The following is a 53914-nucleotide window of genomic DNA, read 5'->3' on the forward strand; positions in this document are numbered from 1 at the left end:
AAGAAGCCCTCGACTGCGCCTGCCGCCTCTACCTGGACAACCCCTACTGATCCGGGGTCGACACGACCCCCGAAGAACTTCCGAAACCGACCACTAAGGTCCGCGGTGCAGCACCTCGCCGACCGCCCGGCGCGGGCTGGGCGGGTCCTCCTCCGCGGCGTAGCCGATGCGGAGGAGGGCCTGGGGGAAGCCGGTCAGCCCGAGGTCTTCGCACAGCGCCGCGCCGCAGGAAGCGGTGCGGTCCCGGCTGTGCGGATCGCGGCGCGGGAGGGCAGGTTCCGCGCGCACCAGCAGCTCGCCCGGGGCGGCTTCCAGGAACCAGGGCTGCGTGTTGCGCACCGACGGCGCCCGCGTCATCGCCCGGACCAGCACCTCGGTCTCGGCGGGCGTCCGGCCCGGTGTCTCCACAGTGGACACGAGATCACCCCGTCCGGGGCAGGTGCGGGAAAATCCGCCGGTACCAGCGCAGGCGGCCCAGCAGTTCGCCGCGGCCACCGCGCAGATCCGGCGGCACGGGTGGCGCGGACGTCCCACCGGCGGACCGGATCGCCGCGACGAAGCCGCGGACCCGGGCCGGGCTCGGCACGAGCTCGCCGCCGAGGTAGGCCAGCACCAGCAGGTCCTCGCCGGAATGGGTTTCCATCGCGAACGCCCAGCCGTGCCGTTCGTCCCACAGCAGCGCCATGTCCCGGCCGGGGTGGCGGGCCAGGCGCACGTCGAGGGCGATGTACGCCGAGGCGGGGGCGTCGAGGTCCACGGTGCAGGACTCCTCCCCCACGCCGGCCGCGGCGCTCACCGCGGCCAGGTAGCCGGTCAGCCCGCTGCGCAGGCCGTGATCACGGTCGATTCCGGTGAGCAGGGAAATCACTCTCCAACGCCGGGGGTCGTGCACCGGCCACGTCGGACCGGCTCTGTCCGGGACCCGACAGTACGTCCGTGCGGCCGCCGGCGGATGGCGCCGTTGGGCCCCCTCGGCAGGGACTTTCGTCACTTGAATTCCGCGGCCCGGCCGGACGCCCGTGCCCGGTGTCCCCCGCCGAACTGCTGCAGCTCGGCTCGCGCAGGCGTGGCGCCCGAGCACCGAAAGTCCCCGGGGCGAAGGCACTCCGGCCCTCCCGGCGGCGCCGCGGTGCGAAGGTCGAGCCGGAAGCCACCGCCATCGCGACCGCTGTCTTGACGGTGAAGCCGTCCGGGAATGCTCGGTCGGTCATCGGCTTTCCTCGTTGTCAGTGGTTCTGCCGGGGGTGCTGATCCTGGCCGCGCTGGTCGCCCTCGCCGTCGTCCTCGCCCGGCGGGGACCGCAGCCGCCACCACCGGCCGACACGGCCCGCCGGATCCTCGACGAGCGGTTCGCCCGCGGCGAGATCGACCAGGAGGAGTACGAACGCCGCCGGGACGCCCTGACAAGAACTGGATGACCCCACTCGGCGAGCGACCCCGGTGCTGCCGGCGGCGCCCCGCCGGAACCGCGGGTTGATGGATTGATAGAGTCATCAATCCAGGAGGTGCCCATGCCCGCCCGCTCCCGCACGACCGAGCCGCTCTACCGGATCAAGGCCGACCTGTTCAAGTGCCTGGCCCACCCGATCCGGATCCAGGTGCTGGAGGTGCTGGCCGCGGCCGGCGAAGAGGGCACACCGGTCACCCGGCTGCTCGAGGTGACCGGCTGCGAAGCGTCCCACCTGTCCCAGCACCTCGCGGTGCTCCGCCGCAGCGGCGTCGTCACCTCCACCCGCAGCGGCAACGCCGTCGAATACCGGCTCGCCCAGCCGCTCGTCGCGGAACTCCTGGTCGTGGCCCGCGCCTTCCTGCTGTCGAGCCTGACCCCGGATTCCGACCGGCTCCGGACCGCACACGAACTGCCGCCCCTGCCCGGCGCCAGCCCGCAGGCCATCCTCGACGCGATCGCGGCCAAAGCGTGAGCCGCCTCGCGGCCGCCCGGGAGCTGCTGCCCGGCCGGGCCGACTACGACCTGCGCCCGGCCGTCCTGCGCGCGGATCTCCTCGCCGGTGTCACCGTCGGCGTCGTGGCCCTGCCGCTGGCGCTGGCCTTCGGCATCAGCTCGGGTGCCGGCGCGGCGGCCGGGCTCATCACCGCCGTGGTGGCCGGGATCGTGGCCGCGGTCTTCGGCGGCTCACCGGTCCAGGTCTCCGGCCCGACCGGGGCCATGGCCGTCGTCCTGGCGCCGATCGTGGCCGTCCACGGGACGGCGTCCGTGGCACTCGTGTCGATCCTCGGCGGCGTCGTCGTGCTCGCCGCGGGCGCGGCGCGGCTCGGCAGGCTGGTGGGCTACCTGCCCTGGCCGGTCGTCGAAGGCTTCACCCTCGGCATCGCCTGCATCATCTTCCTCCAGCAGATCCCCGCGGCCGTCGGGACGACCGCACCACCGGGCCGGAACCCGTTGCTGGGCGCGGTATCCGCCGTCGCGAACGCCGGTGGCGTGGCGGTCTGGACGGTGGCGACGGTCGCCGTCGTGGCGGTGATCATGCTCGCGCTGCCGAAGCTGCACCGCGGGATCCCGGCGTCCCTGGTGGCGGTGACCGTGGCGACCGTCGCCGCCGAAGTCACGCACGCCCCGGTGCCGCGCATCGGGAGCCTGCCGAGCAGCCTTGTGCCCGCGCTGCCGCACTTCGACGTCGGCGTGGTGCACGACCTCGCCGGGGCCGTCGTCGCCGTGGCCGCACTCGCGGCCATCGAATCCCTGCTGTCGACCCGGGTGGCCGCGACGATGACGCGTGGCGGGCCGCCGATGGGACCCACCCGCCCGGACCGCGAGCTCGTCGGCCAAGGCCTCGCCTCGATCGCCAGCGGGCTGTTCGGCGGGATGCCCGCGACCGGCGCGATCGCCCGCACCGCGGTCAACGTCCGCTCCGGGGCGCGCACGCGGCTCGCGTCCATCAGCCACGCGCTGGTGATCCTGGCGGTGATCTACGCCGCCACCGGGCTCGTCTCCCGGATTCCCCTGGCCGCCCTCGCCGGTGTCCTGCTGATCACCAGCCTGCGCATGGTGCCGCTCGCCACGATCCGCGAAGTCGTCCGGGCGAGCCGGTCCAGCGCGGTCACCTTCGCCGTGACCGCGCTCGTCACCGTCGCGGCCGACCTCATCCTCGCGGTGGAGATCGGCCTGCTGGTCGCCGCGTTCTTCGCGCTGCGCCACCTCGCCCACGCCGCCCGGGCCCGCCGCGACACCTTGCCCGGCCCGGCCGCCGACGGCGACGAGCACATCGCGGTCTTCCGGTTCGAAGGCGCCGTGTTCTGGGGCGCTTCGGAACGGGTGATGACCGAGATCGCGGCCGCGGCCGACGACGTCCTCGTCGTCATCCTGCGATTCTCGCGCCTGCACCTGCTCGACGCGACCGGCGCGAAGGCGCTGGGCGAGACCATCGAGGAGCTGGAGGCGCGGGGCGTCACGGTGCTGCTGAAGGGGATCCAGGCCCACCACCGGCACCTGCTGGCCACCACCGGCGCCCTCCGCACCGGCAGCCACCTGTTCGCCAGCCTCGACGACGCGGTCGCCCACGCCCGTGCCCGGGTGCGCGCTGCGTCGGCTCAGGCTCGCTGAGCCACCCCGGCGAATTCTTCGGCCGGCGCGTCCACCACATCCTGCGCTGCACCGAGGACACCATCGTCTCCCGCGACATCGTCGGCGCCCCGGACGGTCGAGCCGGTGAAGCCGATCGGGCGATCGCCGGCCGAGTGCCCGCCGGTGATGCGGCCCGGCGGGCATCCGTCCCCGTCAGGCCGGGGAGACGATGTCCGGCGACAACGGCGCGACGGCGCCGATGATGTCGTGCGTGGTCTCCTCCGGCACCCCGGCCGCGAGCAGGGAATCGGTCAGGTACTTCGCCACGAGGTCGAAGTGGTGCTGGGCGATGCCCCGCCCCCGGTGCACGTCCTTCATGGACCGCCCGCGGTACTCGTCCGGGCCGCCGAGCGCGGCGGCGAAGAACTCGACCTGCATCCCCTTCAGCCGGGGCAGGTTCGTTCCCTTGAAGAACACCGCCAGTTCCGCGTCCGCGAGGACGCGCTCATAGAAGTCTCCGACAACGGTCGTCAGAGCTTCGTGGCCGCCGATCCGCTCGTAGATGCTCGTCAAGTCGCCCTCCCGGTCATCCTGGTCACCGTGTGGCCAGGGAACCGCGGGAAGGTTGCCGGCGCGTAAGAGCACCGTCACCCGGCGGTTAGATGGTTCTCACCGCGAGGGCTTTCGCCGCGAGCATCCAGCCGGTGCTCCGGCCGCGCCGTCGACCACCGGTTCCGGGCCGCTCATCCGATTCCCCTTTCGCCTCCACGGAAGCCAACCGGCACCCGCGCGAGGCTTCCGGCCCGTTCCGGAAGGACTTCGGTCCGTCCACCGGTAACGGGCACCCAAGGGCCTCCCGGGCGGGGACTTTCGACTCCGGAAACCGCGGTGGAACCGGAAGAAACTGACCGCAGCACCGAAGGAACGGAGGTTTGCCATGTCCATCCAGCCGGACGCGAAGAAGACGGCTCCCACCCCGGCCCCGGCTCACCGGGTCACCGAACCGGCGCCGGTCCCCGATTTCGCCGCCGGTCCCACCGTCGCCGGGAAGGCCCTGGCCGTCCTGCGCGTCGCCACCGGGTTCGTCTTCCTGTGGGCGTTCCTCGACAAGCTGTTCGGCTGGGGTTACGCGACCCCGTCGAAGGGTGCCTGGATCAACGGCGGCTCGCCGACCAAGGGCTTCCTGAGCGGCGTCGACGCCGGGCCGTTCGAGTCGATGTTCCACTCCTGGGCCGGCACGTGGTGGGCCGACTGGCTGTTCATGCTCGGCCTGGCCGGCATCGGCATCGCCGTCATCGCCGGTGTCGGGCTGCGGCTGAGCGCGGCCGCCGGCGCGCTGATGATGCTCATGATGTGGGCCGCCGAATGGCCGCTCGCGCAGGCCACGAGCACCGGCGAGGCCACGCACTCGACCAACCCGATCGTCGACTACCACGTCGTCTACGCGCTCGTCCTGATCGCGCTGGCCGCCGCGGCGGCCGGGAACACGTGGGGTTTCGGCCGCCGCTGGGCCGGCCTCGTCGGCGACCGCAAGTGGCTGCGCTGACCACCATCGCCCCGGGGCGCCCGCCGTCGGCGGGCGCCCTTTCCCCTGCCCGGAAGGCACTCGTGTACGACAGACCGGGCCGGCGTAGCTGAACCCGGCCGAAAACGGCCACCGTCCGATTCGGACGGTGGCCGTTTCTTCGCGGCTCAGCCGCAATCGACGCGGTCTTCGACGCCTCTTCCAGCGCCACCGCCGGCGAATGTTCGACCGGCTCGGCCCGGACGACGACGCCCGGGTGCTCGGCCCGCACCTCGCCGACGACCTCGTCCAGCTGCCGCCGCTCGCGGTCGGCGACGGTCCGCGGTGTCCCGGCGACCGCCGCGCCGAGGTCGTGGACCGGCTCGAACGTCCACGCGCGCAGCGCGGCCGCGCTGACCGCCGAATGGTCCACGCCGACGACGATGTCGCCCTGGTTTGCCGTGGTCATGGGGGTTCAGTTCTCTTCGTCCTCAAGAACGGGTTTTGCGGTCCTGGCCGGCGAGCCACTCCTGCTGCCAGCGGGCGTAGCGCAGCCGGTTGAGCGAGAACACCGAAAGCCGGTAGGCGACAGCCAGGAGAATCAGCGTCGCCAACCGGAGTCGGAGCCGATGCTCGCCGCGAGCGGCACGGCGACGACGGCGAGCAGCAGCACGAGGGCGAGCAGGCCATTTTGGAGGCGGTCGGTGTGCTGCTCGGCGGCGGCCCGCGCACGGCGGGCTCGGTCATGCGCACACACGGTTTGGCGGTGCCGGCGGACACCGACGTGGGCGAGCTGGCGCGGCGGATGACCGGCGCCGGGGTGCGCTCGGCGCCGGTGGTCGAAGGCGGGCACGTCGTCGGGATGATCACCTTCCAGGACGTCCTGCGCGCCACGGCCCACCGCTGAGCTTCACCCGGCCGTGGTCCGGTGGGTCAGCACCTCGTGCACCGGACGACGACCGGTCAGCCGGGTCGGATAGCCGTAGCCGATGCGCAGCAGCGTGTGCGGCTGCCCGGCCCCGGCGAAGAGGCGGTCGAGCGACTCCCGCGTGCGCGGCGTCTCGAACGGCTGCGAGAGGAACGACGTCGCCAGGCCTCCGGCGGTCGCGGTGAGCAGGACCCGCTGCATGGCCATCCCGGCGCGCACCTCCGCGTGCGGGCCCCGGTCGCGGGTGAGCAGGGCACCGAGCAGGGGTTCCTGTTCGTACTCGCGCGCCGGCAGGTCCTGGTTTTCGTGCGACGCGCGCATCGACACGATCCCCTGGCGGTGCGGCGGCGGCCCGGAAGCGATCTTCGGCACGCCGTCGGGGCTTTCGGGGTCGCGGTGGGTCCAGAACGCGGCTTCGGCGCGGAACTCGTCGTCGTCGGCCTGCAGCGCTTCGGCCTGCCGCACCAAGGAGGCCACCGGGGTGTACCGGCCCGACGCGTCGAGGTACTCGATCTGGCCGCCCTCCTGCAGAGCCGCCGACTTCAGCGCGGCCCGCACGACCGGCGGCACCTCCTTGTCCAGCAACGGCCGCCGGTTCGTGTGCCGGCGGAACACGGCCTCGGCGAGCCTGCGTTCGGCCGCGGTGGACTTCTCGTTGCCGTCGAGCCGGATCACCGCGACCAGGTCGGGCTCGGCCGGGTCGGGCAGCAGCCGCACGACCGTGGCGAACCCGTTGGCCCGCAGGCTGATCTGCAGGTTGAAGGCGGCCGCCCCGCAGGCGAGCCGCGCCTCCCGCCCGTGCGGATCCGCGACGGCGAGGACGCGCTCGCGGTCCAGCCGGACTTCGACGGCCTCGTGCTCGACGACGAACCGCCAGGGCTGGGTGTTGTGCGGCGACGGCGCGCGCACGGCCGAGGCGAGGGCCTGGTCGAACACGCTGGGCAGTGGTCGGCTCATCGTCGGGCTCCGGTGTCTGGGGAACGGGCGCCTTCAGCATCGCCGGAGGCCACCGGGCGCCGCGACGGCCGCGCGTCACGACCGGGAAGGACCAAAGACCTTCCCTCCTCGACCACACCCGCGGATTTCGACGGCCGGAGTCATCGGGTGGCCTCCAGCGGGATGCACCACTCGCCGCCCGTGCCGGGCCGATGACGTCCGGGGTCGGCGTGAGCCGGATCTCGGCGAGGTCGCGAACGCAGGTCATCGGTTTCCTCCGGGAGGGGGGAACAGCTCGCCGAGCGGGAGCCGGGGTGAGGGCGCGGCGGGGACGGCCGGGTAGCCGTAGCGGAAGATCGCCTGCGGAACGCCGGGCAGGGCCAGCTCGGAGACGAGCCGCGCCCGGACGCCGGTGAGGTGCAGGGGTTGGGTGATGACCGAGCCGGCCAGCGCCTTCGACGCCGCGGTCAGCCAGGTGCGCTCCAGCGCCGCGCCGGCGGCCAGCTGGTCGGGCCGGGCGTCGCCGTCGGTGCAGAAGATCAGCAGGTTCTCCGCGGCGAGCCGGTCGGCGAGCACGGCGTCGTCCGGAACCGGCGTGGCGGCGCGGACGAGCCCCGCGACCGGAAGGGCTTCGGAGTTGAGCGCGCCCTCGGCGATGCCGTCGCCGTGCGCGTCCCACCCGTGGGTGTGGGCCGTCCACACCTCGAGCTCGCGCTGGTAGCCGCGGTCGTCCCGGAGGACGCGCGTGGCGAAGCCGAAGAGCTCGGCCAGCTTGTCCAGCCGCCCGGGCACGACGACGTGGACGCCCGTCGTCTCGCCGGCGGCGGCCAGCGCGCGACGGACGTCTGACGGCACCCGGTTGTGGAAGAACCGGTGCCGATGGCTGCGACGGCGGCCGATCGCCTGGTACAGCGCGTAGGCACGGGCGGAGGTCGCCCGCGGGCGGCCGATCGTCACCGTGGCCACGACGTCGCCGCCGGCGCGCAGGTCGACGTGGCAGTCCCGGCCGAGGGCCCGGACGGCGAGTTCGAGGTTGGTCAGGGCGGCACCGCAGGAGAGCACGCGGTCCCGGTCGAACGGATCGTGCCGGCGCAGGTGGACGTCCCGGCGCTCGATCAGGTCGACCTCGGTGCCGCGGACGAGCAGCTGCCACGGCTGGCTGTTGTGCACCGAAGGCGCCCGGCTCACGGCGCGCGCGAGAACGCCGATCTGCTCACTGGTCAGGGCCGCCGGTGCGATCATCGCGGTCACTCCTCATCGCGGGCAGGGTGCTCCACCGCAGTCATGGTCGCGGTGGCGGCGGCTCCGACACCGGAGCACAAAGTCACTCACCCCGGCGGAATTCGTCCCTACCGGCTGCGGTCCTCCGGACGCAGGATCGCGGCAACCCCTGAGGGAAGAAGGAAAGTCATGAGCACTGGTCGCGCCCTCATCGTCGGCATGGACGGTTCGCCCCGCGGCGACGCGGCACTGCGGTGGGCCCTCGAGATCGGCGCCCACGCGGGCGACACGGTCCGCGCGATCCTCGTCCGGCCGCGCGACACGCTGCTACCCGGCACGTCGTTCGCCATCCAGCCGCACGGCCGGGGCCCAGAGGCGGCGAGCCGGCTCGCGCCGGCTTGACCTCCCTGCGCCTCCAGGGTCAAGGGTGGCGGGGTGGCCCACCGGAACAGCTCGTCCCCGCCCCAGACGAGCACCGGCATCGGGAGCAGCATCGCGACCACCCAAGCCGGCAACGCAGCGGTCCCGAACAGCGCCTGCAGCGGTGGCAGGTAGATCACCGCGGCCGCGAACACCAGCTCGAACGCGATTCCGCCCAGCAGCAGCCGGTTCGTCGTCAGGCCCATGATGCCCCACGCCCGGCACGAGGGTGGGCGGGTCACCTGGTGAGGGCGGTCATCCGTTCCTCCTTGCGGGCGACTTCGGGGGTCGCAGGACAAGGAGACCTCGGTTCGATGCCCGGGCGACGCGGGCGGAGCTCCTGCCCGCTCAGCCGACCGGGGCCGACCACTCGATCCTGACCCCGCCGTCGGGGCCGCTGTCCAGCGAGAACGTGCCGTCCGACGCCTTCGCCCGGTCACGCAGGTTGCCCAGCCCGCTCGGCGAGATGCCCTCGGGCAGGCCCTTGCCGTCGTCGACCACGACCACGCGGATCGTCTCGTCCTTCACCGCCACCGACACCGTCACCGCCGAGGCGTCCGCGTGCCGCACCGCGTTGCTCACCGCCTCGCGCACCACCGCCTCGACGTGCTCGGCCAGCTGCGCCGGCACCGTGTCGATCGGACCCGACATGCTGACCGTCGGCTGCAACGGCGCGTCGTCGGTCAGCTCAGCGATCGCGTCATGCAGCCGATGCCGCAGCCGCACGCCCGTCTCGCCCGCCGCGCCACCATGCAGGTCGAAGATCGCCGTGCGGATCTCCTGCACGATCTCATGCATCTGCTCGATACTGTCCCCGAGCCGCTTCTGCAGCTCCGGAGACTTCGTCCGCCGCTGGGTGCTCTGCATCGACAACCCCACCGCGAACAGCCGCTGGATAACGTGGTCGTGCAAGTCACGCGCGATCCGGTCACGGTCACCCAGCACATCCAGCTCCCGCGCCGCCCGCTGCTGCGCCGCCAACTGCAACGCCAGCGCCGCCTGATCGGCGAACGACGCCACCACCGACAGCTGGGCCGCCTCGAACGACCCGGCCCCGGATTCCCGGATCGCGATGAGCACCCCGGTCGTCCGGTCCCCCGCCCGCAGCGGCACCACCATCGCCGGGCCGAACCGGTGGTCGCGCAGGCTCAGGTCGGGCACGCTGCGCGGGGTCCGGTCCCGGTACACCGAGCCCGGCACGCTTTCCTCGATGGCGATGCGCGTCCCCGACAGCTCGGCCGCCCGCGTGCCCGCGCACACGGTGACCGTCAGGTCGTCGACGTCGTCGCCCCAGTCCTCGTCGACGTCGAAGCGCCCGGAGTTCGGCAGCGCGAGCATCGTGACGTCGGAGCCGGTCAGCTCCAGCGCGCGGCTGGCGATCAGGTTGAGCGCCTCCGCCGGGTCGGTGCCACCCAGCAGCTCGGTGGTCACCTCGCTGGTCGCGGCGAGCCACTGCTGGCGCACCCGGGCCTGCTCGTAGAGGTGCGCGTTCTCGATCGCGATCCCGGCCGCCGCGGCGAGAGCCTGCACGACGACCTCGTCGTCGTCGGTGAACGGCTCCCCGTTCTTCTTCTCCGTCAGGTACAGCCGGCCGAACACTTCGTCGCGCACCCGCACCGGGACACCGAGGAACGTGTGCATCGGCGGGTGGTGCGGCGGGAAGCCCACCGAGGCCGGGTGGGCGGAGATCTCCGCCAGCCGCAGCGGTTTGGCCTCGTCGATGACCACGCCGAGCACGCCGTGCCCCTCGGGCAGGTCGCCGATGAGGCGGCGGGCTTCGTCGTCGATGCCGAGGTAGATGAACTCGGACAGGCTGCCGTCTTCGGCGAGCACGCCGAGCGCGCCGTACTTCGCTTCGCCCAGCTCGATGGCGGCCTGCACGATCTGCGTCAGCGTCGTGTCCAGTTCGAGCCCGGAGGCGACCGCCAGCACGGCGTCGAGCAGACCGTCCATCTTGTCGCGGGTGCCGATCAACAGCTCGATCCGGTCCTGCAGGTCACGCAGCAGCTCGCGCAGCCGAATGCCGGACAGCGTGCCCGCCATCCGCCGTGGCTCCTGCCCGGCTCCGCTCACCACGGCCTCCGCATCATCGGTGACTTTGTCCCCTTTCCCCGGCAGGGCGGGGCGGGGCGAGTGACCGTCGACGGAAGCCTCCGGATCGACAGCGTGCCGGTCCCCGGCACCGAGGGGGAAGCCATGACACTACCCATCACCTCGATCGGCCTGCTCGACCCCGATCAGGTGAAGTCTGTGATCGGCGCGGCGGCGCTCGCTCCGTCGACGCACAACACGCAGCCCTGGCGGTTCCGCTGCACAGCCGCGGGTCTCGAGCTGCACGCCGATCCGGACCGCGCCCTCCCGGTGGCCGACGCCGACCGGCGCGAGCTGCTGCTTTCGTGCGGGGCAGCGTTGTTCAACCTGCGCACGGCCATCCAGTCGCTCGGCGCCCACCCGGCCACGACGCTGTTCCCCCGGCGCGACGACCCGACGCTGCTGGCCGTGGTCCGGCCCTTCGCGGCCCGCCGTCCAGACGCCCGCCTGGTCGAGCTGGCGGACGCGATCCCGCGCCGTCACACGAACCGGACGCCGTTCGAGGCGGGCGCGATCCCGGCGTCCGGCGGCTTGTGGCCGCAGATCGGCACCCGGTCGCCGGCGGCGAGCTCCACGACGTCCCCCGGCACCAGCCGCGCCGCGGGGATGCGCTGCGCGACCCCGTCCCGGACGACCGCCGCGTCACCGGGACCATTTCGGACAGTGGCTCCAGCGCCGCCACAGGTGCTTCGTGCCCTGCCGGCCGCGCGTTCCCCGGCGGGAACCGCGGTGCGCCAGGAAGCCGCATGGCCACCGAACGCCGGGCGTGGGCGGGGCGGTCGATCGACAAGGTCACGCCCTGGCAGACCGTTCCGACGCCGTCGCGGTCAGGGTCCGCAGTTCGCGCAGCACCTCCGCGGCGATGTCCGCGAGAGAACGCTGCTCGTCTTCGCGGATCCACTGGGTGAACGCGATCGCGAACACGGTGGCGCCCGACTCCGCCGCCAGGGTGGCGGCCACGTCGCCGATGCCTCGGCGGCGCAGGGCGTCGGCGACCGTCGCGGCGATGCTGGCGAGCTTGTGCCGCTCACGTTCCTGCAGCGCCGGGTTCCGGTCGATGACCGACTGCCGGGTCCGGGAGTGGGCCCGGCGCTCGTCCGGGAAGAAGGACGCCGAAGACTGCAGCGCACCGGCGACGAGCTCGATCGGGGACGCGTCCGGCGGTGCCGCGTCGATGCCGGCGAGGAACGCGTCCACGAGCCGCTGCTGGCCGTGGAAGAGGACCTCGCGCTTGTCGCTGAAGTGCCGGAAGAAGGTGCGCTCGGTCAGGCCGACGGACTCGGCGATCTCCATGGTGGTCGTCTGCTCGAACCCGCGCGTGGCGAACAGCTCGAGAGCGGCCTTCTGAAGCCGCTCGGCAGCTCCGGGTTCCCAGCGGACCATGGGGTCGAGTGTAGGTGATGACAGCGGCTGCCGTGGGGCGTACGGTGATGTCGGTGACTGACGTCAGTCACCGACATCAACTGCCAGGGAGATCACGAAATGCACGTTTTCGTCACGGGAGCCTCCGGCTGGATCGGCTCGGCCGTCGTCGACGACCTGCTCGCCGCGGGCCACGAGGTCACCGGGCTGGCCCGGTCCGAAGCGTCCGCCGCCGCGTTGACGGCGAAGGGCACCCGCGTCCGCCGCGGTGACCTGGACGACCTGGCCGGCCTCCGCGCCGGCGCCGAGGACGCCGACGCCGTCATCCACCTCGCGAACAAGCACGACTTCGTCCACCCGGCCGTCTCGAACGCGGCCGAACGGGCCGCCGTCCGGACCATCGGCGACACGCTCGCGGGCACCGGCCGTCCGTTCCTGCTCGCCTCCGGCATCGCCGCCCTCGCCCAGGGCCGGCCGGCCACCGAGGACGACGCCTCGCCGTTCCACGGCCCCGACTCGCCCCGGGGCGGAAGCGAGAACCTCGCGCTCGGGTTCGTCGATCAGGGGGTGCACGCCGTCAGCCTGCGGTTCGCGCCGACCGTGCACGGCACCGGCGACCACGGGTTCATCGCCGTCCTCGCGGCGATCGCCCGCGAGAAAGGCGTTTCCGGCTACCCGGGCGACGGCACCAACCGCTGGGCCGCCGTGCACCGCACCGACGCCGCCCGGATGGTCACCCTCGGGCTCGAAAAGGCACCTGCGGGCACTCGCCTGCACGCCGTCGCCGAAGTGGGCGTGCCGACCCGCGAAATCGCGCAGGCGATCGGCCGCGCGTTCGACCTGCCCGTCGCGTCGATCCCCGCGGACGACGTCCCGGCCCACTTCGGCTGGATCGGCGGGTTCTTCGGGATGGACCTCTCGGCGACCAGCACCGCGACGCGGGAGCTGCTCGGCTGGACGCCCGGCGGCCCCTCCCTCCTCGACGACCTCGCGGCAGGGGCGTATTCGGCATAGCCGCGGCGCGCCGACCGACGGCAGGGAACGGCCACTGAACTAGGGTGTGCGCATGATTCTGCGGCGTACCCTGCTCGCGGCGATGGCTCTGGGCGCGGCGATCGTCACCGGCTGTTCCTCGGGCTCCGGCGGTGGCGCGTCGCTGCCCGACGCCGGCGCCCTGCTCAAGGACAGCGCGTCGGCGGCGGGCGGCGTCACCAGCACGCACTTCACGTTGAAGGTCAACGGCACCGTGCCGGGCCTGAGCGTGCACAGCGTCGACGGTGACCTGACCAAGGCCGGCGGAGGCGGCGCGAAGGGCACCGGCACGCTGGAGCTGATGGGCCAGGTCGTCGACGCCGAGTTCGTCCTCGTGAACGGCTCGCTGTACATCAAGGGGCCCACCGGCGGGTTCCAGCGGATCCCGGCGGCGCTGAGCTCGTCGATCTACGACCCGTCCGCGATCCTCGACCCGCAGCGCGGCATCCCGAAGGTGCTGTCCTCGGTCCAGGGCGCGAAGACGGAAGGGACGGAAGACGTCGGCGGCACGCCGGCGTACCGCGTCACCGGGACGGTGCCGAAGGACGCGCTGGCCGCCCTGGTGCCGGGGGTGTCCTCGGACGCGAACGCCACCTTCTGGCTCCGCCAGGACGGCGGCCACCTGCCGCTCAAGGCTTCGCTCGGGTTCCCGGGCAACGCGAGCGTGGACGTCACGCTGTCCGACGTGGACAAGCCGGTCACCGTGACCGCGCCGGCGTGACCGGGCCGGCCGGCCCGCCCGGCGGCCGCGCGCTCGCCGTCGGCGCCGGCGGTCTCGCCGTGCTGCTCGGCGCGCTGGACACCTACGTCGTCGTCGGCCTGCTGCGGCAGATCATCGACGACCTGGGCGTTCCGGTGAACCGGCTGGAGGTCGTCACGCCGGTCATCACCGGTTACCTGCTCGGCTACGTGGCCGCGATGCCGCTGCTCGGCCAGTACTCCGACCGGTTCGGCCGCAAGCTGCTGCTGCAGGCCTGCCTCGGCGGTTTCCTCGCCGGGTCGGTGGTCACCGCGCTGGCCGGCACGGTGCCGCTCCTGGTCGTGGGCCGGGTCGTCCAGGGGACCGCCGGCGGCGCGCTGCTCCCGGTCACCCTCGCACTGGCCGCGGACCTGTGGCCGGGCAACCGCCGTTCCGCCGTGCTGGGGGCCGTCGGCGCCGCGCAGGAGCTCGGCAGCGTGCTCGGACCGCTCTACGGCATCGCGCTGGCCGCCGCGACCGGCTGGCGCGGCGTGTTCTGGGTGAACGTCCCGCTGACCGTGCTGGCCGCCGTCGCGGTGCAGGTTTCCGTGCGGGGCGGGAAACCCGCCGGGCGGCCGCGCGTGGACCTCGCCGGTGCCCTGCTGCTGGCCCTCACGCTCGCGTTGCTCGTCATCGGCCTGGACAACCCGAACCCGCGCGAGCAGGTGTTGCCGCCATGGGGAGTGCCGTTCCTGATCGGCGCCGGGATCGCCCTGGCCGCGTTCCTCTGGTGGGAGTCACGCGCCGAAGTCCGGCTCGTCGACACGGCGAACGTGGCACTGCGGCCGTTCCTCGCCGCACTCGGGACGAGCGTCGCCGCGGGGGCGGCGTTGATGATCACGCTGGTCGACGTCGACCTGTTCGCGCAGACACTGCTCGGCCGCGACGACGGCGGCAGTGTCGAGCTCCTCCTGCGGTTCCTGGTCGCGCTGCCGGTCGGCGCGCTGCTCGGCGGCCTGCTCGCCACGCGGATCGGCGAACGCTGGATCGCCGGCGCCGGGATGCTCATCGCCGCCGGCGGCTACCTGCTGATGTCCCGCTGGCCCGCCGACGTCCTCTCGGCCAGGTCCGTCCTGGGGCTGCCGCGCCTCGACGTCGACCTGGCCCTCGCCGGACTGGGGCTCGGCCTGGTCATCGCCCCGCTGTCGGCGGTCGCGCTGCGGGCCGTGCCGCGCGCCCAGCACGGCGTCGCGTCGGCCGCGGTCGTGGTCGCGCGGATGACCGGCATGCTGGTCGGCGTCGCCGCCGTGTCCGCCTTCGGCCTGCACTACTTCCACACTCTGACCGCGTCGCTGAACCCGCCGATCCGGATCCTGTTCCCGTCCCAACCGGCGTACGACCAGGCACTCGCCGGCTACCTCGGCGCAGTGCGCGAAGCGCTGCTGACGGAATACCGCGCGATCTTCCTGATCACCTCCGTCGTCTGCCTGGCCGGCGCGGCCGTCGCCGTGTCCACCGGCGGCCGGATGTCCACGGCTGTCGTGAGTGGTGAGCCGGGCAAGTCACCCGCGACACCTTGATCAGCGTCCGCTTGGCGGAGCGGCTGCGGGTGCCCGCCGTGCAGCGCACCGAACCCGGAGACCTCCTGTCGCCCAGCCGGCCACGGCCATCGCGTTCCGGGGGTTCCTCCCCGGTTACCGGCGGGCGATCTGGAAGGTGAAATCGAGCCGGCGCCATTCGCCGTCGACGGTGCGGCCGTCGGGTGTCGGGCCGGTTCGGGGTTCGAAGTTCACGATGAGATCGTCCTTGACGCCGAACACCGCGTCGGAGTCGAGGTACTTGCCGCCCGCGACGAAGAGCTGGGTGATCAGGCGACGGCAGCCCTCGGCCGCGATCATGAAGTGCAGGTGCGGGGCGCGGTAGGGGTGCCGCTCGGTCGCGGCCAGCATCGCGCCGACCGGGCCGTCGGACGGGATGGGGTACTCCGAAGGCAGGATGGACCAGAACCGCAGGCGGCCGTCACGGTCGGTGCGGAGCCGTCCGCGCAGGACCGGTCCGTCGAGGTCGGGCAGCTGCACGTCGTAGAATCCGTCCTCATTGGACTGCCAGACGTCCACGACCGCTTCCGCCACGGGCCTGTCGTCCGTGTCGGTGATCCGCACGTCCACCCACAGCGGGGTGCCGGGCATCCCCGCGGCGATGTCGGCGCCCTGCGCCACTTCGGGTGGGCCGTCGACGTAGAAGGGGCCGAGCACCGCGGACGGGGTGGTGTCGGGGGTACGGGAATTGGTCAGGACATCGACGACGCTGGACAGGCCGAGCGTGTCCGACAGCAGCACGAACTCCTGCCGGGTGGCGTCGCAGATCTGCCCGGTGCGGGTCAGGAAATCGATGCCGTGTTGCCATTCTTCCTGGGTCAGGTCGTTGTCGACGGCGAAGGCGTGCAACCGCGGAACCAGGTCCTGCAGCAGCGCACGCAGCCGCGCATCCGGTGTGCCGTCAAACGTCGACACGACCTGAGCGGTGAGCCGGTCCAGCACCGACACGCTGGTGGGCGCGGGACGCTCCCCGGCCCAGGCCCGGCGCAGCAGCCGCGCGATGCCGTCCCGGGTCGGCTCGGCGGGATTCGGGTACGGGGCAGCGGTCGCGAGTCCGGCCGCGCGGTCGAGGTCGGACTCGGCCAGGCCGAGTTCCCGCAGCGAGGTCGGCCCACCTGCCGCGGCGATCAGGTCGTACACGGCCGACGGCGCGTCGGTGACGCCGAGCGCGTCGGCGATGCGGCGCATCGCGTCGGGTGCCGCGGCGGCGTTGTAGGCCATGGCGTGCGGGAGCACGACGGCGTGCGTCGGCGCGTGGGGAAGGCCGAAGCTGCCGCCTAGGGTGTGGCAGAGCTTGTGGTGCAGGCCCATGCCGACCGCGCCGAGGCAGGTCCCGGCGAGCCAGGCGCCCTGCAGCAGTTCGGTCCGCGCTTCGAGGGTGTCTTCGGCGAGCCCGCGGAGTCCGCCTGCCAGCCGCCCGATGGCGTCGAGCGCCATCCCGTCGATGACGGGGTTGGCGTCGGGCGAGTAGAGCGCCTCCACGGCGTGCGCGAGCGCGTTCACGCCGCTGGTCACCGCGATCGGGACGGGCAGTTCCCGGGAAAGTTCGACGTCGTAGATCACGGTCTCGGGGAGGATGTCCGGCGACGAGCGCGTCGTCTTGACCCCGTCCACCGTCTCGCCCAGGACCGGGGTGACCTCCGATCCGGCGTACGTGGTCGGCAGGATCACCTGGTCGACGCCGGTGCGGACGGCGAGTGCCTTGGCCAGCCCGGTCGTCGAGCCGCCGCCGACCGCCACCACGCAGTCCGCTCCGGCCTCCCGGAGCAGCGCGAGGGCCTGCTCGGTGACCTCGACCGGGGTGTGCATGGCGGCGCCGTCGAACCGGCCCACGGCGAGCGGGCCGAGGGTCTTTTCGACCCGGTCACCCGGTTCCGCCAGGTCCGGGCTGGCCAGAACGAGCGCCCGGGACCGCCCGAGCCGTTCGACCTCGTCGCGGACCCGCTCGAGGGTGCCGGGCCCGAAGACGATGCGGGCGGGCCGAGCCGTGTAGGTGAACATTCTCCGGTCTCCTCAGGCGCGGTCGAGCAGGCGGGCGAGTGCCTCGGTGAGCTCTTTTTCCGGATCGGCGGGCACTTCGTGGGCCCGCCAGCCGACGTGGGCGTCCGGCCGGACGAGCACGCAGCCGGACTCGGTGACCTCGCGCAGCCGCGCCCAGTCGTCGTAGACGTCGGTGTACTCGCGGCCGGGGCCGATCACGTGCGCGTCGACGTCGACGCCGAGCGACCGGGCGGCGCCGGTGGCCGCCTCGGCCCACGCCTGCCCGGAGATGCCGGTGAGCACGGCGAACCGTCCCTTGCCGGTGATGTCGTGGGTGCTGACCCGGTGCCCGCCGTGGCCGAGCCAGCAGTGCGGCAAGCGCGCCCCCGGCCAGGTGGTCGGGTGGTAGTACAGCTCGGGATCGCGGGTGGGCTCCGGCTCGGGCGTGCCGTCGCCGACCACCGCGCGGGAGGCGTACCGCTGACCGAGTTCGACACCGTGGGCGTTGAACTCGTAATCCTTCAGTTCCAACGCCTCCCGCAGCGCGGCACGCTGCGCGGCCGCCTCCGGGGTGTCCTCGGCCCGGGCCCGCATGTTCGCGATCTGCTCGGCCGGGTCGCCGGTCGCGGTGAACCCGAGTGCGTCGAAAATCGGGCCGAACTCCTCGATGGATTTGTTGGCCCGCAACACGATCTGCTTGCCGACCGGGGCGCGCTCCGCGTCGTAGCTGTCGAGCAGCCCCTCCCCCGCCTTGCCGGACAGCACCGCGGCGAGCTTCCAGGCGAGGTTGTAGGAGTCCTGGACGGAGGTGTTGGAGCCCAGGCCGTTCGACGGCGGGTGCCGGTGCACGGCGTCGCCCGCGCAGAACACGCGCCCGGTCCGGTACTTGGTGGCGTACATCTTGTTGTTGCCCCACAACGAGGTGGAGCGGATGGTGACCGGGATGGTGTCGTCGCCGACCAGATCGTGCACGATCTTGGTGGCCATGGCGTCGTCGACCTGCGGGGGCGGCTGGTTGATGTCGTAGCCCCAGACGACCAGCCACTCGTCCCAGGGCCGGACCATGCGCACCAGGCCCATCCCGATGCCGCCGATGTCCGAGCCCGGCTGCAGCACCCAGTACAGGACGCTCGGCCGGTGTTCGACGTACTTCGTCAGGTCGGCGTGGAAGACGATGTTCATGCTTCCGGCGAGATCCATCTGTCCTTCGAAGGGCAGCCCGATGTCGCGGGCCACCTGGCTGCGCCCGCCGTCCGCGCCGATGACGTACTTCGCGCGGATCGGGTAGGTCTGGCCGGACAGCCTGTCCCGCACGGTGACGGTGACACCGTCGTCGTCCTGCTCCAGCGACAGGTACTCCGTGTCGAACCGGATCTTGCTGCCGCGCTCGGCGGCGTGCCCGATCAGGATCGGCTCGAGCAGGGTCTGCGGGAGGTCGCAGTTCTCGGACGGGCTGGCCAGCGTGTAGTCGGCCTTGCGGGCCGGGTGCGTCCCCCAGGTCCGGACCCGGCCGATCTCGTCGCCGGCGAGGCTGGTGCAGAAAACCGTGTCGCCCATCAGCGCGGCGGGCGTGCCCTGCGCCTTGATGTCGGCTTCGATGCCCATGTCGCGCAGGATTTCGACCGTGCGCTGGTTGGTGATGTGCGCGCGCGGGGTGTTGGCCGTCCATCGGTACTTGGTGATCACCAGGTGGTCCACGCCGTAGGTGGCGAGGAACAGCGCGGCCGAGGCGCCCGCCGGGCCGCTGCCGATGACCAGGACGTCCGTGGTGACCTGGCCGGGGTTGCTGGGGTTGTCGCTCACGCTGCCTCACCTCTGGGTCCGCTTCGACCGGTGGAACGAGTATGCGAACTCACCGGCTATACGTCCAATACGAAGTCACCGTCGCTGATATAGCCTCTGAATATGGATCTGCGGGCGCTGGAGTGCTTCCTGGCCGTCGCCGAGGAGGGTTCGATCAGTCGCGCCGCCGCAGCACTGCACATGACGCAGCCTCCGCTGAGCGTGCGGCTCCAGACGCTGGAACGCGAACTCGGCGTCCCCCTGCTGATCCGCCACGGCCGCGGCGTCGAGCTGACGGCCGCGGGCCGGGCGCTGGCCGAACGCGCGCGCCGCCTGTTTTCCGAGCTCCACACCACGACCGAGCTGGTGCGGACGATCGGCCTCGGCACCCGGGGCCGGCTGACCGTCGCCGTCGGCCACACCGTCTCGCCCCGGCTGCTGCCCCACCTGATCGGCGGCACCATGCTCGAACCCGGCGTCGACCTCGTCCTCACCGAAGACTCCGATTCCGACGTGGTCGAGCGGGTCCACCGCCGCGACGCGCACGCCGGCCTGCTCCACCTCGAACCCGGCGGCCCCGGCCGGGCCCGGCACGCGGCGAGCCGGGCCCGGGCGCTGGAAGTCGCGGTGGTGGCCCGCGAGCCACTCGTCGCGGTGCTGGCCCGGACGCATCCCGCCGCCGGCGAGGAACGCATCGACCTGGCCGAGGTGGGCGGCGAACGGGTGGTGGTCACGGCCGAGGCCGGAGCGGGGCTCGCCGCCCACCTCCGCGCCGCCTGGGCCGACGCCGGGCGTTCGTCCGACACTCGCCGCGATGCGACCTCGGTCATGCACGCCCTCGCCCTCGTGGAGGCCGGCGCCGGGGTGACCCTGCTTCCCGCACAGTACAGCTCGATGCTCTGGCCGGGCCTGATCGCACGCCCGTTGCGCCGGCACACCGCCGTCGTCGAAACCGCCGTCTGCTGGCGGCCCGACGAGGACTCGCCGGTCCTGCGCCGCTTCCTCCGGACGGCCCTGTCCACCCCCGAACCCGACATGCTGGGACCGGAGCACGCCAGGGACGGGCTGGGCGCCGCCCACTGGTGATCCGCGCGCCCGGCGCTCACCGGGCTCCCGGCGGCACCGCAGGCGAACGGCCACGAGAACTGCCCGTTTTTCCTCTGCCGCCCGGCCGTGGGGAGGTCTCCAATGGAAGAGTGGCGGAGAACGCGCTGATGCACCGCGTGCGGCAGTCGATCATCGGCAACGACCTGGCGATGACCGGTCCCTTCGGCCTTCGCCGCGTGATCTACGCCGACTACACCGCTTCGGGGCGCGCGGTCTCCTTCGTCGAGGACTTCATCCGCGACCACGTCCTCCCCTGGTACGCCAATACCCACAGCGAGTCCTCGGCCACCGCGGCGCAGACCACCTCGCTGCGCGAGGAAGCCCGCTCGGTGATCCGGGACGCCGTCGGCGGCGACGAGGACACGGTCGTCATCTTCACCGGCTCGGGCTCCACGGGAGCCATCGACAAGCTGATCACCATCCTCGGCCTGCGGCTGCCGGACCGCTACCGGCTTGCCGGCGCGATCGCTCCGGAGGACCGGCCGGTCGTCTTCCTCGGCCCCTTCGAGCACCACTCCAACGAACTGCTCTGGCGGGAATCGATCTGCGACGTGGTCACGATCCCGGAGGACGCCGACGGCGGCGTGTCCCGGAACGCCCTCCGCGCCGAACTGGTTCGCCACGCCACCCGGCCGCTGAAGATCGGGTCCTTTTCCGCGGCCTCGAACGTGACCGGCATCGTTTCCGACACCCCGGCGATCTCGGATCTGCTGCACGAGCACGGCGCGCTCGCGTTCTGGGACTGCGCGGCCGCCGCGCCGCACGGAGGTGTGCGCATGTACCACCGGGGCGGTTCCCACAAGGACGCGATGTTCCTCTCGCCGCACAAGTTCGTCGGCGGTCCCGGCACGCCGGGAGTGCTGGTGGTGCGCCGGGAACTGCTGCGGAACCGGGTTCCGAGCGTGCCCGGCGGCGGCACCGTGGACTACGTCAGTCCGACGGACCACCACTACCTCGGCGACGCCGCGCACCGCGAAGAAGGCGGCACTCCCGCGATCGTCGAATCCGTCCGGGCCGGGCTGGTGTTCGGTCTGCAGCAGGCGGTCGGCGTCCCGGCCGTCCGCGAACGGGAGCAGGCGGTCCTGCGGCGCGCGCTCGAATCGTGGTCGGCCGACCCGAACCTCGAGGTGCTCGGCAACGCCGACGCCGACCGGGTGGCCATCGTGTCTCTGCTGGTGCGCGGGCCGAGCGGGAAGCGGCTGCACCACGACTACGTGGTGACGTTGCTCAGCGACCTGTTCGGCATCCAGGCCCGCGGCGGCTGTTCCTGTGCCGGCCCCTACGGGCACCGCCTGCTCGGAATCAGCCCGGCTCGTTCGCGGCGGTTGTGGAACGAGGTCCTCGCCGGCCGGGAGGGCGGCAAACCGGGCTGGGCGCGGATCAGCTTCGACTACACGATGTCCGACGCGGTGGTCGACTACGTGATCCAGGCGGTGCACCGGGTCGCGGCGAGGGGATGGACACTGCTGACGGACTACCGCTTCGATCCGGCGACCGGGCACTGGCGCCACCGCCGCGCTCCCGGACCCCGGCTGAGCTTGTCCGACCTGCGATACACCCCGGAAGGCGTGCGCCGACCACCCGCGCCGGACACGCTGAGGGAGGACGCCTTGCCGGCGCAACTCGAAGACGCGGACCGGATCTTCGCCGCGGCGAACGGGTCGAGGGACGCGGATTCCGGGCGAACGACCCGGGGCTTCGAGGATCCGGACTGGTTCGAGCTGCCGTCGGAGTGCTTGACGTGACTTCGGTGCGAGCACCGTCCGACGGCGCGGAGAACCGGGTGTTCGCACATGTGGGTCCGGAGACGCCGGTTCTGAGAGCAAGGAACCGGCTCGCCGTGCCGCGGCCGGTGGATCGGCGTCACTGGTGCGTGAGGGCCGCAACCGCCGCCACGACAGCCGCGGGGTCCGACCAGCTTCCGTTCGTGTGGACGATCAGCGAATGCAGCCACGACCCGGCGAGGGTGTCCACGGCCCGGAGGAGATCTCGCACGGGCACGTCGACCAGGACTCCGTGGTCGAGGGCGAGTCCGGCCACGCGTGTGCTGCGGCAGCGAACCGCGGCGAGCTCGCTGTCGGCGTGACAGCGGAGCTCCGTCGTCCACGCGTTCGCCAGCAATACCGCGGCGTGATTTCGCTTCGGAGGAAACGGTACGGCGAGCACGGCGCGGTCGACGCCCCGGACGCACCAGACGATCAGCACCGGCGCGGTGAAGCGCGCCGCGGCAGCGGGATCGCTCGCCTGGAGCTGCAGCATGGCCAGGTACTCGCCGGCCGGCGACTCGGCCGGTGGCGCCGTCCTGGTCATCGGCAGCAGCATCACCACGCAGCCGGCCGGTCGGCCGAGTTCGTCCGCCGTGATCCGGCGGCAGCGCAGCCCTCGCTCTTCCAGTGCCGCCGTCACCCGCTCGGCTGCCTGCCCGCCGGCGCCGTCCGCGACCAGCACCTCGTCGGGAGCGGCAACGCGCCCGGCCGGCGATCCGAACGGTACCGTCGGCGGCTCGGAACGTGCACCGGGCCGGGGCACCGGTCCCGGGAGCGGCGGCTCGACGCGGCTGCGGAGCACGGTGCGGAACCGGTCCAGCACGCTCATGCCGGCCCCGTCAGCAGGAACAGCTCCACGGTCACGTCACCCGGCGTCCCGTCGCTGCCGAAGTAGCACCGGATGTCGATCGTGGACTTCAGCTGGGGAATCCCGGCGGGCAACACGATGTCACGGACCCGCTTCGACAGCTGCGTACCCTGGATGACCGGTTGGCCGGATCGGCTGCCGTTGCCGAACAGCATGATCAGCCCGACGTTGGCGTTCGCGCCGACGGTCCGGTCGAGGGTCTCGCGAAACCGGGTCAGCACCGCACCGTTGTCCCCCGCCGTCGACAGGGCGAACTTCTGCGTCTCCAGCTTGAGCCCCTGCGGGTTGGGCGGCTCGGCCGGGGACGGGGCCGGCGGCGGTGCGGCGGCGTCCGGGACGGCGGCGGGTTCCTGCGAGCCGACGGCGACCAGGAACAGAATCATGGCCAGTTCCGCGAACAGCCAGCCCGCCGCGCCGTGCATCCCCGAACCGGCACGACGGCGACGACGCCGCATCACGACACCGCCTTCCCCTCGGTGACCTCACCGTTGTGTCCGGGGTCCGCCGTGCGGAGCCCGTCGTGGACCACGGCCAGCCAGTTGACGTCCGCGATCGTCGTGCGCAGGTCGCGCGCCGTCTCGTGCACGGCGTTCATCGTGCGGTCGAGTTTGGCGGCCGCCGCGGCCACATCGGCGGCCGCCTGCCCGAACGGCGCCTGTGCGGCCACGATGCCCACGCGGCTCGTCTCCGTCTGCCCGGCCAGCTGTGCTGCCTCGGTGAGCCGCCGGGTGGCCTCGGCGAGCGTGGCCTGGACGCTGCCGGCCGCCTCGTGCACCCGGTCGCCGGCTGCCGTCACCGCGCCGGTGAAGGCCGTTATCGGCTCGGTCCGCTCGGTGATCTCATCGGCGGTGCGAGCGAGCCGCGTGTCGGCTTCGGCGAGCCGCGTGGCCTGGGCCTCCAGGGTCGGCAGGGCCGCGGTGAGCCGTTCGACGACCCCCGCGGCCCGTTCCACGACCGCCATCGCATCGCCGAGCCGGGCAGTGGCACGACCGAACTTGTCGGCGGCGAGGGCGAGTTCGTGCGCCGCCACGCGGGACGCGTCGCCGGTGCGCGCCGGTCCCAGCAGGCCGTACAGCGAGTTCAGCGGCGGCAGAAGCTCGGCTTCGAGCCGGTGCACCACCCGATCGGCCTCGTCGGCGGCCTTCTCGTCGCGGCCGGCCCACCAGGCGTTGCCCATGAGCCACAGCACCGTGACCACGATCAGGCCGGAGAGCGCCACCGGACCGCGCAGGTCGTTGTGCTGCAGCCAGTCCGCGAAGAACGGCGGCCGCTCGGCGACCGGCTTCGACAGGTACTGCTTGGTGTAGAACACTTCGGCGATCCCGAGCAACGCCCAGGCCAGCACCACCGGCAGGAGCACGGCCGCCTGGCTGGCCCGCTTGACCGGGCGGTCGATCATGGCACGCAGGTAACCGGGTTCCCGCAACCGCCAGAGCATCAGCTCCCGGCCGGCCCGGGTCGGATCCGCTTCGACCTGCTGGGCTTCGGTCACCGCGGTGGCCAGCACGATGCCGAGCTGAGCCAGGTGCGAAGGCAGCGACGCGGCCGCCGCCCCGGAGATCCGGGCGCCGGTCAGCTCGGTCTCCGCCTTGACCACGGCCGTCGAGATCGCCTGGGCGTGCGGGGAAAGGGACGACACTGGAGTTTCCTCTTCACTCGGTACTCAGTTCACCAACGTGAACACCAGGGCGGCAGCGGTGAGCACAGTCACCAGCAGCAGGAGCCACACGACGATGGCCGGCAGGTGTTCCCCCAAGGCCCCGACCCCGGCTCGCCGGCCACCGGTTCGGCCTGTCGCCTCGATCTCGGCCACCGGCGTCGCCCGGGGCGCTTCCCCCCGCACGGTCTCGTCACCACGGTCGCGCTTGCGCGGCTTCGGCCTCGACGGTGTGCGCCGGCGGCGCAGTTGGCGCTTCGGCTGCGGCTTTTGCTCGTCCGGAAAGGAATAGCGGCCGACGGCTTGCTCCCCGACCGGGTTTTCGGGCCCGGCGCCGACCGGTACGGGCCGGCGCGCGAGATCGGCCTGCCCACCGGCACCCAGACGCGATCCGGCTTCGCCCACCAGCGCGCTCAGGCCGGCCGGCTGGCCGGCCGCGACAAACCGCAGCACCTCACGCAGGAACCCGCTGTCGACCTGACGCGCGTCGTTCAGGAGGCGCGCGCCCACGTCGACGACGAGGCCGGAATCGCTCGTCGGCCAGGATCGGACCACGTCGGTCAGCCACCGGCTGATCGCGTCGTCGTGGTCGCCCCCGCGGCGCATCGCCTCGAGCATCTCGGACAGCAGCGTCCGCCTGCGTGGCTCGTCCGGCACGGCCTGGAGCATCGACACCGCGGCCTTGGGCGACGGCCGCGGCAGGTGGTCGAGGACGGCGCGCAGCACCCCGACCGGATCGGCGGCGTGCAGCAGCCGGCGTTTGTGGGGTTCGGAAAGACGGCCCCGCTGTTCCAGTTCGGCGGCGATGTCCTCGACCGGCATGGGGAACAAGTCCTCCAGCCCCGGGTCCTCGGCGGTGAGCCCCAGCCGCCGCAACCAGCCCGTGGCCTGCACGCGCGCCTCCGGGCTCTCCAGCGGGCCGCCGGGGACGCACAGGTACTCCCGGACGAACTGCGCCACAGCCGATTTCGCGGGGTACTTCCACCGCAACAGATCCGCCAGCAGGTCGTGCCAGCCGGCCAACGAACCCTCCGGCGTGGGCGGGAACAGTCCCGGACACGTCGTGACGGACGCTTCCAAGACCCCGTCGAACAGCATTCCCCGCAGCTTGGTGTCGGGCAGCCCGTGCAGCAGTTCCCCGATCGCCTCCACCGGCCGGTACCGCGCCCACGTCCGCGCGACCTCCGGGCCCGCGCCCCGCAGCAGCCGCACGGGATCCTGCCGCAGCAGGTGCGGCACGTCCTCGACATCGACGTCCAGTTCGTCCCGCACCACGGCGTCCACGAACTCGCGCATGCTCGGCGCGTCCCGGTACCGCTCCACGGCCGTGTTCTCCAAGGCCCGGTCGGCCATCCACTCGACCGCCTCCCGCTCCTTTTCCGGCAGCGGCGACGGCTCGTCCTCGTTGTCCAGCCACGCCAGCAGGCGATCAGCGTCGCGCTCGCGCGCCAGATCGGCCGGCCAGCGCCCGGTGGCCACGGCGCCGGCGGCGACAGGGGGTTTGACCGGGTAGGTGATCCAGAACCGTTCGGCGGCCACGGCGACCGGCAGCACCGTGAGCAGGGCGGCGATGACGGCGGCGACCTCGTGCGGCTCTCCGTCGAGGGCCAGCTTCCGGCGTCCGGCCGCCAGGCCCGTCAGCGCGGCCACGACGGCCGGGCGCGCCGGGGTGAGGTCGAACGGCGGGCGATCACCGCCGCGCGTCAACCTGCCGTCGGCGCCGACCTTGGCCAGGCCGGTCCGCCAGGCCCGTGCCGGATGCCAGTCGCCCGGCAGGAAGAGGAACTCGCAGACCCCGGCCCGGCCGAAGCCACCACCGCGGCCCTGCACGGTGAAGCACCACATCGTCCGGTCCCGCAGCAACCCCCAGATGGGCCACCGGCGGAAGTCCACGGTCTCGGTGTGCGGCTGACCGACCAGCGTGTGGACGAGCTCCGCCGCCCGTTCGACCAGCTCCGGGGGTTCGGGGTGGTCCGGATCGGGGTTCGGCGCGAACCCGGCCAAGCCGCCGCCCCATCGCACGATCACCGGCTCGGTCATGCGCGCTCTCCTCGCAACATGTTCAGCAACAGCTGGGTCAGCGCCGCGGACCGCTCCGTGACGTCGGCGAAACCACGGTGGTCCCGCGTGATGATGCGCCGGTCGGTGCCCGCTTCCAGCAGCGGCGTGTTCCCCAGCGGCGAACACAGCAGGAACCGGATGTCGCGGCGCGGGTTGGCCAGCAGGGCGCCGATCTGATCACCGAGCCCCATCCCGGACACGACGCCGGCGCCCAGTGCGGACATCACGAGATCGCGGATCTGCAGCAACCCGGCATTGCCCGGGGTGAGCGAAGCCGTCATGTACTCGTCGATCGACGGCACCGGAACCCGGTAGGTGAACGTCGCTTCCGGACGCCCCGGCGTGATCTTGACCGTGTCGTGCTCGCCACCGTGCACCAGGTTCCAGAACGCCGCCGGATCGCTGTAGTGCGTGAGCAGAGACCCGGCGAGCTGGTCGATCAACGCCTCCCGGACCGGCCCGTTGCCCCAGGAATCGCCGAGCCGGGCCACGATGTAGTTGCGGGCGTCCTCGGACACGGCCGGGTTCTCCAACGCGCGCTTCACCGTCGTCTTCAGGTAACGGCGCATGCCCTTCAGCACCTCGTTGGGACTGCCCAGCCTGTCCAGGCCCCGACCACTGGCCAGGGCCTGATAGAGCAGATCCACTTTGGACACACAGATGAGCAGCTGCTGAACCTGGTCCGGCCGGTCGGCGAAGGTGCCCTCGTGGGTCAGGACGGTGGCGAGCTCCTGCTGGACCGTGTCCCGGTCGTCCCGGGTCTCCTGCTCCTTGGGGTTGATCACCTCGTCCGGGCGCATGCTGCCCAGCAGCCCCGCCCGCACCTCGTCGGGCAGGAAGTCCGCCACGCGCTTGGACACGGCGGGATCCACCAGCCACACCAGGGTGTCGTACCGCCGCAGGACGTCGCGCCGGTCTTCGTCCTCGGGCCGGTCCCGCTTGAACAGCTCGCCCGGCAGGTCGGCGACCACCGCGAGCACCTGGCGCCGGTCGAACAGGAACCGGCGGGCCACCGGCTGGCGGATGAGCCGCCACCAGTCCGCGGGCAGCGTCTCGGTGCTCATCAGGTCCTTGCACAGGGCTTGGGCGTCCTCGATGAGCTCGTCCGAGACCTCGTACCCGAGGAACTCCACCGGCATCATGTGATCCCGGCCGGTGACGGCCAGCGGAAGCCCTTTGACCCGCATCTCGTGGTAGCCCATTTTCAGCCGGTCGAACGCGGCCGCCTCCAGATTGGCGTCGGTGGCGTTGACGCTCACGAAGTGCTCGTGGCCTTCGCTGTCCTCGTACAGCAGCTGCTGGCTGAGCGCCCGCAGCATCAGGTAGCTCTTGCCCGCCGCCGTCTGGCCGATCGCGGCGACCGAGACGGCACCGTGCGCCGGCTGGACCGGGATCTCCCGGCCGAGGTAGTCCTGGCGGTAGCGCAGCAGCAGGTGCCCGCTTCCGCACAGCTGGTAGCAGAGCTTGACCGAGGCGGGGTCGAAGTTCCGGCTACTGCGGGACGGAGCTTCGTGGCCGAAGGGAGTGAGCCGGTGCTGGAACCTCTTCGCGTCGTCGCGGTACAGCTCCAACATCAAGCTGGGACGCTCGTGCTGACTGCGGCGCGGGCCCATGGTGTCCCCGCACACCGCGCACTTGTCGGGCGTAGGCAACATAGTTCCTGTTTCTGCTTTCCGGGAAGGCGCCACCTGCTAGGCGGGGATCAGTGAAAGGAGCGCGACCACGACCACGAGCACGCCGAAGATGACAGCGCACCAGCGGATCCCGTGCCGGACGCCGATCTTCCCGGCGGCTTCGAACTGCGCGTGCACGTAGGCCGACGCCGCGGCATGACCGCGCTGCCGCCGGACGTGTTCGTACGACGTCCAGTCCGCGATGTGCAGGCCCAGCGCCTGATCCGGCCGCACGGGCGGTTCGTCCCCCAGCTTGCGGTCGAGGCCGCCGAGCAGGGTCCGACGGGGAGTTCCGTGGGTCATGGTTCAACTCCTCTCGACGAGTACGACCAGGGCCGCGAGCACGACCAGCACCAGACCGACCGGCACCACCGTCTGGGCGAAGGCGCGGACCGCGACGGCCCGCCGGTGCCGCGCGAGGGCTTCGACGACCGTGGCCGCCGGCTCGGCCGGGGTGAACCGGCCGTGCTGGGTGACCTCGTCCCAGACCGCGTCGACCCGGTGGCCGTACTTGCCCCCCGCCCGGGGCCGGACATCGGGAGGCCCGGTGCCGCCGCCGTGGTCCGACTCCGCTCGCAGCAACCGGTCGATCCACTCCGTGGCCCAGTGGTCTCCAGAGCCGAACGCACCGGTGCGGAAGGGCTCGGCGAGTTCCTCGGCGAAGGCCCGCCAGCGCGGTTCCGGCCAGTAGCCGAGGATTTCCGCGGCGGTCGCTTCGCCGTCGTCGATGAGCCCGGTCGCGGACTCCATCGACGGCAGCAGCCGGTGCAGCCGGTCGATCCCCGCGATGGCGCACAGCACGACGAGCGCGAAGCCGAACCGGTCGTGCGCCACCAGGTCGGGGAGTTCCGGGCCCGGGTACCGCTGCTCGTGGCCGCCCGGCGTCAGCGGCCGGGTGGCCCCGGAGTCCGCCACCGGGCCGGTGCGGCTCACCTGCTCCCACATCCACAGCTTCACGTCGGGGTGGGCGTACGAGTAGGTCGCTCGCGGCCCGGAATCCAGCGACAGCTCGTCCAAGGAGCGGACGGAATCGCCGTCCAGCAGGACGTACGCCGGGGTCCCGTCCACGGTCTGCAGCCAGCCGACGTTCTGCGGCTTGATATCCACGTGCACGATCCGGGCCGCGTGGCAGCGGTCCAGGCCTTCGGCGAGCCTGCGCAGCGGAGGCAGTTCCTCGATGCCCGGCACCCGGCGGGACGGATCGGTGGACTTGGCCCACGGCTTGGTCTGCAGCAGCGGCGAGACCACCAAGACGTAGCAGTCCGTCCGTGGCGAGTTCGGCACCCCGAACCACGCGGAGAGCCGGTTGACCGGGTTGTCCACCACCGAGGTTCTGCCGGCGTGGTAGCTGGTGGGGCTCGTTTCGGCCGCCAACGACTCCCAGTCCTCGGGGACGACGGCGACCGGGACGATCGGCCAGGCCGCCGCGCGGGCGCTGCCCCCGCCGACCGCGGCGTTGACCCGGTCGATCAGCGTCACCTGGGCCTGGAGTTCCCGGCGCAGCAACCGCGCCTGCTGCGGCGTGGCACACCGGTAGATCTTGACGTGCCACCGGGCTTCCGGCTCCTGGGGAGAGGTCGCGGTCGTGTACTCGACTTCCACCGTGACTTTGCGCAGCGCGCCGCGCACGGGGAATTCACGCTGTTCGGGAGCTGCCTCCGGCGGCGCCACCTGGAAGTGCCGCCACGCACCGAAGTAGCGCAGCCACACCTCGAACGGTTCCTCGCCGGTCAGCTGCGGGACGCCGCCGGGTTCGAGCACACCGTCCTGCCATTCGGTCAGGCGGTAGGCCAACGCGGTCGTCCCCCGGCCGTTCGGCTCGGCGTAGGTGATCTCGCCGTCCGGGGCGATCGCCCGGCCACCGGCGTCGCCCGGCGACAGCACGGCGCCGCCGACCTCGACCGCGATCTCCGGCCGGACCCAGGTGCGCCGCACCCGGAGCCCGGCGCTTTCACACCGGAGTTCGAGCAAGCTGTCGCGCGGAACCGTGTTCAACGAGTCGGGCAGCTCGATGCCGAACTCGCCGCCGGCGAGCCGGGAGCGGCCGAGCGGCACCCAGCCCGCGCCTTCGACCAACAGGTCGTGGAACTGCAGGTCCTGCCAGGAGAGCGTGAACAGCCGGTAGCGCAGCCCCTCTTCGAGGTCGCGCTCCCGCTCCGCCTGCCGGGCCTGTGCGGCCGGGACGACGTCGATCCGGAACGGCTCCGTCAGGTCGTTCCGCTCCTCGAACCGGACCTCGAACCGGCAGCCGGGCCGGTCGGCGCACACCTCGATCAGCGACTCCCTGATGTCGGACTGCCGCACCAGCCGGTCCCGGGTCAGGATCGTCACCCGCATCGTCACCGCGGTGCGGGCCGCGGTGAGCGCTTCGCTGAGCTTTCGGCTCGCATCGATGCGGACGTCTTCGGCGATCCCTTCGAGGTCGGTCATCCGCGGCCCTCCACAACGCTCTCGATGATCTGCTGGGCGACGAGGCGGGCGCGGGTGCTGCCCGCCTTCTCGTCGCGGGTCTCGACGGCGACGGCGAAGGACACCGGACCGGACGCGGTTTCGACGAACCCGACGAGCCACGCGGTCTGCCGCACGAAGCTGCCCGGGGGTGGGGCGGTCGTCTCGTACGGGTCATCCGTCCCGGTCTTGACCCACAGCTGCCTGCCGTCCGGGGCGTGCAGCGCGGACGCGGTGCCGCCGGCCGCGGTCGTGCCGGCGAGGGCGGCCCGCAGCTGGTCGGCCTGCGGACCGGTGAGCACCTGCTTGTCCCGCGCCGGTTCGCCCGTGGTGCCGGGCGCGAGGACGACCCGCGGCTGCCGGACGAGCCCGTGGTTGGCGATCCCGGCCAGGACGGTGGCCATCTGCAGCGGGGTGCCCCGGGTTTCGCCGCCGCCGAGCACGTTGTTGCCGAGACCGGCGCTGTCCGGGGCGTCGACCGAACCGGAGACCGAAGACGACAGGCCGACGTCGATGTCCGCCAGCCAGGCCCGTCCCTCCTGGCCCGCGTCGTTGAAGCCGAAGTCCAGGGCGGTCCGCCGGATGGCCGGCCAGCCGAGCCGCTCGGCGAGCCGGACGAACGCCGTGTTGCACGACACAGCGAGCGCAGCGGTCAGGCTGATCTGTCCCTGCACGGTCCCGGGGCATTCGCCGCGGTTGTGGTTTCGGATGACGCGACCGCCGTCGGGGACCGTTTCCGGCGCGGGCAGCAGATCGTCGGCCGTGGTGCCGGGTTGCCGGAGGTAGGCGGCGGCCACGACGACCTTGAAGGTGGAACCGAACCCGTACCGGTGCCCGGCCGCACGGTCCTCGTTGACGCTGGGCAGCGTGACGGTGGGATCGTTCGCCACGTACCGCCGCTGGTCGGCTTCCTGCCGCGGATCCGGTGCCGCGACCGGCACCTTCCGGAGGCGCCAGGCCCAGCAGTTCACGGCCGCGTCCACCGTGGCCTTGCCGTCCTCCGCGACCTTGCACCCCGGCGTGGGCGCGATGGTCCCGTCCGCGTGTCGCGGCCCGAACTTCTGCCGGTTCTCGAAGTCCTGCGCCGCGGCGGCACTGGCCCCGGAGTCCGGCGGCGCATCGATGTGCAGGGCCGTCGGGGCGCTCGACATCGCCAGCACCCGGCCCGAACGCGCGTCGAGCACCGCCGCCCCGCCGGCGAGTGGCGCCGAACCGTCGAGGTCCGTGCGCAACGCCGTGGCGGTGGCATGCTGGATCCTTCGCGAGAGGGTCAATTCGAGGGCGGTGCGCGTCTCCTGGCGCGGTGCGCCCAGCCGGTCCGCGAGCGTGCTCGGGGTGCCGGGTGCGGCGAGCGACTGCAACGCCGAGTCGAGCAGCCCGGCGTTCTTGCCGTCGGTGTTGATCAGGCCGTCGAGATCACCCACGGCGGGCGTCGACGGCCCTTGCGCCACCCATGCGCCGGCCGCGGTGTCCCAGCGGTACCCGAGCGTGCCGTCGAGCGTCAGTTCGATGCTGCGCCGGCTCGCGGCGACCCGGTCCATCGAGCACTGACTCGAGTCGACCATGTTCTGCGTCGGACCGCAGTACGGCCGATCGGCACCGTTCGGCCGGTACGGCACCGCGACGGTGACCGCCAGCAACGCGCAACAGAGCAAGAAGGCGGCGGCCGACGGCCGACGCCACCGGCCGAGCGCTCGGGGCGTGGCCGCCGGTTCCGGCCTCGGGTGCGGCCCCGCGGCAGGCGCGTTCAGCCGCAGCGCCACGGCCACGAGCACGGCGAGCCCCAGCATCGCCGTGGAGCTGCCGCCGCGCGACAGGAAGGGAGCGGTGATCCCGGACTGGGCGAAGAAGTTCTGGGTGGTGGCGAACACGAACACGAACTGCCCGAGCACCATCGCCCCGATCGCGGTCGCGAACAGCCGTGACGGGTCGAGCGCGCCACGGCCGGCGCGGGCCCGGTCCGCCGCGCTCTCGCGGGCCGGGGCCAGCCGTCCGGCAGATGGCCCGATCCGGCCGAGGGCACCGGCCAGCAGCGCGGTCAGAGCCGTGAGCAGCAGCACGGTGGCCCCGCCGAGCTTGCTCCAGATCACCGCGAGCACGAAGTCGGAATCGCCGACCTGCAGAACCCCGGCCGTGGTGTCGTCGAGCCCGCGTCCCCACAACCCGCCGTCGGCCATGATCGCCAGGCCCCGGGCCATCTGCGATCGGTGCTCGGCCTCGTCGTCGGCATAACTGAACTGGCACGCCGTGTAGCCGGGCGGGGTGGCCGGGGCCTGCGGAGCGGGGACTCCCTGCGGCACCACGGCGTCCGGTGGCACGCAGGTGCCGTGCCAGGTGTAGGTCCACGGATCCGCCATGATCACGAAGCGGGCCCCGATGTACGGCATGAACAGCATCGCCACACCCGCGACCACCACCAGCACCCCGAGCACGAGCACGAGCGGCCTGCCGTACTGCCGGAACCTGGCCCAGCGCCGGCGCTCCCGCCCCGGCCGGTCCGCGTCGAGCGCCCGGCCGGCGTGGTGGTAGAGCACGGTGCCCAGCACGGCCATCGTCGCGACGAGGAGCGGGATCAGGGGGCCCATGTCTTTCTTGATCAGGCTCGCGGCGGCCACCGCGACGAAGAGCAGCACCGGGTACCAGAATCGGGCGGCCAGTTCGGCGTGCTTGGTCCAGGCGACGCCGTTGCGGTAGACGGCGGCATGGCCGGCGACGAAATACGCGAGAACCAGACAGTACAAGAACTTCCCGAGCTCCGGCGCGGACGTGTAGATCGGGGTGAGTCCCGTGAAGAACGCGGGCACGATGAACGTGACGGCGACCAGGCCCAGCGCCACCGCGTAAAACCGGCCGCGGTGGTTTTCGCGCCAACGGGAAAAGGCTCGCCGTCGGCCGATGGGAGAATTCTGCCGTTTCAACCACGGCCAGAGAAGCACCGCGCCCAAGCCTGCGCCGAAGACGGCCAAAGGGAGGCCGATGGCGTCGCGCGCGGCCGCGAACCTGCCGTCGTGGAACAGTTCTCCGAGGTTGCCGTTCGGGACGCGGGCAGGCCCGAGGCGAACCACCAGCAAAAATCCGAACAACGACAACGTGCTCGTCGCCGAGAGCACCGCGAGCGCCGGGCCGGTCACCGCCCGGCAACCGTGGCGCCCGGCGGATCGCCGCAGCAGATACCAGGCCGCTCCGACCACCGCGGCCATCGCCAGGCCGAGGATCGCGCCCGTGACGAGCGTGCGCGGCAGCAGGTGATCGCCCACGCAGAACCCGGCGACGAGGAGTGCGAGCGGCCACCCGAGCGCCGGCCCGGCCCCGCGGAACAGCACCGCGGCACCACCGGTGATGTGGCGAGCGGGCGCGCCGACCGCGGCGACCTCCACCGACTGCCGTTCACGCAGGAACCGCACCGTCCCGGTAGTCGCCAACACCAGTCCGGCGAAGACCAGTGACCGGCTCGCCCCGGCGTAGCCGTCGACGAACAACCCGGCGACAGCCGGGGGATCCAGGCTCATGCAGGAACTTTCTGGCTCGCGCGGAACCGGCCCGCGCGGCGCGCGACCTCCGGGATTTCGAGTAGGACAACTTCCAGTCGATGGCCGAAGACCGCTTGTTACACATCCGGCGAGACAACCGAAGGCGCCGACGCGGCGGCTCGACGTTCGACCCCGTCCCGGCACACTCTCCATCCGATTTTCGTATTTCGCCTGGCGCGGCACGTGCTTCGCCACCGCACGAGGACGTGCGTTTTTTTCGCGCCACCCGGGCCGGATCGAAAAGTTTCCCTGCACCGGGAATCCAATCACCGCCGTCCCGATCCGCGAACCGGTTCCCCACCTCGGCCAACACCGCACACACGCCGATCTGCGATCGCGGGTACTCCAGGTGGGCTGGGGATGCCCACACCTTTTGGCCGATTGCGGCAGGTCCTGGAGGGTGGTTGCCTGGCACAACAGCGAACTTTTTGATGCGCGGGGGTTCTTCAGTCGTGACTGACGCCGTGACCGAGGAACCGGGCGAACACCCTCCGCAGGAGTCAGCTGATCAAGTCCCGACCTCGGACGCTCGTTTCCCGGGTTCCGGAACACCAGGACCACTCAGTCCGCGCTTCGTTGTCGCGGCCACGATCGCGTTGGTCTGGACGGTCGTGCTCCTCGGCTTGATCGCGGCCAAAATCGACGTGGTGGCGGCCATCGTCGGATCCTTCGTGAGTCTCCTCACCGCCCTCACCGGGATCGTCGGCGTCTTTCAACCTCCGCGGTTCCCACGGATCGGACCAGGGGTCACGCGGGGCGTCGTCATCGCCATCCTCGCCGTGGATTCCGCGGTCAGCGCGGGATGGGGTGCCTGGTCCTACTACCAGGCCAACCACGAGGTCGACGTGCTTTCCCAGATCCACCTCGCCGGCAGCACCGGCGTGTTACCCGACGGGCACGCCGAGCTCGATGTCGACATCGCGGTCAGGAGAACGCAGATCGATCTGGTGCTCCAGGCCGCCGACACCAACAGCGGCGCCGGAAGCTGCGTCCCGAACACCAGATTCTCGCTGATCCCGAGGTCCGCGGGGAATCGCGGCTCGGCGGTCGCCGTGACTCCCGGCACGCCCGTCCGCCTCGACCTGCCGGACGGGACCGAGCACCTGCACCTCGACGTCACCGTCATGAACACCCGGGAAGACCGGAACTGCGCGGTGGACCTGTTCGTCACCAGCGCGAAGCTGCGGAACCGATGACGGCCGCCTTGGAGGACTCATGAGAGCGGAGCGGACACTGCGGTGGCTTGCCGTCGGCGGCGCCCTCCTGGCGCTGGCCGGCTGCACGTCCACGCCACCGACGCCGTCCATCCTCACGGGGCCGCTCGCCGTCGGCGTCGGCGACCGCGCGCCGGGCTTCTCGCTGGGCGACACCAATCCCGCGGGCTTCGACATCGACCTGATGAACGCGATCGGGGCGAGATTGCACACTCCGGTCGCGAACACCCCGCTCACGTCCACGGATCGAGCGGGCAAGCTCAAGAGCGGCACGGCGACGATCGTCATCGCGACCTACTCGATCACAACGCAACGCAACCAGGACGGCATCGACTTCGCCGGCCCGTACATGATCACCCCCCAGGCGCTGCTCGTCCGCGCGGACGACACCCGCGTCGCCGGCAAGGACAGCCTGGCCGGGAAAAGCGTTTGCACCGTGAGCACGACCACCAATGCGGCGGTGACGATCCCCGGCGCGAACATGGCGACTCGGGCACCCAGTACCCAGGAGTGCATCGACCTGCTCGAGCGGGGCGGAACCGACGCGGTGTTCAGCGACACCCTGATCCTCTACGGCTTCACCCACGCGAGGCCCGGCAAGTTCAAGGTCGTCCTGTCGGGCACGTTCGGTGAGCTTCAGTACTACGGCGTCGGATTGCTCGGGCAGCACCACGAGGACTGCCTCAAGCTGAACTCCGTGATCAGCGACTACCTGCGCACACAGTGGCGGCACGATTTCCTGGACACGCTGCCGGACGCGGCGGACGCGTACCGCGGCGGCACCGGCGGCGATTTCGAAAGCCTGTTCAAGCCCAAGGACAGCGACATGGCGACGCTGTCGTGCAAGCTGTGAACTTCCCGAGCTCGTCGCGCCGCGAGTCGCACTGACACAGATCGTCACCTGATTGATCGTCATGGGGCTGGTGGCCGTCCCGGTCGTGCGTAGGGTTTCTCTAGGTGGGAGCGCGACATTCGCGCATTCGATCCGGTGCCGCGCCAAGTGCCCCGGTGCCTCGATAAGAGAAGGAAACACCCCCCTATGCGCGCCCTTGTGGTCGATCACAGTGAGGCCGGACCCGTTCGGTTCGCCGATGTCGATGAGCCCGTGCCGTCCACCGGTGAGGCGTTGGTGGAGATACGGCACATCGGCCTGAACTTCGGTGAGCTGAGGTACGCGCACGAGTGGACGGCCGGCGGTGTGCACGGTCACGACGCGGCAGGCGTCGTGGTACGCGCGGCGGCCGACGGCTCGGGGCCGCCTGAAGGCGCGCGCGTCGCACTGGGAATGGCGCCCTACGCGTGGGCGGAGCGGGTGGCGGTCGGTCCCGCCTGGCTCGGCACCGTCCCCGAGGGGGTGGATCTGGCCGAGGCCGCCGCGCTGGGGATCGCCGGGGTCACCGCACTCCGGGTGCTGCGCACGCGTTCCCTGCTGGCGCGCAACGTCCTGGTCACCGGGGCGAGCGGGGGTGTGGGGCACTTCGCCGTCCAGCTGGCGGCGCTGGCGGGAGCCCGGGTGACGGCACTCGCCGGTTCGCCGGACCGGGCCGCCGGACTCCGCGAACTCGGGGCCGGCACGGTCCTGACCGACCTGGCCGGGACCGAGGACCGGTACGACCTCATCCTGGACGCGGTCGGCGGGCCGCTGCTGGCCCGGGCGTGGCGTTCCCTCGCCGCGGGCGGCACCATCCACCTGGTCGGTGGCACCTCGGGCCAGGACACCACGTTCCCCGCGGGGAACCTGTTCGGCTTCGGCGAACCCCGCACCATCGCCACCTACGGCGACCTGACGCCGCCCAGCGGGGAGCTGGCGGATCTGCTGAGCCTCGTGGCCGCCGGGAAGCTGGCGGCGCCCATCGGACTGCGAGGCGGCTGGAAGGACGTGGACGACGCCATTCAGGCGCTGTTCGCCCGGAAGGTGCACGGCAAGGTGGTTCTCGACGTGACCTGAAGCCGTGAACGAGGACACCTGAGACAGCGCCCGCCGGCGGTCGCGGTTCACGGCGACCGACGAGAATGGAACCATGGACGTGCTCGCGGAGGTCTTGCGGATTTCGGGTGCACGAGGGGCGCTCGGAGTCGTGCTGAAGGCCGGAGGGACCTGGGGCCAGTGGCTGGACTCCTATCCGGGAGCGGCACTGCACGTCGTGTCCCGTGGCGTGATGTGGCTCCACGTCACCGGCGAGAAACCGCTGGAGGTGCGGGCCGGAGACGCCGTGCTGGTGTCGCCGGGCACCGCGCACGGGATAACCGGCAGCTCCAGCACGACGATGGGCCGCTGCGACGCGAGGGCGGCGGTTCAGGCCCTCGCCGAGGGCAGGGCCCTCCGGCTCGGCTCGGTGCCTGCGGAGACGGAAGTGATCGTCCTGCACTACGAGCAGGACCCAGCGGTGAGCACATCGCTGCTGGCCTCCCTCGCCAGGCCGATGCACGTGGCGGCCTCGGAGAACGCCCAGCTCAGCAGGACCGTCGAACTTCTCACCGCGGAGCTCGCCCAGCCGCAGATCGGCACGACCGCCGCCGTCAACAGCATCGTCGACCTTCTGCTCGTGCAGTTCGTACGCGCTTGGCTGGCCCGCAACCCGGAGGAACTGTCCGGCTCGTGGCTCGACGCGATGCGTGATCCGGTCGTGCGCGACGCGCTGGCCCGTGTCCATGCCCAACCGGAACGCCCTTGGACCACGGAGACCCTGGCCGCCGCCACGAGCGTCTCCCGGGCGACGCTGTCCAGGCACTTCCGGGCCGTCCTCGGACAGACGCCGGGCGCGTACCTGACGCAGTGGCGGATGGACCTGGCGTCCGTCCGGCTGCGCGATACCGACGAGCCGGTCGAGTCGATATCCGACGCGGTCGGCTACGGCTCGCCGCACGCTTTCAGCCGGGCTTTTCGGCGTGTCCGTGGCATGGCCCCGGGCGAGTACCGTTCTCGGCTTCGCAAGTGATGGGGCTGTCCCGAGATCGGTGCTTCCAGCGTTGTCGATCCGTAGGTCCCGGCTACTCGACCTGAAGGTAGAGCCGGCTGTACCGCACGGGTAGTGCAGCCTCACCCGGTTGCACTAGCTCATGCGCCATCGCGCTCCGAGCGGTCCTTCTCTACCGTCGTCCCATGCGATTTCGACCGAGCACGACAACGGGTGCCGCCGAATCAACACCGGAATCCAACGGCAGAACTGTTCGACTGCATTCGAGGCCCGTGCTCGGGTTGCTGCTGGCGGCCGCCGCGGCTTTGGTCGCAGCATTCATGTTCGCCCCCGCCGCGCTCCTGAGGCCGGCCTTCGGGGCTTACGATTACGCGAAACTGCAGGAAACCTTCGGGGATGCTCTGGTCGAGTATTGGCGAAGCGGAACCCCGGCGTTCCCCGCCCACCTGACGACGCTGGTCGACTACTGGTTCCAATGGCATGCGATCAAGGTGGCGATCAGCGCGTTGTCCGTCATCGTCTTCGCCTTGCTCACCACCGCGCTGTGGCAGCGATACCTGCGAGCCCGGCCCTGGTACGCGGCGGTCGCCACGGCCGCAGCGGTGTCGACGGTTCTCGCCATGGGAGTGTTGATGGTGAACATCGAGGTGACCGCCGTACCGCTGGTCGGGTTGCTGGGGCTGCTACCCGGCACAGCCGCCGACGGCAAGCTCACCCAGGTTTTGCGTGAGATGCACGAAGGGCTGACGGAATCGGCCGGCCCGCATGCCGGTTCCCCAGCGCTGACGGTATTCCTCGGCGAGGTCGAGCGATACCACTGGGTCATGGTGGCGATTTCCGCCACGCTGCTGGTGGCAACCGGCCTGGCGAGCGCTTACTTCTGGAAGCGGCGCAGCACCAGCGACCCCGGCGCCGCCCGCGTCAGATTCATGCACACCACGCTCGGCGTCATCACGGCCCTGACCGCATGCCTGCTGCTGCTCCTGACAGCGGCCAGTGTGCTCTCGGCGCTCGAGCCCGCCACCACGCTGCTGGACGTCATCGGTGCGAGCTGACACCGCTGCCCCGGCTACCGCACCGTAGGGTCGTGACCGTGGCGACCAGCGTGTGGCGGGCGATGGCGGGCGGCCCCGTCCGATTCGTCCTGTCGCGATGGCCGTGGCGCAGCCTGGCCTATGTGGTCAGCAGCGTGGCGGTCATCTCGATCGCCTGGCTGGCCATCCTGCCGCTGCTGCTGTTTCCACCGCTGCTGCTGCTCGTCGGCATACCGATCGGGGCGCTGGAGCGCCCCCGGCTCGGCTTCCTGGAGCCGCCGGCGGTCCCCAATCCGCACGCACCCGCGCCCCCGAACGGCTGGGCGTGGGTGCGGCTGCGGGTGACCGAGGCTGCCACCTGGCGCGAACTCGGCTATTGCGCCTGCCTGCTGTCGGTACTTGCCCTCCTCGACCTCGCCGCGGTGCTGGTCCTGTTCCTCTGCCTCCTCCTGCTGACCCTGCCGCTGTGGGTCGGGTTGGGAGTGAACGTCCATTTCGCGGTGGGCACCTGGACGGCCGAGACCGTCGGGCAGGCGTGCGCCGTCGCCGGTCTGGCCGGGGTGCCCGCGACGGTGGTCACCCTCTACGGAATCAGCGTGCTCGGCGGCGCCCAGGCAGCCTTCGCCAAGTGGCTGCTCGCGCCCACCGGCACCGAAACGAACCGTCAGGTCGAGGAGCTGGCCCGGTCACGCAGCCGGTTGGTCAGCTCCTTCGAGGCCGAGCGCCGCCGGATCGAGCGAGACCTGCACGACGGCACGCAGCAACACCTGGTGCTCCTGACGATGAAGCTGGGCCTGGCCGAGCGGCATCTGGCCGGCTCAGGCGGACGCGCCGGTGAACTCGTCGGCGAGGCCCACGAGCAGGCTCGGCTGGCACTCACGACCCTCCGGGACCAGATCCGCGGCATCCATCCTCAGATCCTCACCGATTTCGGGCTGGCCGAGGCGGTGCGCGACCTCGCCGAACGGTGCCCGATTCCGGTCGAGGTCGACCTCGACCTGCCCGGCCGGCTGCCGCCCGAGATCGAATCGTCCGCCTACTTCGTCGTCTCGGAGGCCCTGACCAACGCGGTACGACACGCTGCGGCCACTCGGATCCGGATCAGTGGCAGACTGGCTGGGCGACGGCTGGCGCTGACCGTCGTCGACGACGGTCGGGGCGGCGCTGAACCGGCACGGGGCACGGGCATCCGCGGGCTGGCCGACCGAGTGGCCGTCGTGGCCGGCACCCTGGAGCTCATCAGCCCGCAAGGAGGACCCACCACAGTGCGGATCGACCTGCCGTGTCGCTACGAATAGTGCTTGCCGAAGACGCCGCGCTCATGCGGGCCGGACTCGTCAGCCTGCTCGAAGGACTGGGCCACACCGTGGTGGCGGCGGTCGGCGACGGTGACTCGATGGTGGCGGCGGCCCGAGAGCACCGACCCGACCTGGTCATCACCGATGTCCGCATGCCGCCCGGTTTCACCGACGAAGGGCTGCGTGCCGCGGTGACCCTCCGCGCCGGCGACCCGAGCGCGGCGGTCCTCGTGCTGTCGCAGTACGCGGCCACCGCGTACGCCGCCGAACTGCTCGGCCCGGCCGGCCGGGCCGGAGTCGGCTACCTGCTCAAGGACCGCATCGGCGAGGTCGCCGACTTCGCCGACGCAGTGTCGCGGGTCGCGGCCGGCGAGACCGTCATCGACCCCGACGTGGTGCGGCAGTTGCTGAACCGCCCACGCACGACCAACCCACTCGACCGGTTGACCACACGGGAACGGGAGGTGCTCGGGCAGATGGCCGAAGGACACAACAACCCGTCCATCGCCCGGACGCTCGAAATCAGCCACGCCGCGGTGGCCAAACACATCGGCAACATCTTCACCAAACTCGACCTCCCCGAAGCCGACGGCCACCGCCGGGTACTCGCCGTCCTGACCTACCTGCGAAGTTGACCGCACCCGAGCGCAAACGGCGCGCGAGCGGCGAATTGTGCGTCACGTACACGCGTTCTCGGCGGGAAGTCCGCGTCCGCGTAGTTGCCCGCGGCCCTTCTCGTCGAGGTGGAACCACCGGGCGGCCGGTGGTACCGGGTCGCGGCGACCCGGTACCACTCGCGCCTACGCCGCCGTTCCGTAGACCGACAGTTCGGTGCTGCTGATGTAGAAGCAGCCGAGCGTCGGCGCACCGGGGATGCAGGGCGGTCCGGCGTCCTGGCCCTGCGTGGTCAGCATCGTGTACCGGACGTACTGGACGGCATTGCCGGTGCCCGCGGCCGGTGTCGCCGGGGTGGGTGTGACCGTGCCGTAGGGGAAGGCGCTCTCCACCGCGGTGGTCCACGTCGTGCCGTCGGCGGAGGTTTCCACCCGGTAGTGGCCGGTCCCGACCTCGTAGACGGGGACGCAGACCGGCATCGGGTTGATCACCAGCTGGGTGATGTCGACCTTGGCCGGCAGCTTGACCACGACGTTCCGCCCGCCGGGCTGGATGAAGCTGACCCAGCCCTTCGACTGCGACTGGTCGATCATGTTGCCCGGGCCGCAGACCGGGCTCAAGTCCGGCCCGGTGAAGCTCGCGACCGAGCCGCCTCCGGCGGCCGCGGCCCAGTCCCGGCGGATCGTCCAGTCCTGGGTCAGCGGGTGCGACGGGATGGACAGCGTCTTCTCCCCCTCGTCGTAGCCCGCGCCACGGGCGGCGACCTTCGCGTACGTTCCGGGCAGGATGCCGGGGATCGTGTAGGTGCCGTCCGCGGCCGTGGTGGCCGCCAGGCCGCCGGCGAAGCCGGAGGCGTGTCCACCGAAGGCGACCGTGACTCCGCCGACCGGTGCGCCGCTGTCCTGGTCGGTGACCGTGCCGGTGAGCGTGCCGCGTGGTGTGTCCGCCGACGGCGGCATCGAGAAGTCCTCGACCGGCCGGATGTCGTCACCGTCGCTCGCCGCGGCGAAGTAGCCCATGCCGCGGTGGGCGAACACCTGCCAGATCGTCTTCTGCAGCTTCCCGCCGTCGACGACCAGGTCGGCCTGCAGGATCGAGTTGCGCTCGTCCAAAAAGGACGGATTCGCCGGGGACAGCTCCATGGCCCGGGTGACCAGCGACTCGGCCTTCGCACTGCCGATGGCCTTCCGCAGGTCCCACAGGGTCTCCGCCCAGATCTCACCGTCGTCGTGCGCCTCGGCGAAGCCCGAGAGCCGCCCGTAGTCGCCGTAGGTGTAGCCGCCGGAATGGGTCGCCGGGGTGCCGGGGCAGACCGCGGCGGGGGCGCCGACGGTGCAGTCGAGCGGCTGCGAGCGGATCGTGCCGCCGGCGGTCCAGTACTTGCCGACCCGGATCTCCCCGTCGGCCGCGGTGTCCTTCTCCAGGCCCTGGCCGACGAGGAAGTCCTCGGCGTACCAGTCGCTCCACCCCTCACCCATGGCACCGGCCTGGGCGCCGCTGAGGGTGGAGAAGCCGTTCGCGTCGACCACGAGCCGGTTCGACAGGCCGTGGGTGTACTCGTGGTAGACCACGTCCGCCGCGTCGCCGGAGTTGCCCGCCACCGAGCGCGTGCCCGGATTGATGAGGTACATCTGCATGCGCGGCGGCGTACCGTCCGGCGGTGTGCTCATGTTCGCGTTGTTGGCGTGTCTGCCGTCGGGCAGGCCGCCCGCCGTGTCGGCGCCGTCGTCGGACTCGCCCTGCACCGCGTCCCCGTCGACCGCTTCGAAGTTGCCCGCGCTGCGGGTGAAGCCGATCGGACCGGCCAGCAGGTGGTCGTGGAACGTGCCCAGGAAAGCGAACAGCTGCACCGCGTTCTGTGCCCGGTTGACCTGCCACGAGTTCGGCGTCTCCGGATCCCACGAACACTGCAGGGCGGCCGAACAGAGCCCGCCTGCCGTCTTGGTGAAGTCGGTGAACGGGTACTCGAAGCTGCCCTTCGCGGCCGGGCGCACCTCTTCGGACGGGCCGGCGGCGTTGTTGTCGTCGACGTCGGAGTAGACGTGCGCGTAGTAGCCGGCCAGGCGCGGCGAGTTGTCCGGCAGCCACTTGCGAAGACTGACCCGCTGCTGCTTGCCGCCAGCGGCCGCGCCCGGGTAGCCGGGCCACACCTGGGCGGTGTCGTTGTCCACCGTGTTGTGCCGGTAGAGGACCCGGCCGCTCGCCGCGTCGACGACGTGCACGAACCCGTCACGCAGCAGCAGCGTCTGCCAGGCGAGCCGCGGGCCGTCCGCGGTCTGGAACCAGACCAGCTTGGCGGTGCCACCATCGCTGAACGTCGTGGCCTGCTGGGGTCCGGCGGCGTTCCTGGTCACCGTCGCCGAGGTGCCCTCGACGTCCTTGACCGCGGCCGCCCGGGCAGCGGTGGCGGACAGCGCGGCACCACCCACGGCCGCCGGGAGTCGCTTGACCGGTGCGCCGTCCACCTGGATCAGCCGCCCGTCCTTGGCGACGTGAGCCTTGAGACCGTTGCCGAAAACGGGGACGCCCCCGGCAGACTGCACGAAGCTGAGGTGGTGGGTGCCCTCGACATCGGTGTAGTCCTGCCGCAAGGCGAGTCCGGCGACGGTGTTCGCGTCCAGACCGAAGACATCGGTGTGCGCACGCAGATAGCCGAGCGCGATGTCGGCCGGCTTCTGCGCGCTGGCGGCGGTGAGGAAGCCGTCGGTCCGCGCAACCCGCCGCGGCGTCCCGGTGGCGTTGTCGATGTCCACGATGCCCTGCAGGCCGAGCTGGTCACGCAGCTGCCGGACGGCAACCGGCGACGACCCCGCGTCAGCCGACCGTCGGGAAGCGGCAGAAAGGCCGCCCGCGCCACGCAAGGAGTCACGGCTGTCGTAGTCGGCACGCCACTGCTTCGGCCACCCACCGACGCCGGCACGGTCCGGAGCGGCGTGCGCGACGGTGGGGAGCAGTCCGGCCAGCAACACGATCCCGGCGGCGGCCGCCCCGGCCCGCCTTGTCATCGATCTCAACTGGATCCCCTTCCGATCGGGCTCGGCAGGGGGCCGATTCTCCGCCGATGATCAAAACCCCGGCTAGAACGCAGATTCACAACCTGCCCACCCGGAACTGACCGCAGCTGACAATCATTCGGCCGTCCGGACGCGGTTGCGGAGCCGTCCCAGGTACTGCCGAAGCCGGTGTCGAATCCGGGGGCCCGCCACATCCCGCGGGCGACACGAGTTCGCCGGAACAACTGTTCGCACATCTTGTGACAGTGCGACTATTTACGTACGATCGTACTAACGCCCAACGTCGGGCCGCGTCGCCTTACCCCCTGACAGCTCTTCTCCCGGAGGAAACGCGCATGGCCACGACTGTGCCCGGTATCGCGGCGGGCGACGAACAGCACACCGCCCGGCTGCGACCGTCGCACCGTTCGGCGAACCTGGCCGACCGGCTTCGGCGGTGGTCGCGGGGCCGCGACGACGACCCCCGCTGGGCGCGCCCCGCCCTGCTGGTCCTGCTTGCCGTCACGGGCGTCCTCTACGTCGTCGACCTGGGCGCCTCCGGCTGGGCGAACCAGTTCTACGCCGCGGCCGTGCAGGCGGGGACGCAGAACTGGGAGGCTTTCCTCTACGGCTCCACCGACGCCGCCCGCTCCATCACCGCGGACAAGCCGCCTGCCTCCCTGTGGCTCACCGGCATCTTCGTGCGGGCTTTCGGGCTCTCCCCCTGGACCGTCCTGATCCCGCAAGCCTTCGCGGGCATTGCCACCGTGGCCGTGCTGTACACGGCGGTGCGGCGGCAGTTCTCCCCCGCCGCCGGGTTGATCGCCGGCTCCGTCCTGGCTTTGACCCCGGTGGCGGCGTTGATGTTCCGGTTCAACAACCCCGACGCGCTTCTCGCCCTCCTGCTCACGGTTGCGGGATACGCCGTGCTCCGGGCCCAGGAGAACGCGCGCACCCGCTGGCTCGTTCTGTCGGCCTTTTGCGTGGGCTTCGCTTTTCTCACCAAGACATTGCAGGCGTTTCTCATCGCACCCGCACTGGCCGTGACGTACCTGGCGTTCGCGCCGACGGGAATCGGGCGGCGCGTCCGGCAATTGCTGATCGCCCTGCTCACGATCGTGGCGACCAGCGGCTGGTGGGTGCTGCTCGTTCAGCTGGTCCCGGCGGAACACCGTCCTTACGTCGGCGGCTCCCAGCACAACGACTTCCTGGAACTCACCTTCGGCTACAATGGATTCGGTCGGCTGAACGGCGTGGAGACCGGCGCCGTCGGCACCCCGGGCCTGCCGTCCTGGGGTGGACCGGCCGGCCTGGACCGGCTGTTCCGCGTCGAGTTCGGCAGCGGGATCGCCTGGCTGATCCCGGCGGCGTTCCTGTTGTCGGCCGCCGGTCTGTGGGTGACCCGCCGGGCGCCGCGCACGGACCCGGCCCGGGCCGCCTTCGTGTTGTGGGGACTCGCCCTGCTCACCACCTTCGTGGTGTTCAGCGAGATGAAGGGCATCTTCCACCCGTACTACAACGTGGCACTCGCGCCGTACATCGCCGCGGTCGTCGGCATGGGCTCGTCAGTGCTGTGGGAACGGAGCCGGCGCAAGGCCCGTTCCGGGCAGGCCTGGGCCCCGCGCGCCGCGCTGGCCGTGGTCGTGCTGGTCACGGTGTTCTGGGGAGCCGTGCTGCTGAACCGGACGCCGGACTGGCTGCCGTGGCTGCGTTACGCGGCGGGGACGGGCGGTGCGATCGCGGCGGCCGGCCTGCTGTTCGCGGCACGCCGCCACCTCGTGTCCTTCGGCGCGCTCGGGCTGGTCGCGACGCTGGCCGGGCCGGCCGCCTACACGCTGTCGACCGTGAGCCGGCCGCACGAAGGCGCGTTGCCCGGGGTGGGTCCCGCGGCGGCGAGCACCGTCAGCGGCGGGATGGCCGGCGCCGACCCCAGCCTGGTCCTCCTGCTCAACGGCAGCAAGCCCGGGCCCCGGATCACCGCACTGCTCAAGGAAAACCCCGAAAACCACACCTGGACCGCCGCGGCCGTCGGCTCCCAGAACGCGGCGGGCTACCAACTCGCCACCGGTCGGCCGGTGATGGCGGTGGGCGGCTTCAACCGCAGCGATCCCGCCCCGACTCTCGAGAAGTTCCGGCAGTACGTCGAAGCGGGGCAGATCCACTACTTCATCGGCGGGAACGTCAACGTGAGCGCCGGCGGCAGCTCCGACAGCGCGCGGATCGCGAGCTGGGTCGAAGCCCACTACCCGGCCGCAACCGTGGACCAGGTGACGGTCTACGACCTGACCACCCCGGTGCCCCGTCCGTGACACCGGCCGCGCTCCGGCACCGCTCGCCGAAGCTACCGGCCCGCTCTGGGCGCGCGCCGGGCCGGCCCGCCCTGGGCGAGCTCGCCGATCCCGGCGACCACCGAGTCGAGCAGGCCGGGAAAGCGTTCGTCCAGGTCTTCCTTGCGCAGGGTCAGCAGGTTTTCCCGGCCCGCGGGCTGCTGCCAAATGACGCCGGCGTCCCGCAACACCCGCCAGTGGTGGGTCAGGGTGGACTTCGAAATGCCCTCGCCCAGGTAGGTCCCCACCTGACCACAGGGCCGTTCACCGGTTTCGGCGAGCACGCGCACGATGGTCAGCCGCAAGGGGTTGCCCAGCGCCGACAGGACGTTCGCGAGCTCGATCTGATCACGAGCTGGATGGTGAGGAACCATGAGAGCAGCGTAGCAAAACAGTACTAGCACAGGCGAACAGTAGGCCTTGACCTGGGAAGACTGGTCAACAGTTCGATTGTACGTTATATTCCGTACTGTCGTACTGATCGAGCCGCGCCCGCCGGGCAACGCCGAACGGGGAGGATGTCGGAATCGCATGTCCAGGTCGATACGGGCCGAACAGCCCACTGAGCCGCAACCGCTGACCGGGCGACGACTGGGCTGGAGTCTCGTCCTGCTGGCCCTCGCCCAGCTGATCTTTTCGCTGGACCTCAACATCGTGTTCGTCGCGTTGCCGGACATCGGCCGCGATCTGGGATTCTCGGGACAGACCCAGCAGTGGGTGGTCGGCGCGTACGCCGTCTTCGCCGGCGGGTTCCTCCTGCTCGGCGGCCGCGCGGCGGACCTGCTCGGCCGCCGCCGGGTGTTCGTGACCGCCCTCGCCGTCTACGCGGTCTCGTCGCTGGCCGGCGGGCTCGCCCCGAACGCGCTGGTCATCGTCATCGCCCGCTGCGTGCAGGGCATCGGCGCCGCGCTGCTGCTCCCGTCGACCCTGTCGCTGATCAACACCCTCTACGAGGAAGGGCCGCGGCGGAACCGGGCGCTCGCCGTCTGGGGCGGCGCGGGAGCCAGCGGCCTGACGGTCGGCGCACTGCTGGGCGGCGTGCTGACCCAGGCGTTCAGCTGGCCCGCGGTGTTCTACGTCAACGTTCCCCTGGCGGGGATCGTGGCCCTCGCCGCACTGGCGGTCATTCCCCGGGACCGGGGCGGACGCGCCCGGCGCCGGTTCGACCTGCCGGGGGCGCTGACGGTCACCGGAGGCGCGACCCTGCTGGTCTTCGTGCTCGTCCAAGGACCGGAACTGGGCTGGACCGCGCCGGCCATCCTCGTCGCCGCGCCGGTGGCGGTGGCCTTGCTGATCGCCTTCGCGCTCATCGAGGCGCGCAGCGCCGATCCACTGATGCCGTTCCGGCTGTTCGCCAACCGGAGCCTGACGGTCGGCATGATCGTCACGTTCGTCTACATGGCGACCTTCGGTGCGCTGCCGTACTTCCTCACCGTGCTGTTGCAGACAGTCCAGGGACTCGACGCGCTGCAGACCGGGCTGGCGTTCCTCGTGCCGTCGGTGGCGATCGCGACCGGCACCCAGCTCGGGGAACGGATGACCACCCGGCTCGGTGGCCGGACCAGCCTGTTCGCCGGGTTCGCGATCGGCGTGGCCGGGACCGCGCTGCTGGCCACCGGCTTCACCGAGGACAGCACCTACACCGCGCTGGTGCCCGGGCTCGTCGTCTCGGGTCTCGGGCAGGGCATCACCTGGACGGCCATGTGGATCGCGGCCGCGAGCGGCGTCGCGCCGGACGAGCAGGGGGTCGCCAACGGCATCGCGTCCACGACGCTGAACATCGGCAACGCACTGGGTCTCGCGGTGCTGATCGCGATCGCCAACTCGGGGACGGCAGGCCTCGGCGGCGAGCCGTTGCGCGCCGCGCTGGCCGACGGCGGATTCCTCGCGGTTCTGCTCACCGCCGCCGGGATGCTGGCCGGCCTGCTGATCACCTTCGCGCTGCCGTCCCGGCGTTCGGCCGCCGTACCCGCATCCGCCGTCGCGCGCACCGAGGAGGCAGATGCCGCGTCGATGAACTCCTGACGGAAGGCGCGTGTTCGCGGGGAGCGCTTCGCCGGGCGCTCCCCGCGAACACGTGAAGGCCATCCCCACACCGTGGCCTTCACCACAGTCGGGCCAGGCCGGTTCCCATTCGAGAATCGGCCATCTTTTCATGAGAAAACGCTTTCTCAAAGCGTAGTCGAGTTGCTACTTTTCGTACCGTAAATCATCCCCGATGTAGCGTCTCGGCTGGTCAACGACCGAACTCGTCAAGTAGACGTTGAGTGATCCGCGGAAAACCACGCGGCTGGTAAGTTCGGTCACGTTGTCTATCGCTCGCCATTGTCGGGGGTGCGCAGAGGTCAACGGTGCCTTTCGCCTTCCCGGCGTCCATGGAGCCACACTGGGGGAAAGCCGTATGTCCGTTGATCACGTATACGCGTCGCCCGCTCGATAAATCGTTGACCTGACCGCGTTCACCGATCAGGTTTTCGGCCCATTGGCCCGGGTCGATCAGCGCCGATGGGCCCGGGCCTATCTGCACGGCCTGCTCACCGTGCCCGGAAAGAAATCGCTGCAGCGGCTGGCCGAGGCCACGTCGGGGACACCGGCCGCGTGCCGGGGCCTGCGTCAGTTCGTCAATTCCAGCTCCTGGGACTGGCGGCCCGCTCGACGGGAACTCACGCGGATGATCACCGAGCGCGCCGGGGTCCGTGCCCTGACCACCGCAACGCTGGTCATCCCCAAGCGGGGCGAGCATTCCGTCGGGGTGCGCCGCCGGTTCGTGGCGGAGACGGGCCGGACGATCAACTGCCAGGTCGCCCGGGGCCTGTTCCTCATCACCGGGGAGGCGGCGATCCCGGTCGACTGGGAGCTGCTGCTGGACGAATCCTGGCTGGCCGACGACCAGAGAAGACACCGGGCGCGCATACCCGACCGCCTCGAGCCACGCCCGGAATGGGCGCACCTGGCCGACTTCGCCCGGCTCGTGCCCGCGCCCGTGGTGGCCGACCTGAGCGGTGTGCCCGACGCACGCCAGGCCATCACCCGGCTGGCGGAGGCCAATCCCGACTTCGTCGCGCGCGTCGCGTCGGCACCCGGCCCGCAGCCGGGCCGGGTCGTGCCGGCACCGCGCGCTTCCGCGGAGTCCAAGGCGGCTCCCCGGGCGCACTGGGTCAGCGGCCTGGCCGGCAGGCGGCCCGACGAAATCATGGCACTCGTCCGGTCCGCGTCGCGGACCCGGACCGCGACCAGGGAACTGGCCAACGAGTTCGGCGCGCTGGATTTCGAAGGCCGGTCCTTTCCCGGCTGGCACCACCACATGACCATGGTTTCCGCCGCCTACACCTATCGATACCTTTCCCGGGTCGGTAATTTTCACTAGAAGTCACCTCGGCGACGAGGTACCCGACAGACCGCACGGAAACCTCCGACGACTTTTCCAGGTCGACATTGTCGGGGCCGTTGCCCTCGGCGAAGATGCTGTCAAATCATCATTTCCCGAGTGAGGTGAGCTGCCATGACGGAGCCGGAAGCACCGGTTGAACTCTGGCCCGAGTCGGATACCGCGGAAACGACGGATTGGCTGGCCAGGGTGGCGAAGATCGCTCCGCTGATCGAAGACAACAAAGAAAAGGGTGAACGCGATCGGCAGACACCGCAGGTGGTCTTCGAGGCGCTGCGGGACGTGGGCATTCCCCGGATGTGGGTGTCGAAGGAGTTCGGCGGCGAGCAGGTTTCCCTGCCGACCGGGTCCGCGGTCATCCGGGCGCTGGCCCGGCTGGACGGCTCGGTGGCGTGGCAGATGGGCGTCCAGGGCGCGATCGGGCGGCTCTCGGACTACCTCCCGGAGACGACGGCCCGGGAACTGTTCGAGCAGAGCTCCGGTCTCGTGGTCGGCGGGGTCAACCCGGGCGGCCGCGCCGAGCGCGTGGACGGCGGCTACCTGCTGAGCGGTGAGTGGGCCTTCGCCAGCGGGTCGGCCCACGCGGATTGGCTGGTCTGCGCGGCCTTCGAAACCGAGCGCGGGCAGCGGGTCCAGGGCGCGACCGGGCCGCTCCTGCGGATGCTGTTCATCCCGCGCGGGCAAGCGGAGCTGCTCGACACCTGGTACACCGTCGGGCTGCGCGGCACCGGCAGCAACCACTACCGGGTGCCGGAGACGTTCGTGGCCGAGGAGTACACCGTGGCGCAAAGCGCGATGCTGCGCCCGCCCGCCGAGCGGCCTTCGCGCGCCTACCCGGTTTCCTACTACGACTTCGGGCCGTTCACGTCGGCTTCGACCGCGCTGGGACTGGCGCAGGACGCGCTCGCCACGTTCAAGGCGCTGGCCCTGAAGAAGACCCCGACCGGCGCCACGAGCACGCTCGCGGTCAGCCACACCGTCCAGGAGAAGCTGGCTCGCGCGGAGATGCGCGCCTACTCGGCCCGGCTCCTGCTCGTCGACGCGGCGAAGCAGGCCACGGCTTCCGGGGAGACCGGGGGCGACGCGCTCAGCGCGCTGATCCGGCTCACCGCGGCCACGGTCGCCGAACACGCGGTAGCGGTCGTGGACACCGCTTTCGACCTGGCCGGCTCCAGCTCGCTCTACGCGACGAGCAGGCTGGACCGCTGTTTCCGGGATGTCCATTCGGCGGTCAAGCACATCACCTTGTCGCCGTCGCATTTCGAAATGGCAGGTCAGTACCTGCTCGGCGGCGGCCTGCAGATGCGCCGGTGACCCCGCTCCCCCGTTTTCTTCCCGCTCCCTCTCCCCTCCCGAAAGAGACGAGTAACGGATGTCGACCATGAAGGCCGTCCAGCTCATCGCGCCGCGCAAGACGCTCGTGGCGGAACTGCCGATCCCCCGCACCCCGGCGGACGGGCTGCTGTTGAAAACACGCTGCGTCTCCATCTGCTCCACGGACATCTCCTTCTTCGAAAGCCACCTCTTTCCCGCTGAATACCCGGTCGTGCTCGGCCACGAATACCTCGGCGAGGTCGTGGACATCGGCCCCGACTTCGACGACGCCGGCGCGGACATCGCCCTCGGCGACCGGGTCGTGTACTGGGGACAGACCGATTTCGACGGGTTCGCCGAGTACCGCAGCGTCCGCCCGATCTTCTCCGGCCAGCTGAAGCACGACGTGTTCTGGGCGGACCGGAACTTCCACGACGACCGGCACGCCGCGGCGGTGAAGGTCCCCGCGGGCCTGGACGACCTCCAAGCCTCGTTCATCGAGCCGGTCACCGGGGCACTGCGCTCGATCCTGACCCATCCGCCACGGCCCGGCGACAAGGTGCTCGTCCTGGGCACGGGCCCGATCGGCATCATCGCCGGGAGCGTGATCAGCCGCGTGCTGGCCCCGCATTCCATCGTGTCGGTGGACGCCAACCCGCAGCGCAACCTCCATGCCGAGGACCACTTCTCGCAGCAGGCGTACCTGCCGGAGGAACTGGCCGGGAAAGTCGAAGACAACACGTTCGACTACATCTTCGACACCTTGCCCACGATCAAGGTGGACGACGAGGAGAAGGATCCGCGCCGGGTGGCGATGCGGAAACTGCGACCGCACGGTCGTTACGTGCTCTACGGCGCCTCTCAGGAAATGCAGAAGTTCGACACCTGGCTGATGCTCGCCAAGGGCATCAACATCAGTTCGGCCCCCTTCGACGTGACGAGCTTCCCGATGCACCGGACGGCGAACGTGATCGCGTCGGCGATGCAGATGCTGCTGACCGGAATCGTCGACGGCAAGAAGCTGCTTTCGCGGGTGTGCAAGTTCACCGACTACGACAGCTTGGTGAAGATCTTCGAAAGCTACCGCACGACGACCGATCTGAAGACCATCGTCGACTTCCGGGAGTGATCGTGCTGCCTGCCGAGCTCATGGAGTTCACCCGAGCGCTGGCCCGGGTTCCCGGCCCGGTGACGGTCGCCACCACCGTCGACGACGCCGGGCGGCGCTGGGGTTTCACCGCCACCTCGTTCAGCTCGCTCTCGCTGGATCCCCCGCTGGTGCTGATCTGCCTCGGGAAGACGGCCAGCACCCACCACGCGTTCACCTCCGCCGGGCGGTTCCTGGTGAACGTGCTGGCGGCGGGGCAGTCGGCGGTGGCGCAGCGGTTCGCGACCTCCGGGATCGACCGGTTCGCGGCCGGCGACATGCGGCCCTGCGAGTTCGGCCTGCCCGGGCTGGAGTCGGCGCCGGTCCGCCTGGCGTGTGCGCTGCACGACGTTCTCGACGGAGGCGACCACAGCATCCTGGTGGGCCGGGTGGAGGCGCTGCACACCGCCGAGGGCGCCCCGCTGGTCTACTGCGACCGCACCTTCGGCGAGCTGTTGTCGGCACGGTGATCCGGATCGCGCTGCTCGGCACGGCTCACGTCCACGTGGCCGACTACCTGGCGGCGATCGCCAAGGACCCCGGAGCGCGGCTCGTGGCCGTCCACGGCGGCGACGTGCCGGGAGTGCGGCGGGCCGACGACGTGCGCCAGGCGTTGCGCGACGCCGACATGGCGCTGGTCACGTCCGCCACGGCGGAGCACAGCGAGGTGCTCCGCCACACTTCTGTCGCTCGAGTGCCGGTCCTGGTGGAGAAACCGCTTGCCGGTGACCTGGCGGAGACGGTCCGGCTCGTCCCCCTCCTCGCGAGCGGAGGAACGACGGCGATGTTCCTCCGCTGCGCTCCCGCCTTCCGGCGCGTGCGATCGCTCCTGGCCGGAGGGGAGCTGGGCGAGCTCGCCGCCGCGCACCTCCGGTTCACCCACCCCGGGCTGCTCGACGGGGTGTTCACCGGCCCCGCCGCGTGGATGCGGCACGTCGGCGGATTCACCGACCTCGCCGTCCACCTCTTCGACCTCCTTCTCTGGTTGCGGCCCCGAGCGCACCTCACGCTGAAAGCGACGTCCTGGCAGGAAGACACCGGAGGAGCGGCCCTGCTCGACTGGGGCGGCGTCCCGGCCACCGTGCACGCGGGCTGGACGTCCCGGCCCGGCGGCATCCACCTCCACCTGGAAGGCTCGCGGGACAGCCTCACCGTGGACGGCGGGCGGCTGAGCACGACCGGCCACACCGAAACCCACGACCCGCCCCGCGCGGAGGCCGCCTTCGAAGCGTTCATCGCCGCCTTGCGCGGGCACGCGCGCTGGGAACCACCCTCGGCCGCGGATATCGTCGCGGTCTCCGGGCTGATCGACGAAGCCGGCAAGTCGCCCGCTTGAAAGGCCGGGGCGGATCCCGGCGATGGCGGTGAAGACCGCTCGGTGGCGGCGGGTTGTCCTGCTGTCAGCGCTAGGGCCTGTATCGAAGTCGGTCAGAGCCATTCGTTGATGGCGGCGACGTGGATGGTGGCTTCGTAGCGGACGGCGAGTTTTTCGTAGCGGGT

47 protein-coding genes and 1 pseudogene are annotated in these 53914 nt (G+C 71.4%); 25 read left to right on the forward strand and 23 right to left on the reverse strand.

Annotation, left to right across the window (positions count from 1 at the left end; all coding sequences use genetic code 11):
• Positions 1-93: 93 nt before the first annotated feature.
• Together ACWED2_RS42370 and ACWED2_RS42375 are read right to left on the reverse strand one after the other, a co-directional pair.
• Positions 94-417, reverse strand: a complete 324-nt coding sequence (locus ACWED2_RS42370; RefSeq protein WP_449696150.1) for a nitroreductase family protein — start codon at positions 415-417, stop codon at positions 94-96.
• A 4-nt stretch (positions 418-421) separates the two neighbouring features.
• On the reverse strand, positions 422-868 hold the full coding sequence (locus ACWED2_RS42375) for a DUF6292 family protein (protein ID WP_449696151.1): 447 nt from the start codon (positions 866-868) through the stop codon (positions 422-424).
• Between the two features lie 355 nt (positions 869-1223).
• On the opposite strand from ACWED2_RS42375, the gene ACWED2_RS42380 reads away from it, so the two are divergent.
• The 3 genes from ACWED2_RS42380 (at position 1224) to ACWED2_RS42390 (ending at position 3562) form a co-directional block, all read left to right on the forward strand.
• The gene (locus ACWED2_RS42380) at positions 1224-1418 is read left to right on the forward strand and encodes an SHOCT domain-containing protein (RefSeq protein WP_449696152.1); all 195 of its coding nucleotides are present in this window, start codon (positions 1224-1226) and stop codon (positions 1416-1418) included.
• Between the two features lie 93 nt (positions 1419-1511).
• Entirely contained in the window at positions 1512-1922 is a 411-nt protein-coding gene (locus ACWED2_RS42385; protein WP_449696153.1) for an ArsR/SmtB family transcription factor, read from the forward strand.
• Positions 1919-3562: a SulP family inorganic anion transporter gene (locus ACWED2_RS42390; RefSeq protein WP_449696154.1), complete on the forward strand. Its 1644-nt coding sequence runs from the start codon at positions 1919-1921 to the stop codon at positions 3560-3562. Before ACWED2_RS42385 ends, ACWED2_RS42390 begins: the two co-directional genes overlap by 4 nt.
• A 174-nt stretch (positions 3563-3736) precedes the next feature.
• Here the strand turns inward: ACWED2_RS42390 and ACWED2_RS42395 are convergent, their stop codons facing one another.
• Positions 3737-4096: a group I truncated hemoglobin gene (locus ACWED2_RS42395; protein ID WP_449696155.1), complete on the reverse strand. Its 360-nt coding sequence runs from the start codon at positions 4094-4096 to the stop codon at positions 3737-3739.
• Between the two features lie 364 nt (positions 4097-4460).
• Here ACWED2_RS42395 and ACWED2_RS42400 point away from each other — a divergent pair, with 364 nt between their 5' ends.
• Positions 4461-5069, forward strand: coding sequence for a hypothetical protein (locus ACWED2_RS42400; RefSeq protein ID WP_449696156.1), 609 nt, complete (start codon positions 4461-4463; stop codon positions 5067-5069).
• A gap of 449 nt (positions 5070-5518) precedes the next feature.
• Here ACWED2_RS42400 and ACWED2_RS42405 read toward each other — a convergent pair whose 3' ends face one another.
• Both ACWED2_RS42405 and ACWED2_RS42410 read right to left on the reverse strand, forming a co-directional pair.
• The gene (locus ACWED2_RS42405) at positions 5519-5641 is read right to left on the reverse strand and encodes a hypothetical protein (RefSeq protein WP_449696157.1); all 123 of its coding nucleotides are present in this window, start codon (positions 5639-5641) and stop codon (positions 5519-5521) included.
• Complete coding sequence (locus tag ACWED2_RS42410; RefSeq protein WP_449696158.1) at positions 5629-5784, reverse strand: hypothetical protein; 156 nt, start codon at positions 5782-5784, stop codon at positions 5629-5631. Before ACWED2_RS42410 ends, ACWED2_RS42405 begins: the two co-directional genes overlap by 13 nt.
• A gap of 9 nt (positions 5785-5793) precedes the next feature.
• On the opposite strand from ACWED2_RS42410, the gene ACWED2_RS42415 reads away from it, so the two are divergent.
• Positions 5794-5934, forward strand: coding sequence for a CBS domain-containing protein (locus tag ACWED2_RS42415; RefSeq protein ID WP_449696159.1), 141 nt, complete (start codon positions 5794-5796; stop codon positions 5932-5934).
• Positions 5935-5937: 3 nt separating this feature from the next.
• Here ACWED2_RS42415 and ACWED2_RS42420 read toward each other — a convergent pair whose 3' ends face one another.
• Entirely contained in the window at positions 5938-6912 is a 975-nt protein-coding gene (locus ACWED2_RS42420; protein ID WP_449696160.1) for an Acg family FMN-binding oxidoreductase, read from the reverse strand.
• A gap of 243 nt (positions 6913-7155) precedes the next feature.
• Positions 7156-8133, reverse strand: a complete 978-nt coding sequence (locus tag ACWED2_RS42425) for an Acg family FMN-binding oxidoreductase (RefSeq protein WP_449696161.1) — start codon at positions 8131-8133, stop codon at positions 7156-7158.
• Between the two features lie 168 nt (positions 8134-8301).
• On the opposite strand from ACWED2_RS42425, the gene ACWED2_RS42430 reads away from it, so the two are divergent.
• A complete protein-coding gene (locus tag ACWED2_RS42430) occupies positions 8302-8514 on the forward strand; it encodes a universal stress protein (RefSeq protein ID WP_449696196.1) in 213 nt (70 codons plus the stop codon).
• Positions 8515-8564: 50 nt separating this feature from the next.
• Here ACWED2_RS42430 and ACWED2_RS42435 read toward each other — a convergent pair.
• The 4 genes and pseudogenes from ACWED2_RS42435 to ACWED2_RS42450 form a co-directional block, all read right to left on the reverse strand.
• Positions 8565-8738: pseudogene (locus ACWED2_RS42435) on the reverse strand (cation transporting ATPase C-terminal domain-containing protein); the annotation flags it as partial.
• Between the two features lie 142 nt (positions 8739-8880).
• Positions 8881-10575, reverse strand: coding sequence for a GAF domain-containing protein (locus ACWED2_RS42440; protein ID WP_449696192.1), 1695 nt, complete (start codon positions 10573-10575; stop codon positions 8881-8883).
• Positions 10576-11102: 527 nt separating this feature from the next.
• A complete protein-coding gene (locus ACWED2_RS42445; protein ID WP_449696193.1) occupies positions 11103-11429 on the reverse strand; it encodes a P-type ATPase in 327 nt (108 codons plus the stop codon).
• Complete coding sequence (locus tag ACWED2_RS42450) at positions 11416-12006, reverse strand: TetR family transcriptional regulator (RefSeq protein WP_449696162.1); 591 nt, start codon at positions 12004-12006, stop codon at positions 11416-11418. The genes ACWED2_RS42445 and ACWED2_RS42450 overlap by 14 nt, the downstream gene beginning before the upstream one ends.
• A gap of 99 nt (positions 12007-12105) precedes the next feature.
• Here ACWED2_RS42450 and ACWED2_RS42455 point away from each other — a divergent pair, with 99 nt between their 5' ends.
• The 3 genes from ACWED2_RS42455 to ACWED2_RS42465 are packed head-to-tail and all read left to right on the forward strand — an operon-like array spanning position 12106 to position 15276.
• A complete protein-coding gene (locus tag ACWED2_RS42455; protein WP_449696163.1) occupies positions 12106-12999 on the forward strand; it encodes an SDR family oxidoreductase in 894 nt (297 codons plus the stop codon).
• Between the two features lie 52 nt (positions 13000-13051).
• A complete protein-coding gene (locus ACWED2_RS42460; protein ID WP_449696164.1) occupies positions 13052-13738 on the forward strand; it encodes an LppX_LprAFG lipoprotein in 687 nt (228 codons plus the stop codon).
• The gene (locus ACWED2_RS42465; protein ID WP_449696165.1) at positions 13735-15276 is read left to right on the forward strand and encodes an MFS transporter; all 1542 of its coding nucleotides are present in this window, start codon (positions 13735-13737) and stop codon (positions 15274-15276) included. The genes ACWED2_RS42460 and ACWED2_RS42465 overlap by 4 nt, the downstream gene beginning before the upstream one ends.
• Before the next feature lie 114 nt (positions 15277-15390).
• Here ACWED2_RS42465 and ACWED2_RS42470 read toward each other — a convergent pair whose 3' ends face one another.
• Together ACWED2_RS42470 and ACWED2_RS42475 are read right to left on the reverse strand one after the other, a co-directional pair.
• Entirely contained in the window at positions 15391-17295 is a 1905-nt protein-coding gene (locus ACWED2_RS42470; RefSeq protein WP_449696166.1) for a maleylacetate reductase and hydroxyquinol 1,2-dioxygenase domain-containing protein, read from the reverse strand.
• A gap of 12 nt (positions 17296-17307) precedes the next feature.
• Positions 17308-19077: an FAD-dependent oxidoreductase gene (locus ACWED2_RS42475; protein WP_449696167.1), complete on the reverse strand. Its 1770-nt coding sequence runs from the start codon at positions 19075-19077 to the stop codon at positions 17308-17310.
• A 102-nt stretch (positions 19078-19179) separates the two neighbouring features.
• Between ACWED2_RS42475 and ACWED2_RS42480 the strand changes: the two genes are divergently transcribed.
• Together ACWED2_RS42480 and ACWED2_RS42485 are read left to right on the forward strand one after the other, a co-directional pair.
• Complete coding sequence (locus ACWED2_RS42480) at positions 19180-20142, forward strand: LysR family transcriptional regulator (protein ID WP_449696168.1); 963 nt, start codon at positions 19180-19182, stop codon at positions 20140-20142.
• Between the two features lie 110 nt (positions 20143-20252).
• Positions 20253-21908, forward strand: a complete 1656-nt coding sequence (locus tag ACWED2_RS42485) for an aminotransferase class V-fold PLP-dependent enzyme (protein ID WP_449696169.1) — start codon at positions 20253-20255, stop codon at positions 21906-21908.
• A gap of 118 nt (positions 21909-22026) precedes the next feature.
• Here ACWED2_RS42485 and ACWED2_RS42490 read toward each other — a convergent pair whose 3' ends face one another.
• The 8 genes from ACWED2_RS42490 to ACWED2_RS42525 form a co-directional block, all read right to left on the reverse strand.
• Entirely contained in the window at positions 22027-22758 is a 732-nt protein-coding gene (locus ACWED2_RS42490; protein ID WP_449696170.1) for a hypothetical protein, read from the reverse strand.
• Positions 22755-23255: a hypothetical protein gene (locus tag ACWED2_RS42495; protein ID WP_449696171.1), complete on the reverse strand. Its 501-nt coding sequence runs from the start codon at positions 23253-23255 to the stop codon at positions 22755-22757. Before ACWED2_RS42495 ends, ACWED2_RS42490 begins: the two co-directional genes overlap by 4 nt.
• Complete coding sequence (locus tag ACWED2_RS42500) at positions 23252-24436, reverse strand: hypothetical protein (RefSeq protein WP_449696172.1); 1185 nt, start codon at positions 24434-24436, stop codon at positions 23252-23254. Before ACWED2_RS42500 ends, ACWED2_RS42495 begins: the two co-directional genes overlap by 4 nt.
• Before the next feature lie 24 nt (positions 24437-24460).
• On the reverse strand, positions 24461-26494 hold the full coding sequence (locus tag ACWED2_RS42505; RefSeq protein WP_449696173.1) for a hypothetical protein: 2034 nt from the start codon (positions 26492-26494) through the stop codon (positions 24461-24463).
• Complete coding sequence (locus ACWED2_RS42510) at positions 26491-28092, reverse strand: hypothetical protein (RefSeq protein WP_449696174.1); 1602 nt, start codon at positions 28090-28092, stop codon at positions 26491-26493. The genes ACWED2_RS42505 and ACWED2_RS42510 overlap by 4 nt, the downstream gene beginning before the upstream one ends.
• 114 nt (positions 28093-28206) lie before the next feature.
• Positions 28207-28491: a hypothetical protein gene (locus tag ACWED2_RS42515; protein WP_449696175.1), complete on the reverse strand. Its 285-nt coding sequence runs from the start codon at positions 28489-28491 to the stop codon at positions 28207-28209.
• Positions 28492-28494: 3 nt separating this feature from the next.
• Positions 28495-30618 carry a hypothetical protein gene (locus tag ACWED2_RS42520; protein WP_449696176.1) on the reverse strand — a complete coding sequence of 708 codons (2124 nt, stop codon included), beginning with the start codon at positions 30616-30618 and terminating at the stop codon, positions 28495-28497.
• Positions 30615-34145 (reverse strand): penicillin-binding transpeptidase domain-containing protein, encoded by a 3531-nt coding sequence (locus tag ACWED2_RS42525; protein WP_449696177.1) that lies wholly within the window; start codon positions 34143-34145, stop codon positions 30615-30617. Before ACWED2_RS42525 ends, ACWED2_RS42520 begins: the two co-directional genes overlap by 4 nt.
• A gap of 617 nt (positions 34146-34762) precedes the next feature.
• Here ACWED2_RS42525 and ACWED2_RS42530 point away from each other — a divergent pair.
• From ACWED2_RS42530 to ACWED2_RS42560, 7 genes are all read left to right on the forward strand, one after another.
• Positions 34763-35362 carry a hypothetical protein gene (locus tag ACWED2_RS42530; RefSeq protein ID WP_449696178.1) on the forward strand — a complete coding sequence of 200 codons (600 nt, stop codon included), beginning with the start codon at positions 34763-34765 and terminating at the stop codon, positions 35360-35362.
• Between the two features lie 19 nt (positions 35363-35381).
• Positions 35382-36233 carry a transporter substrate-binding domain-containing protein gene (locus ACWED2_RS42535; RefSeq protein WP_449696179.1) on the forward strand — a complete coding sequence of 284 codons (852 nt, stop codon included), beginning with the start codon at positions 35382-35384 and terminating at the stop codon, positions 36231-36233.
• 252 nt (positions 36234-36485) lie between these two features.
• Positions 36486-37328: a zinc-binding dehydrogenase gene (locus ACWED2_RS42540; RefSeq protein WP_449696180.1), complete on the forward strand. Its 843-nt coding sequence runs from the start codon at positions 36486-36488 to the stop codon at positions 37326-37328.
• A gap of 73 nt (positions 37329-37401) precedes the next feature.
• On the forward strand, positions 37402-38319 hold the full coding sequence (locus tag ACWED2_RS42545) for a cupin domain-containing protein (RefSeq protein ID WP_449696181.1): 918 nt from the start codon (positions 37402-37404) through the stop codon (positions 38317-38319).
• Positions 38320-38570: 251 nt separating this feature from the next.
• Positions 38571-39353, forward strand: coding sequence for a hypothetical protein (locus tag ACWED2_RS42550; RefSeq protein ID WP_449696182.1), 783 nt, complete (start codon positions 38571-38573; stop codon positions 39351-39353).
• A gap of 32 nt (positions 39354-39385) precedes the next feature.
• Positions 39386-40630: a sensor domain-containing protein gene (locus tag ACWED2_RS42555; RefSeq protein ID WP_449696183.1), complete on the forward strand. Its 1245-nt coding sequence runs from the start codon at positions 39386-39388 to the stop codon at positions 40628-40630.
• 23 nt (positions 40631-40653) lie between these two features.
• On the forward strand, positions 40654-41265 hold the full coding sequence (locus ACWED2_RS42560) for a LuxR C-terminal-related transcriptional regulator (RefSeq protein ID WP_449696194.1): 612 nt from the start codon (positions 40654-40656) through the stop codon (positions 41263-41265).
• 165 nt (positions 41266-41430) lie between these two features.
• On the opposite strand, the gene ACWED2_RS42565 is transcribed toward ACWED2_RS42560, so the two are convergent.
• Entirely contained in the window at positions 41431-44250 is a 2820-nt protein-coding gene (locus ACWED2_RS42565; protein ID WP_449696184.1) for a M36 family metallopeptidase, read from the reverse strand.
• A gap of 344 nt (positions 44251-44594) precedes the next feature.
• Between ACWED2_RS42565 and ACWED2_RS42570 the strand changes: the two genes are divergently transcribed.
• Positions 44595-46547, forward strand: a complete 1953-nt coding sequence (locus tag ACWED2_RS42570; protein WP_449696185.1) for an ArnT family glycosyltransferase — start codon at positions 44595-44597, stop codon at positions 46545-46547.
• 32 nt (positions 46548-46579) lie between these two features.
• Here ACWED2_RS42570 and ACWED2_RS42575 read toward each other — a convergent pair whose 3' ends face one another.
• Complete coding sequence (locus ACWED2_RS42575) at positions 46580-46939, reverse strand: ArsR/SmtB family transcription factor (RefSeq protein WP_449696186.1); 360 nt, start codon at positions 46937-46939, stop codon at positions 46580-46582.
• 157 nt (positions 46940-47096) lie between these two features.
• Between ACWED2_RS42575 and ACWED2_RS42580 the strand changes: the two genes are divergently transcribed.
• From ACWED2_RS42580 to ACWED2_RS42605, 6 genes are all read left to right on the forward strand, one after another.
• A complete protein-coding gene (locus ACWED2_RS42580) occupies positions 47097-48590 on the forward strand; it encodes an MFS transporter (protein WP_449696187.1) in 1494 nt (497 codons plus the stop codon).
• Between the two features lie 424 nt (positions 48591-49014).
• Positions 49015-49932, forward strand: a complete 918-nt coding sequence (locus tag ACWED2_RS42585) for an IS701 family transposase (RefSeq protein ID WP_449696195.1) — start codon at positions 49015-49017, stop codon at positions 49930-49932.
• 135 nt (positions 49933-50067) lie between these two features.
• Positions 50068-51267, forward strand: coding sequence for an acyl-CoA dehydrogenase family protein (locus tag ACWED2_RS42590; protein WP_449696188.1), 1200 nt, complete (start codon positions 50068-50070; stop codon positions 51265-51267).
• Positions 51268-51325: 58 nt separating this feature from the next.
• On the forward strand, positions 51326-52396 hold the full coding sequence (locus ACWED2_RS42595) for a zinc-dependent alcohol dehydrogenase (protein ID WP_449696189.1): 1071 nt from the start codon (positions 51326-51328) through the stop codon (positions 52394-52396).
• The gene (locus ACWED2_RS42600; protein WP_449696190.1) at positions 52393-52884 is read left to right on the forward strand and encodes a flavin reductase family protein; all 492 of its coding nucleotides are present in this window, start codon (positions 52393-52395) and stop codon (positions 52882-52884) included. Before ACWED2_RS42595 ends, ACWED2_RS42600 begins: the two co-directional genes overlap by 4 nt.
• Positions 52881-53750, forward strand: a complete 870-nt coding sequence (locus ACWED2_RS42605; RefSeq protein ID WP_449696191.1) for a Gfo/Idh/MocA family protein — start codon at positions 52881-52883, stop codon at positions 53748-53750. The genes ACWED2_RS42600 and ACWED2_RS42605 overlap by 4 nt, the downstream gene beginning before the upstream one ends.
• The last annotated feature ends 164 nt before the right edge of the window (positions 53751-53914 follow it).

The organism is Amycolatopsis sp. NPDC005003 (assembly GCF_053600695.1).

Coding starts and splice junctions, on each gene's coding strand:
- ACWED2_RS42570 (WP_449696185.1), top strand. CDS start 44,595: ATGGCCACGACTGTGCCCGGTATCGCGGCGGGCGACGAACAGCACACC.
- ACWED2_RS42590 (WP_449696188.1), top strand. CDS start 50,068: ATGACGGAGCCGGAAGCACCGGTTGAACTCTGGCCCGAGTCGGATACC.
- ACWED2_RS42535 (WP_449696179.1), top strand. CDS start 35,382: ATGAGAGCGGAGCGGACACTGCGGTGGCTTGCCGTCGGCGGCGCCCTC.
- ACWED2_RS42470 (WP_449696166.1), bottom strand. CDS start 17,295: ATGTTCACCTACACGGCTCGGCCCGCCCGCATCGTCTTCGGGCCCGGC.
- ACWED2_RS42480 (WP_449696168.1), top strand. CDS start 19,180: ATGGATCTGCGGGCGCTGGAGTGCTTCCTGGCCGTCGCCGAGGAGGGT.
- ACWED2_RS42560 (WP_449696194.1), top strand. CDS start 40,654: ATGCGGGCCGGACTCGTCAGCCTGCTCGAAGGACTGGGCCACACCGTG.
- ACWED2_RS42575 (WP_449696186.1), bottom strand. CDS start 46,939: ATGGTTCCTCACCATCCAGCTCGTGATCAGATCGAGCTCGCGAACGTC.
- ACWED2_RS42400 (WP_449696156.1), top strand. CDS start 4,461: ATGTCCATCCAGCCGGACGCGAAGAAGACGGCTCCCACCCCGGCCCCG.
- ACWED2_RS42505 (WP_449696173.1), bottom strand. CDS start 26,494: ATGACCGAGCCGGTGATCGTGCGATGGGGCGGCGGCTTGGCCGGGTTC.
- ACWED2_RS42565 (WP_449696184.1), bottom strand. CDS start 44,250: ATGACAAGGCGGGCCGGGGCGGCCGCCGCCGGGATCGTGTTGCTGGCC.
- ACWED2_RS42580 (WP_449696187.1), top strand. CDS start 47,097: ATGTCCAGGTCGATACGGGCCGAACAGCCCACTGAGCCGCAACCGCTG.
- ACWED2_RS42595 (WP_449696189.1), top strand. CDS start 51,326: ATGTCGACCATGAAGGCCGTCCAGCTCATCGCGCCGCGCAAGACGCTC.
- ACWED2_RS42520 (WP_449696176.1), bottom strand. CDS start 30,618: ATGACCGACCTCGAAGGGATCGCCGAAGACGTCCGCATCGATGCGAGC.
- ACWED2_RS42425 (WP_449696161.1), bottom strand. CDS start 8,133: ATGATCGCACCGGCGGCCCTGACCAGTGAGCAGATCGGCGTTCTCGCG.
- ACWED2_RS42515 (WP_449696175.1), bottom strand. CDS start 28,491: ATGACCCACGGAACTCCCCGTCGGACCCTGCTCGGCGGCCTCGACCGC.
- ACWED2_RS42490 (WP_449696170.1), bottom strand. CDS start 22,758: ATGAGCGTGCTGGACCGGTTCCGCACCGTGCTCCGCAGCCGCGTCGAG.
- ACWED2_RS42545 (WP_449696181.1), top strand. CDS start 37,402: ATGGACGTGCTCGCGGAGGTCTTGCGGATTTCGGGTGCACGAGGGGCG.
- ACWED2_RS42450 (WP_449696162.1), bottom strand. CDS start 12,006: ATGGTCCGCTGGGAACCCGGAGCTGCCGAGCGGCTTCAGAAGGCCGCT.
- ACWED2_RS42455 (WP_449696163.1), top strand. CDS start 12,106: ATGCACGTTTTCGTCACGGGAGCCTCCGGCTGGATCGGCTCGGCCGTC.
- ACWED2_RS42525 (WP_449696177.1), bottom strand. CDS start 34,145: ATGAGCCTGGATCCCCCGGCTGTCGCCGGGTTGTTCGTCGACGGCTAC.
- ACWED2_RS42440 (WP_449696192.1), bottom strand. CDS start 10,575: ATGGCGGGCACGCTGTCCGGCATTCGGCTGCGCGAGCTGCTGCGTGAC.
- ACWED2_RS42385 (WP_449696153.1), top strand. CDS start 1,512: ATGCCCGCCCGCTCCCGCACGACCGAGCCGCTCTACCGGATCAAGGCC.
- ACWED2_RS42420 (WP_449696160.1), bottom strand. CDS start 6,912: ATGAGCCGACCACTGCCCAGCGTGTTCGACCAGGCCCTCGCCTCGGCC.
- ACWED2_RS42460 (WP_449696164.1), top strand. CDS start 13,052: ATGATTCTGCGGCGTACCCTGCTCGCGGCGATGGCTCTGGGCGCGGCG.
- ACWED2_RS42430 (WP_449696196.1), top strand. CDS start 8,302: ATGAGCACTGGTCGCGCCCTCATCGTCGGCATGGACGGTTCGCCCCGC.